This window comes from Cytobacillus sp. FSL K6-0129, from assembly GCF_038007625.1.
GTDB lineage: Bacteria > Bacillota > Bacilli > Bacillales > Cytobacillaceae > Cytobacillus > Cytobacillus kochii.
Window position 1 is genome coordinate 749,730 of sequence record NZ_JBBOXM010000001.1, and the last position, 57,671, is coordinate 807,400.

General features: G+C 36.2%; 51 protein-coding genes (2 of these 51 cut by a window edge). 10 read left to right on the forward strand and 41 right to left on the reverse strand.

The features are described from left to right. The 5 genes from MHI57_RS03660 to MHI57_RS03680 all read right to left on the reverse strand — a co-directional run. Positions 1 to 399: the beginning of a branched-chain amino acid aminotransferase gene (locus tag MHI57_RS03660; protein WP_095373191.1), read on the reverse strand. Its footprint begins 702 nt before the window's first position; only the first 399 of its 1,101 coding nucleotides appear in the window; the start codon lies at positions 397 to 399; its stop codon lies off the left edge, out of view. A gap of 421 nt (positions 400 to 820) precedes the next feature. Then, the gene (locus tag MHI57_RS03665; RefSeq protein WP_095373190.1) at positions 821 to 1,420 is read right to left on the reverse strand and encodes a response regulator transcription factor; all 600 of its coding nucleotides are present in this window, start codon (positions 1,418 to 1,420) and stop codon (positions 821 to 823) included. After that, on the reverse strand, positions 1,417 to 2,553 hold the full coding sequence (locus tag MHI57_RS03670) for a sensor histidine kinase (protein WP_340975103.1): 1,137 nt from the start codon (positions 2,551 to 2,553) through the stop codon (positions 1,417 to 1,419). Before MHI57_RS03670 ends, MHI57_RS03665 begins: the two co-directional genes overlap by 4 nt. A gap of 89 nt (positions 2,554 to 2,642) precedes the next feature. Next, positions 2,643 to 3,653, reverse strand: a complete 1,011-nt coding sequence (locus MHI57_RS03675) for a fatty acid desaturase (RefSeq protein ID WP_340975105.1) — start codon at positions 3,651 to 3,653, stop codon at positions 2,643 to 2,645. Positions 3,654 to 3,776: 123 nt separating this feature from the next. Then, entirely contained in the window at positions 3,777 to 4,385 is a 609-nt protein-coding gene (locus MHI57_RS03680; RefSeq protein WP_340975106.1) for a branched-chain amino acid aminotransferase, read from the reverse strand. A gap of 247 nt (positions 4,386 to 4,632) precedes the next feature. Between MHI57_RS03680 and MHI57_RS03685 the strand changes: the two genes are divergently transcribed. Next, positions 4,633 to 5,160 carry a ribonuclease H-like YkuK family protein gene (locus MHI57_RS03685; protein ID WP_289433836.1) on the forward strand — a complete coding sequence of 176 codons (528 nt, stop codon included), beginning with the start codon at positions 4,633 to 4,635 and terminating at the stop codon, positions 5,158 to 5,160. A gap of 1 nt (position 5,161) precedes the next feature. Here MHI57_RS03685 and MHI57_RS03690 read toward each other — a convergent pair whose 3' ends face one another. From MHI57_RS03690 to MHI57_RS03700, 3 genes are all read right to left on the reverse strand, one after another. Then, positions 5,162 to 5,617 carry a CoxG family protein gene (locus tag MHI57_RS03690; protein WP_307318471.1) on the reverse strand — a complete coding sequence of 152 codons (456 nt, stop codon included), beginning with the start codon at positions 5,615 to 5,617 and terminating at the stop codon, positions 5,162 to 5,164. Between the two features lie 369 nt (positions 5,618 to 5,986). Further along, positions 5,987 to 6,979, reverse strand: coding sequence for an LLM class flavin-dependent oxidoreductase (locus MHI57_RS03695; RefSeq protein WP_095373187.1), 993 nt, complete (start codon positions 6,977 to 6,979; stop codon positions 5,987 to 5,989). A gap of 14 nt (positions 6,980 to 6,993) precedes the next feature. Next, positions 6,994 to 9,564: a DEAD/DEAH box helicase gene (locus tag MHI57_RS03700; protein ID WP_340975112.1), complete on the reverse strand. Its 2,571-nt coding sequence runs from the start codon at positions 9,562 to 9,564 to the stop codon at positions 6,994 to 6,996. A gap of 211 nt (positions 9,565 to 9,775) precedes the next feature. Between MHI57_RS03700 and MHI57_RS03705 the strand changes: the two genes are divergently transcribed. After that, complete coding sequence (locus MHI57_RS03705; protein WP_340975114.1) at positions 9,776 to 10,309, forward strand: YceI family protein; 534 nt, start codon at positions 9,776 to 9,778, stop codon at positions 10,307 to 10,309. A 90-nt stretch (positions 10,310 to 10,399) separates the two neighbouring features. Here the strand turns inward: MHI57_RS03705 and dacB are convergent, their stop codons facing one another. From dacB to MHI57_RS03770, 13 genes are all read right to left on the reverse strand, one after another. After that, positions 10,400 to 11,884, reverse strand: coding sequence for a D-alanyl-D-alanine carboxypeptidase/D-alanyl-D-alanine endopeptidase (dacB, locus tag MHI57_RS03710; protein ID WP_340975116.1), 1,485 nt, complete (start codon positions 11,882 to 11,884; stop codon positions 10,400 to 10,402). 248 nt (positions 11,885 to 12,132) lie between these two features. Then, positions 12,133 to 12,444, reverse strand: a complete 312-nt coding sequence (locus MHI57_RS03715; RefSeq protein ID WP_095373183.1) for an MGMT family protein — start codon at positions 12,442 to 12,444, stop codon at positions 12,133 to 12,135. 200 nt (positions 12,445 to 12,644) lie between these two features. Then, on the reverse strand, positions 12,645 to 13,607 hold the full coding sequence (locus MHI57_RS03720; protein WP_307318464.1) for a S8 family peptidase: 963 nt from the start codon (positions 13,605 to 13,607) through the stop codon (positions 12,645 to 12,647). Positions 13,608 to 13,768: 161 nt separating this feature from the next. After that, positions 13,769 to 14,275 (reverse strand): G/U mismatch-specific DNA glycosylase, encoded by a 507-nt coding sequence (gene mug / locus MHI57_RS03725; RefSeq protein ID WP_328198079.1) that lies wholly within the window; start codon positions 14,273 to 14,275, stop codon positions 13,769 to 13,771. A gap of 281 nt (positions 14,276 to 14,556) precedes the next feature. After that, on the reverse strand, positions 14,557 to 15,915 hold the full coding sequence (gene pbfA / locus MHI57_RS03730; RefSeq protein ID WP_340975122.1) for a (R)-1-hydroxy-2-aminoethylphosphonate ammonia-lyase: 1,359 nt from the start codon (positions 15,913 to 15,915) through the stop codon (positions 14,557 to 14,559). After that, complete coding sequence (gene phnX / locus MHI57_RS03735; protein WP_095373179.1) at positions 15,905 to 16,723, reverse strand: phosphonoacetaldehyde hydrolase; 819 nt, start codon at positions 16,721 to 16,723, stop codon at positions 15,905 to 15,907. The genes pbfA and phnX overlap by 11 nt, the downstream gene beginning before the upstream one ends. Continuing rightward, entirely contained in the window at positions 16,723 to 17,814 is a 1,092-nt protein-coding gene (locus tag MHI57_RS03740) for a 2-aminoethylphosphonate--pyruvate transaminase (RefSeq protein ID WP_328198076.1), read from the reverse strand. The genes phnX and MHI57_RS03740 overlap by 1 nt, the downstream gene beginning before the upstream one ends. A 14-nt stretch (positions 17,815 to 17,828) precedes the next feature. Then, complete coding sequence (locus MHI57_RS03745; RefSeq protein ID WP_340975126.1) at positions 17,829 to 18,818, reverse strand: extracellular solute-binding protein; 990 nt, start codon at positions 18,816 to 18,818, stop codon at positions 17,829 to 17,831. Positions 18,819 to 18,834: 16 nt separating this feature from the next. Further along, entirely contained in the window at positions 18,835 to 20,457 is a 1,623-nt protein-coding gene (locus MHI57_RS03750; protein ID WP_322909408.1) for an ABC transporter permease subunit, read from the reverse strand. After that, complete coding sequence (locus tag MHI57_RS03755; RefSeq protein ID WP_340975127.1) at positions 20,450 to 21,202, reverse strand: ABC transporter ATP-binding protein; 753 nt, start codon at positions 21,200 to 21,202, stop codon at positions 20,450 to 20,452. The genes MHI57_RS03750 and MHI57_RS03755 overlap by 8 nt, the downstream gene beginning before the upstream one ends. Before the next feature lie 331 nt (positions 21,203 to 21,533). Then, positions 21,534 to 22,304: a DeoR/GlpR family DNA-binding transcription regulator gene (locus MHI57_RS03760; protein ID WP_095373175.1), complete on the reverse strand. Its 771-nt coding sequence runs from the start codon at positions 22,302 to 22,304 to the stop codon at positions 21,534 to 21,536. Between the two features lie 255 nt (positions 22,305 to 22,559). Continuing rightward, positions 22,560 to 23,828 (reverse strand): TRAP transporter large permease, encoded by a 1,269-nt coding sequence (locus MHI57_RS03765; protein WP_095373174.1) that lies wholly within the window; start codon positions 23,826 to 23,828, stop codon positions 22,560 to 22,562. Further along, positions 23,825 to 24,373 (reverse strand): TRAP transporter small permease, encoded by a 549-nt coding sequence (locus MHI57_RS03770; RefSeq protein ID WP_095373173.1) that lies wholly within the window; start codon positions 24,371 to 24,373, stop codon positions 23,825 to 23,827. Before MHI57_RS03770 ends, MHI57_RS03765 begins: the two co-directional genes overlap by 4 nt. A 192-nt stretch (positions 24,374 to 24,565) precedes the next feature. On the opposite strand from MHI57_RS03770, the gene MHI57_RS03775 reads away from it, so the two are divergent. From MHI57_RS03775 to MHI57_RS03780, 3 genes are all read left to right on the forward strand, one after another. Then, positions 24,566 to 25,594, forward strand: a complete 1,029-nt coding sequence (locus tag MHI57_RS03775; protein WP_322909409.1) for a DctP family TRAP transporter solute-binding subunit — start codon at positions 24,566 to 24,568, stop codon at positions 25,592 to 25,594. Between the two features lie 81 nt (positions 25,595 to 25,675). After that, entirely contained in the window at positions 25,676 to 25,846 is a 171-nt protein-coding gene (locus MHI57_RS25025) for a DUF4083 family protein (protein ID WP_416337090.1), read from the forward strand. Between the two features lie 775 nt (positions 25,847 to 26,621). After that, positions 26,622 to 27,464: a DUF2935 domain-containing protein gene (locus tag MHI57_RS03780; RefSeq protein ID WP_095373170.1), complete on the forward strand. Its 843-nt coding sequence runs from the start codon at positions 26,622 to 26,624 to the stop codon at positions 27,462 to 27,464. A 322-nt stretch (positions 27,465 to 27,786) separates the two neighbouring features. Here the strand turns inward: MHI57_RS03780 and MHI57_RS03785 are convergent, their stop codons facing one another. The 7 genes from MHI57_RS03785 to MHI57_RS03815 all read right to left on the reverse strand — a co-directional run bounded on the left by MHI57_RS03785 (position 27,787) and on the right by MHI57_RS03815 (position 36,275). Continuing rightward, a complete protein-coding gene (locus tag MHI57_RS03785; protein ID WP_224936572.1) occupies positions 27,787 to 28,221 on the reverse strand; it encodes a peptidylprolyl isomerase in 435 nt (144 codons plus the stop codon). A gap of 340 nt (positions 28,222 to 28,561) precedes the next feature. Further along, on the reverse strand, positions 28,562 to 29,104 hold the full coding sequence (locus MHI57_RS03790) for an HD domain-containing protein (protein WP_095373168.1): 543 nt from the start codon (positions 29,102 to 29,104) through the stop codon (positions 28,562 to 28,564). Positions 29,105 to 29,570: 466 nt separating this feature from the next. After that, positions 29,571 to 31,646, reverse strand: a complete 2,076-nt coding sequence (locus MHI57_RS03795; protein WP_340975137.1) for a transglycosylase domain-containing protein — start codon at positions 31,644 to 31,646, stop codon at positions 29,571 to 29,573. Positions 31,647 to 31,752: 106 nt separating this feature from the next. Further along, the gene (locus tag MHI57_RS03800; protein ID WP_307313710.1) at positions 31,753 to 33,990 is read right to left on the reverse strand and encodes an AAA domain-containing protein; all 2,238 of its coding nucleotides are present in this window, start codon (positions 33,988 to 33,990) and stop codon (positions 31,753 to 31,755) included. A 111-nt stretch (positions 33,991 to 34,101) separates the two neighbouring features. After that, complete coding sequence (locus tag MHI57_RS03805) at positions 34,102 to 34,887, reverse strand: alpha/beta fold hydrolase (protein ID WP_340978533.1); 786 nt, start codon at positions 34,885 to 34,887, stop codon at positions 34,102 to 34,104. A 199-nt stretch (positions 34,888 to 35,086) separates the two neighbouring features. After that, on the reverse strand, positions 35,087 to 35,665 hold the full coding sequence (locus MHI57_RS03810; protein WP_095373166.1) for a TerD family protein: 579 nt from the start codon (positions 35,663 to 35,665) through the stop codon (positions 35,087 to 35,089). Between the two features lie 28 nt (positions 35,666 to 35,693). Further along, positions 35,694 to 36,275, reverse strand: a complete 582-nt coding sequence (locus MHI57_RS03815) for a TerD family protein (protein ID WP_095373165.1) — start codon at positions 36,273 to 36,275, stop codon at positions 35,694 to 35,696. A gap of 366 nt (positions 36,276 to 36,641) precedes the next feature. Between MHI57_RS03815 and MHI57_RS03820 the strand changes: the two genes are divergently transcribed. Next, positions 36,642 to 37,337: a hypothetical protein gene (locus MHI57_RS03820; protein WP_340975145.1), complete on the forward strand. Its 696-nt coding sequence runs from the start codon at positions 36,642 to 36,644 to the stop codon at positions 37,335 to 37,337. 625 nt (positions 37,338 to 37,962) lie between these two features. Here the strand turns inward: MHI57_RS03820 and MHI57_RS03825 are convergent. Further along, positions 37,963 to 38,799 carry a LysM peptidoglycan-binding and 3D domain-containing protein gene (locus MHI57_RS03825; protein WP_340975147.1) on the reverse strand — a complete coding sequence of 279 codons (837 nt, stop codon included), beginning with the start codon at positions 38,797 to 38,799 and terminating at the stop codon, positions 37,963 to 37,965. A 300-nt stretch (positions 38,800 to 39,099) separates the two neighbouring features. Between MHI57_RS03825 and yhfH the strand changes: the two genes are divergently transcribed. Continuing rightward, positions 39,100 to 39,231: a protein YhfH gene (yhfH, locus tag MHI57_RS03830; protein WP_224936580.1), complete on the forward strand. Its 132-nt coding sequence runs from the start codon at positions 39,100 to 39,102 to the stop codon at positions 39,229 to 39,231. Positions 39,232 to 39,349: 118 nt separating this feature from the next. On the opposite strand, the gene MHI57_RS03835 is transcribed toward yhfH, so the two are convergent. Continuing rightward, positions 39,350 to 39,541: a cold-inducible protein YdjO-related protein gene (locus MHI57_RS03835; RefSeq protein WP_095373161.1), complete on the reverse strand. Its 192-nt coding sequence runs from the start codon at positions 39,539 to 39,541 to the stop codon at positions 39,350 to 39,352. 120 nt (positions 39,542 to 39,661) lie between these two features. On the opposite strand from MHI57_RS03835, the gene MHI57_RS03840 reads away from it, so the two are divergent. Then, positions 39,662 to 39,799: a hypothetical protein gene (locus tag MHI57_RS03840; protein ID WP_340975148.1), complete on the forward strand. Its 138-nt coding sequence runs from the start codon at positions 39,662 to 39,664 to the stop codon at positions 39,797 to 39,799. 39 nt (positions 39,800 to 39,838) lie between these two features. Here the strand turns inward: MHI57_RS03840 and MHI57_RS03845 are convergent, their stop codons facing one another. Next, positions 39,839 to 39,991, reverse strand: coding sequence for a hypothetical protein (locus MHI57_RS03845; RefSeq protein ID WP_224936583.1), 153 nt, complete (start codon positions 39,989 to 39,991; stop codon positions 39,839 to 39,841). A 739-nt stretch (positions 39,992 to 40,730) separates the two neighbouring features. Then, the gene (locus MHI57_RS03850; protein WP_340975149.1) at positions 40,731 to 44,999 is read right to left on the reverse strand and encodes a collagen-like protein; all 4,269 of its coding nucleotides are present in this window, start codon (positions 44,997 to 44,999) and stop codon (positions 40,731 to 40,733) included. A 552-nt stretch (positions 45,000 to 45,551) separates the two neighbouring features. Between MHI57_RS03850 and MHI57_RS03855 the strand changes: the two genes are divergently transcribed. After that, complete coding sequence (locus MHI57_RS03855; protein WP_224936585.1) at positions 45,552 to 47,036, forward strand: aldehyde dehydrogenase family protein; 1,485 nt, start codon at positions 45,552 to 45,554, stop codon at positions 47,034 to 47,036. A gap of 41 nt (positions 47,037 to 47,077) precedes the next feature. On the opposite strand, the gene MHI57_RS03860 is transcribed toward MHI57_RS03855, so the two are convergent. The 3 genes from MHI57_RS03860 to MHI57_RS03870 form a co-directional block, all read right to left on the reverse strand. Further along, positions 47,078 to 47,836, reverse strand: coding sequence for a MerR family transcriptional regulator (locus tag MHI57_RS03860; RefSeq protein WP_095373157.1), 759 nt, complete (start codon positions 47,834 to 47,836; stop codon positions 47,078 to 47,080). Between the two features lie 72 nt (positions 47,837 to 47,908). Continuing rightward, positions 47,909 to 48,145, reverse strand: coding sequence for a hypothetical protein (locus tag MHI57_RS03865; protein ID WP_095373156.1), 237 nt, complete (start codon positions 48,143 to 48,145; stop codon positions 47,909 to 47,911). A 210-nt stretch (positions 48,146 to 48,355) separates the two neighbouring features. Next, entirely contained in the window at positions 48,356 to 48,484 is a 129-nt protein-coding gene (locus tag MHI57_RS03870) for a hypothetical protein (RefSeq protein ID WP_263624167.1), read from the reverse strand. Between the two features lie 390 nt (positions 48,485 to 48,874). Between MHI57_RS03870 and MHI57_RS03875 the strand changes: the two genes are divergently transcribed. Continuing rightward, positions 48,875 to 50,497, forward strand: coding sequence for an ABC-F family ATP-binding cassette domain-containing protein (locus MHI57_RS03875; RefSeq protein ID WP_095373155.1), 1,623 nt, complete (start codon positions 48,875 to 48,877; stop codon positions 50,495 to 50,497). 129 nt (positions 50,498 to 50,626) lie between these two features. Here the strand turns inward: MHI57_RS03875 and MHI57_RS03880 are convergent, their stop codons facing one another. The 6 genes from MHI57_RS03880 to hutI all read right to left on the reverse strand — a co-directional run. Beyond that, positions 50,627 to 51,097: a DUF523 domain-containing protein gene (locus MHI57_RS03880; RefSeq protein ID WP_340975152.1), complete on the reverse strand. Its 471-nt coding sequence runs from the start codon at positions 51,095 to 51,097 to the stop codon at positions 50,627 to 50,629. 143 nt (positions 51,098 to 51,240) lie between these two features. Beyond that, entirely contained in the window at positions 51,241 to 52,428 is a 1,188-nt protein-coding gene (locus MHI57_RS03885; RefSeq protein ID WP_340975154.1) for a D-alanyl-D-alanine carboxypeptidase family protein, read from the reverse strand. 227 nt (positions 52,429 to 52,655) lie between these two features. Beyond that, a complete protein-coding gene (locus tag MHI57_RS03890) occupies positions 52,656 to 53,600 on the reverse strand; it encodes a glycine-rich domain-containing protein (protein WP_322909425.1) in 945 nt (314 codons plus the stop codon). A gap of 201 nt (positions 53,601 to 53,801) precedes the next feature. Next, positions 53,802 to 55,001, reverse strand: a complete 1,200-nt coding sequence (locus MHI57_RS03895; protein ID WP_307313672.1) for a DHH family phosphoesterase — start codon at positions 54,999 to 55,001, stop codon at positions 53,802 to 53,804. 74 nt (positions 55,002 to 55,075) lie between these two features. Next, a complete protein-coding gene (locus tag MHI57_RS03900; RefSeq protein ID WP_322909426.1) occupies positions 55,076 to 56,407 on the reverse strand; it encodes a YjiH family protein in 1,332 nt (443 codons plus the stop codon). A 78-nt stretch (positions 56,408 to 56,485) separates the two neighbouring features. Next, on the reverse strand, positions 56,486 to 57,671 hold the 3' portion of the coding sequence (gene hutI, locus MHI57_RS03905; RefSeq protein WP_340975155.1) for an imidazolonepropionase. 113 nt of this gene lie beyond the right edge of the window; 1,186 of the gene's 1,299 nt are visible here — the last part of the coding sequence; its start codon lies off the right edge, out of view — the gene reads right to left on this strand; the stop codon is at positions 56,486 to 56,488.

Genomic DNA, 57,671 nt, shown 5'->3' on the forward strand with positions numbered 1-57,671 from the left:
TCCTTCTACATTTGGAACCCAATCACGATCAACTGCAATTAATTGTCTTAATGCTTGAACAGCAAGTTCTTCGTCAATTGGCGGAATACAGAGTCTGTTGTTCGATTTGTTCAGTCTCTCCATATTTTTATATGGTCTGAACATGAGCACTTCCTGATCTTCAGATAAATATGCCTTTAATCCTTCGAAAACACTTTGGCCATAATGAAATACCATTGCAGACGGGTCAATTTGTAATGGCTCATAAGGGACAATACGTCCATCATGCCACCCCTTGTCTGCATGATAGTCCATTACAAACATATGATCTGTAAAGTTCCTACCGAAAATCAACTGATCAAATGCCGGTTTTTCTTTTTTGGTTGCACGTCTTTGGATTTCAAACTGATAATCATTCATTTCTACTCTACTCCCTGTCTAAGATCAATTTAAAGTGCCGTTAAACATCTTTACTCTTTTTCTTGTGGTATTATGCACCATTGTAAACGAAATACTTTGATGATTAAACTACTCCTTCGCAATTTATACGATATTAAGAATTTATTACTTTAATACATAAAATCAATATAACATTTCCTTAATAAAGTACATTGATTGTTTAAAATATTATGAACCCTATTTTTGGTATTGTCAACACAGTTTCTGAAACTTTTCTATTATTCTTACAAATTTATAATTTCCCTATAAATACAGGATTTTACTAGCTTTTTATTGAAATGATTTGCATGAAATATTATGCAAAAAAAAGGTTTGGTTTTTTAGATAATTAGTCAAGAAATACAAAAAATACTCGTGACTTCCTGCTCGTCACGAGTATTCATTAATGAAACCAGCCTTTGTTTTTTGACTCTGTGATGGCTTCGATTCTGTTTGTTACTTCTAACTTCTCCAATATAGCTGATATATAATTACGAACTGTACCAACTTTAATCGTTAATATAGAGGCAATTTCTTTAGTGCTTTTTCCCTCTGCCATTAATTCAAGTACCGCTTTCTCACGTTCTGTTAAGGGATTTTCTTCTCGGTAGACATCATCCATCAGTTCCGGGGCAAAAATTCTTTTGCCTGCCATGACATTACGAATCGAATCAGCTAACTCTTCACTCGGGCTATCTTTTAATAAATAGCCCCGTACCCCTGCTTTTATCGCTCGTTGAAAATATCCAGATCTTGCAAAAGTGGTTAAAATAATAACCTTTATGCCCCTGTTTTTAATTGCTTCAGCTGCTTCTAACCCTGTTTTTAAAGGCATTTCAATGTCCATAATACAAATATCGGGACTTAGTTCTTGCACTAATGTAACGGCCTCTTCTCCATTGGAGGCTTGACCAACGACTTGCATATCATCCTCAAGGTTCAGTAACGAACCGAGTGCTCCTAACATCATTCTTTGGTCTTCTGCAATGACAATTCGAATCATGCCAAATCTCCTCCTTCAACTTGTTTAACGACAAGTGGAACAATAATTGAAATTGTCGTACCCTCGTCACAACTGATGTCCAAATGGCCATTTACAAATTCTAATCTTTCTTTCATGCCATTAATCCCATTACCATAGCTTTTTTTCTCACTATTCGTAATGCCTATTCCATTATCCTTTACTGTAACGACTAATTCTTTATTTCGTTCTTCTATTGCTACCGAACATTTTGTCGCTCGACTATGTTTGACTACATTTGTAACCGCTTCTTTTAAGCACATACTAATAATATTTTCTATAAAAATGGAAGTGTAAGCTTCTTTTAATGGTTCATTGATTTCCATATCCATTTGCGCTGCTTGTAAAATTTCCTTTATACGAACGACTTCTTCCTGCAATCGTATTCCTCTCATTTGCGATACCATTTTCCGTACTTCATTCAATGCTGTACGGGCTGTTTGCTGAACATCTTTTAATTCAACTTTTGCTTGTTCTGGATCTTTTTGAATTAACTTTCTCGCCAGGTCACTCTTTAATCCTATTAGTGAGAGTTTTTGACCAAGTGTATCATGTAAGTCACGCGCAATTCTTTGACGTTCTTCTTGTTTAACAAGGTCGGCAATTCTTTGGTTCGCGTATTCTAATTGTTTCTCTAGCCTCTCTTGTTTTCTTTTATTATAGATATTAAAAGGCAACAATATCATACTCACTAAAATAATAATCACAAATGGAATTTGACTTAAAAACATGTCACTTTTAACAACGATATTGTAATTAATGGCTACAGTCGTTGAAACAATGTGAATGATATAAACAATAAAAAACGCCACTCTATTTCTTATATATCCATTATAATAAGCGATGAAAAAAGCAAAATACACATACTGATAAATAATTAACATTGTCATTGAAACTGCAATCAATAAAAGAGACCATATATAAACTGGCCATTTATTAGATATGAAGGCAAAACGAAAAGTGATAAAAAAGACGACCGTTAATATGATACCAACAATAGTCTCCCAAGTCGTTGAAGATTGAAAGATAAAATAAAAAGGGAGAATCGTCAGGATAATCCATATGTATGGTGTCATCCCAGAGCTTTTTAATTTATATAAAAGTGGATATGACATTATAAACCTCCGCTTCAATGTAGAAATAGAAAACTCCTTTGTTTCTTTCATACAAAGGAGTTTCTTAACAGTATTATAGCAGATTATTATTAAGATACCGGTACTTTTCGGTATTGTTTTACTGCACGGTAGCCGACAAATATTTTCTTCTCTTCATCCCAAAGCTTAAAGCGAAGAGATTCTAGGCTTGTTGCTAGTGAAATGGTCGGTACATTTTGTAATTGCTCACTGTTAGTATGTGCTTTCTCTAATTCGTAATTTGGGACTCTTGGAGCTAGATGGTGTACATGATGGTAACCAATATTTCCTGTCATCCATTGCAGTGGTTTTGGCAATTTGTAAAATGAACTGCCTTCAATTGCTGCACTCACATATTCCCACTCTTTATCTGGCTCAAAATAAGAATCTTCAAATGTATGCTGGACATAGAATAACCAAATACCAGCTGCACCAGAAATCAGGAAAATCGGGGTTTGCACAAGTAGGAATGCTTCCCAGCCGATGAGATAACACATGAAAGCATATAAAGCAACAATTCCTACATTGGTTAAATACGTATTTAATCTCTCTGGTAAACGAGCACCCTTTCGATTAAAACGATTTTTAATTAAAAATGTGTAAATCGGACCTAATCCAAACATAATGATTGGATTACGGTAAAGTCGATAACCAACCTTCGTTAAAAAAGAGGCATCCATATATTCTTTAACAGTCAATAACCATATATCTCCTGTCCCACGCTTGTCCAAGTTACTGCTTGTTGCATGATGAACGGAATGATCATGTGCCCAAGCGCTATATGGAAAAATCGTAATAATCCCAGCAATCGTTCCCACAATTTTATTCGCTTTGCGGCTTTTAAAGAATGAATTGTGACAGCAATCATGAAAGATGATAAATATACGTATTAAAAAGCCCGCCGCTAAAACAGATAAAGCTAATGTCAATAAATAATGAATGGAAAGTGAAAAATAAGCAAGTGTCCATAAACCAAAAAATGGTACAAGCGTATTGATTAATTGATATATACTTTTGTTACGATTCGCCTTTTCAAATGGCAGCATTTGTTTTCTCAATGTTTTCAAACGTTCTTTTGTCATATTGTAAGTTCCTTTCCTTCAATATAATTTAATAATAAAGACGTCTGAAAATACTGTGAAGACATAGGTGTCATCACGCAACCATGATAAATGTCATGTATCCATTAAGACCAACTACTAATATCAGCCTTCAAGCTCAATTATTAGGTCAAATAAAACTTTATATATAAGTGAAAAAGCTTCGCCTATCTTCATATCTTCAGAAAATCCTTCAATATAATCTAACGTAAAGTTAATTTCCCATAAGCCATCTTTTTGATTAAACATGGGGCTGAGTCGCGCTTCTTCACTTGTGAAGATTGACATAAAATAGGCTTTAATTTCTTTTTCCTTTTTCTTAGGCTGCTTTAAACCAATCAAGCAATCATAAGTACGGAATAAATCATCTACTTCAAAAGAAAGTGATTCAACATTTAGTTGATCGAACCATACGGATTCAACATAGACGAATTCATTGATATGTTGCTTAAAATAAGTGATCGGCTGCTCAAAAAATTCACTGGCCGATTCTGTCCCAAGAAAGTTTTCTGTTTCTTTATCGCCTCTTTCAATATAACTATCAAAAAAGCGCTTTTTAGGGTCGAGGACATTTACCTCTTTTTCATCTATTATCTCCTGCTTTTTAGCGTAGTTTAATTCTTCAATAAATAGTAATTCCCCATTATCTTTTGCTTGTTTGATTCTTTCGACTAACTGTTCTTTAAACATTATTCGCACCTCTTTGTCTTTCATTGCAAGTTTTTCTCCTTTACATTCTACACAACTCTCTATCATGCTTTCAACAATGGAAAATCAATATAGACGAACATCCACTATCAATGGGCCCAATAAAGGCCATCTTAGCCTTTCAATCCGTTTAGCTTGCAGCATGGTCATAAAATTTATCTTAAAATCTTTACTTCTTTCATATGTATAAAATAGGCTGCAATTGATTCATGAAGGTTCGTGAATGCATAAACTATAAATTAAAAATGTGGTGATGACTTTGCAAATACTTCCTTTTCAAAATTTAAAAGAGAAAAACTTAACATTTGAAGATGTCTTTGAGCGCATTCTTCACTTCATGTACATCCAACCGAGAGGAAATTATAAACTGATTGTTGGAACAGACTCTCAAGTACATCCTGCCCATACTTTATTTATCACTGGTATAGTGATTCAAAATGCAGGAAAAGGAGCGTGGGCTTGTATTAGAAAATGTTCCGTCCCACGAAAGATGCTTCATCTACATGAAAGAATTTCTTTTGAAACTTCTTTAACTGAAGAGATTGTTGCATTATTTGATGAAGAGAAGAAAAACAAGATGATTGATATTGTCTTACCATTTATTTACCAAGGTGCAAGTTTTACGATGGAAGGCCATTTAGATATTGGTGCCGGCTCTCGTAATAAAACGAAGGAATATGTAGCTGAAATGGTCGCAAGAATGGAATCCATTGGTGTGGAAGCCAAAATAAAACCAGAGGCATATGTCGCCTCTAGTTATGCAAATAAATTCACAAAATAAATTACTGATGCAGTGAATACTGCTGTTCTGCTTTCTCTGCGACTGCATTCGTTAACTCAGTTGTAATTTCGGGAAGAGAGGTTTCTAAAATAGCATTCGCCATTTTTGCCATCATTCCCTCAGCTACAATCTCTAAAAAGCCCGTCATCACTACTTCTTTTTTAGAAGAATTTACACTCGAGAAAAAACCATTGCCCTTAAATTTCTCATTGATACCTGTTAAGTTAAATGTCACTTTATTAGGCGCCTGCCATCTAGTGATATCGACCTGTAGCTCTATCTTTTTTTTCATTAAGCCGACATCTACTTTAAACACCCAGATGGAGCTTTTTTCATTTAATATTTCATGCCTTATATATCCAGGAACAAGTGGTGCCCAATGATTCATATCACTAACAAACTGCCATAGGTGGTCAATCGATACATTTACCTTTTTCTCATGATGAAAGCTTGCCATTATACCTCTCTCCTTCATTCTCGTCTTAGATGCTACTGCCTTATTTCTATTCAAGCAGTAAGGGAAACATGCTATCGAATTTATGATTAACGCATCGTAAACGAAAACAAATTAGAAACTTTAGAGGTAAAAGCTGCTTGCTTAAAATTGACATTGCTTCAATTTAATACAACCGATATACCTCTCATGTTTGCCCTTTTAAAGAGCGGAAATAAAGAGAATAAATTCTTCTAGACATGAGCAATAAATATTTATTTATAGAGGAATAGCAACCAGCTTTCGTTTGACCATGACAAAAAAAGATAAGAGCTTCCCCCTACAAATATTGAAGAAACAATGTGTAGGTTGCTTCACATTCCCTTTATATCTCTAAAAAACTGGTTTGTTAATCATATCAGCCAATAATTTATATGACTTTAGACGATCGTCATAATCATGTGTTATTGTCACGATCATGACTTCATCTATGCCGTATTGGTTTGTAAGACTTAACAAGTCTCTCTTGACCTTTTCCGGATTACCAATAATCATTCTTTCTTTCATCTTAGCGACTTTTTCTTGTTTTGCAATGAAATAGGGATGCTTAATTGCTTCCTCTACTGAAGGTACTTCTTGCTTCTCTCCATCATCTGATTGGAGATGCCATAATAATACTGAGGTAGCGATTTCTTCAGCCTTTTCATCTGTTTCAGCACAAATAACAGAGACGGTTAACATCATATTTTGTTGTTCGCTCTTGCGCTTCTCTTTAAAAAGATCAATCGCTTCTTTTCCATTAGCATCACTCATAAATTGTCCAAAACAGTAATGTAACCCCTTTTCAGCTGCTAAACTAGCACTTTTATGGCTTGTTCCTAACATCCACACTTCAGGCTTTATTGGGGGGATGGGACTTGCCTTTACTTTACGAAAAAGATGGTCTTCTGGATGATGGTCATTTAAAAAAGCAAGTAGTGTATCAATAGACTGGGGCCACTCTTTGACAGCTTGCAAATAATTCCCTGCTAGTGCAATACTTGCTTCAGCAGATGCACCTGGTGCTCTTCCTATGCCGAGGTCTATACGTCCTGGAAAAAGTGTGCTTAACAAATGAAAGTTCTCTGCCACTTTAAAAGGTTTATAATTCGGTAGTAACAACGCACCCGAGCCAATCCTTATAGTTGACGTTTGTGATGCAATATATGTCATCATAATTTCAGGAGAGGAACTAGCGAGCCCAGGCAAGTCATGATGCTCTGCAATCCAATAGCGGTAATAGCCTAATTCATCCGCTGTTTTTGCTAACTGCAGTGATGCCTCAAGTGCTTCTTTTGCTGTCTTGCCTTTTGCAATTGGTGATTGATCTAAAATACTCAGCTTCACATTACCCCTCCTGTTTACCTCTTATAGTAACGTCTTCTTCTACTCGGTTGATTCTTATGGCAATCATCGCAAATGTTAAAGGCATGATCCCAAGCTAAAGATTTTCCACAACGCTTACATGTTTTTTTCATATTTGCAATATCATCATCTAATCGTTCAAACACATGATTAGATATATCGTCCCTCACTCTTTCCCAATAGATGGCTTCAGTATGTTGACCTAATTTATAGAGAAATAGTAAATGAAGACCTATTGCTTTATATGAATACTCAAGGTCTTCAAGATTACGGTTTCTTAACCTTGGTTCAGGCAGCTCTTCATGATCAATGATACTGTACATCGCCTGCTCCCATTGCCGAATCAAGTCCGCTTCTTTTTTTGAAAAAGGTAGATGTAAGAAACTGTACAAATCTTTTAAAGGCATTCTCGCCTCAATCTCTGTCCCTCTAACCAGTTCATAAAGCTCCCTTTCTTCACTTAATGTTGCTTTCTTAGTTCCCTTTGGACTCTCAAATAAATCCCAGAGTTCAAAAAACTTCCCTAAATCACGATAATACGAAAGAAAGCGATCAAAAATGGCTGAAGTAGGTGCAATAGCAAAACTTTCAATCGGAGCATCTACTTGTGATAATAAACTGCTCATTAACTTAATCCGGTCAAAAAAGGCCACTCTACCTACAGGGTAAATACCTTTTCTCCCCGCTCTCCCAGCAATCTGTTTCACTTCTTGAGATGACAGTGTGCGACGTTTCGTACCATCAAATTTCTCCGTTTCCAAAAAAACAATCCGTCGTATCGGTAAATTTAATCCCATTCCGATTGCGTCTGTTGAGACAATGACATCAGATTGACCAGCTGTAAAGCGATTAACCTGTTTCTTCCTCGTTTCAGGTGGCATACTGCCATATATCATACTCACTTGATGACCTTTTCTTTGTAACATAGACGCTGTTTCAAGTACCCTTTTACGTGAGAAACAAATCAGCGCGTCACCCTCTTTTACGTTTTTTAGAGTGAACTCTTCACTGTCTACTTCCAAAGGGGCTTCTCGTTTATATCTATGTATTTCAACATTGCTATCTCCAATTAATTGCAACAGCATAGCTTCGGCATTTTTACTCGCAATAATATGCACTTCTCTCGCATTTGCCTTTGTGATTGCCTTAAACCAAGCATAGCCACGGTCCTTATCACTAATCATTTGTGATTCATCTATAACAATGACATCATAATCATCTTTCTCATAAAACATTTCAACCGTACAAGCTAAATGTGTCGCACCTGAGGTTTCTCGTTCTTCTTCTCCAGTTTTTAAAGAACAGGGTGTTCCTTCATTGTTTAGCTTTTCATAGACTTCAAGCGCCAACAAACGTAATGGGGCTAAATATAACCCGGTTGGGGCTGCTTTCATTTTCTCTAGTGCTTGGAACGTTTTCCCTGTATTTGTTTCACCAATATGAAGAACAAATTTCTGATAAATATTCTTTCGGCTCTCATAAGCAGAGCCAAAAATATCATTCAACATTTTTTGTTGTTGTTCTTCTTTTTGTCTCCGTTCCCGTTCTTCTTGTTTGCGCTTCATTTTTCTTTCTTTCACTTGTATTTCATATAAGCTTCGCTGCTCTTCTAAATCAAAATTCTCATTTGCTATCTTCAATAAATCTTTCACATAATCTTCCATGATTCGGCCTAGTGCATTTGGAATTAAATCTTCCCAATCAATTAGATCTAACAACTTCTCTCCAGTCAAACTATGCTGGAACAAAGATTGATACTTATCAATATGCCCTTGACCAAGATGTAATAGAAGCGCTTGTTGTATAAGCGTATGTAAAGTTTCTCCTACCATTTGTTCGTATTCAAAATAGTATGTTTCATACTCAAAATACCATTTATTTTTTATCATCACTTTGTGGAGATTACCTGTAAACTCTTCAAAGAAATCTTCTACACGGGGGTAATCATCAACGTTAAATGGCCCCACTTCCACTAAAGGTTCTTCTAAGTAACGTGATTCCGTCTCATGATACTTCACTCTATTTGCTAAATCCGTTTCAAGCTTTAAAGCCAATTTATGTCTTAAAGCTAAAAAGAGATTTTCACTGTTTTTTGACAACCATTGTTCTGCTTCTTCACATAGAAATTCTTGATAGGCGTATCTTTCTTGTTTGATCTGGCGTTCTTTTTCTTCTTGAAGATATCTTTCTCTTGCATAAACATAACGCTTGGCCCACTTTTCAGGTTGATCTGCAAAAATCGAATGTAGCAAACTATTTACATTTAATGGACGGAACTCAATGACTTCTTTCCTAAATGCTTGATTTAACGTTTTCTTATTCATATCTTCAATAACATAGTTTTTTTTCTTTAAATATTCCTTCTTATGAAAACGAGAGAGTTTGTTTGTCGCTTTATTACTCCACACATTTTGCCAAACTTGTGCTAAAAACGGAGCTCGATCTTTGATATATTGTGAAAAACTTAACATTTGTTCATTTGCACCTAAATAATAATCTATATCTTCATAAATTTTCATTTTTGTATATTCAATCGCTTGACGATGGATATCCTCTAATTGCTTCATTCCTTTAACTCCTCTAACAAATACATATTATTCCTATTGTATACGAACTCTTGTCACTTCACTACCATAACATATCGCACTTCCGCGAAAAAATTATTAGAAAATTTAAAAATAAAATTGACAAACACGGATGGCGAGATTATAATTATTTCGAAATCAATTATTTTTAATTTGAGATTTATTAATCAAAGATATATAGGAGGAAAATAAAATGGCTAAAACAAAGTGGACGTTAGACCCAGCACATAGTAGTGTTGATTTTTCTGTTAAACATATGATGATTGCTAATGTAAAGGGATCATTTACAGCGTTTGATGCTGTTATTGAAGCTGATCCTAAAGATTTAACAACAGCGGATATTTCATTAACAATCGACTCAGCTAGTATTGATACCAAAAACGAAGATCGTGATAATCATTTAAAATCACAAGATTTCTTCGATGTTGAAACCTATCCAAAAATTAATTTTAAAGCAACGAATATTGTAAAAAATGGGGAAAATGAATATAGCGTGACAGGTGATCTGACGATTAAAGATACAACAAAACAAGAAACGCTTGCAGTCGAATTTGAAGGAACGGGAATTGATCCATGGGGAAATACAAAAGCTGGATTTAACGTAACTGGATCAATCAGCAGAAATGATTATGGATTAACATGGAACTCTACATTAGAAACGGGTGGCGTTCTTGTCGGAGACAAAATCAAAATTAGTTTAGATGTTCAGGCTAGCAAGGGTGATTAATTTTTATCTGAATCTTATTTAGAAATAAAGACGATTACAAAAACGCTTGGTGTCCAGCATCCAAGCGTTTTTGTAATGATAGAGCGTAGTTTATTGTTCAGCTAAAATGGTAGCAATTTTATCTTCAATGATTTTCCCCTTTGACCCATCTACCATATTATTCAATATAATAGAAAATACATATCTTTCTCCTGACTTGTTATCCACATAGCCTGAAAGCGAGCTAACAGTTGAAATCGATCCTGTTTTTGCATAAACATGACCCTCAGCTGGAGAGTTTTTCAGTCGATTTCTTAATGTACCCCCTACCATTCTGTCCGCATGACCAGCTACTGGTAATGAATGAAAATACACATCAAACCAAGATTCCTTCTGTACTTCGTATAAGAGTTTGGAAAGCTCCTTAGCTGGTAATAAAGTGACATGAGAGATGCCTGATCCGTCTCTTAAAAGCATGGTATCTTGATTGATTCCCCAAGCATTCAATTCATCTGCTAAAACTTCTAATCCTGCATCCCAACTGCCTTCATTTTTAACTACTTTCCCCATTTCTTTGATTAAAATTTCGGCATGTGTATTATTACTCAACTTCATAAAGGGAATGAGCAATTCCTTTAACGGCATGGATTGTTGTTCATACAACACTTCTGTTTGATTAGGTGCGACTCCTACCTTAACGCCACCATGGATTTTAATACCCTCATCTGCTAAAGAATCCTTTAATAACTCTAAAGCATACTGTGTTGGCTCCCATACGGCAATCCACTCTCTACTAGATGTAGCTTCTATAGGAATCGTCCCAGTGATGGTTATCTCATTTGTACCATGTTCTCTTACAATATCAATTTCTTTCTTATCTGATGCACCAACGGTTTTAGCGTTATTGTTGATTTTGACATATCTATTGTTCGGCTGCAGAGTTATTTCTGGCTTTTTCCCCTCTTGTTTACCTGGTTTTACCTCGACAATTACACTTCCAGCATCATAATCTTCATTCGGACTTACAGTCAATGCTGATATTTGCGCACCATAATAATAACTCTCATCTTTCCAGATGATATCTTCTGACAAACGTTCATCATCATACCAACTATCATCTGCAATAAGTTGACCCTTAATCATTTTAATACCTTGTTTTTTTAATGCTTTAGCCATGTTAGTAAAATCTTCTTTCAATAAAGTTGGGTCGCCATACCCCTTTAAATAAATATCCCCATGGTGGACAGAGCCCCGTTGCTGGCCTATCGATAATAATTCTGTTTTAAAGCGATAATCTTCACCTAATACTGACAGTGCTACTGCTGCTGTTAATAGTTTCATATTAGAAGCTGGTCGTAATCTAGTATCAGCTATATGTTCATAAACAATCTTCCCTTCTTCTGCGCTCCTCACGCTAACACCAGCAAGAGCTCCCGCTAACAGTGGATCATTGTTAATAAGTTGATTAAGCTTCTGAACTAACTCATCACCTTCTTCATTAGCCGAAACTTTAGGTTCCACTGCTGATTGAAACGGTGTATAGGCAATTGAAAATAGTAGTACAACCGTCAACAAACTCACTAAAGCTTTTTTCATTTTCCCTCATCCCCTCCTATATTCTTCCTGTCTACATTTCTCCTACATAGATTGACAAAAAACTACATCTATATGTATTGAACTTCGCTTTTTCTTCATTTTTCTCCTTTAAGTGAATGGATGTGTTTTTCCTTCTGTCCTAAATAGGTAGCAATGACTAGTCAATCATTTCTTTCAGCAAAACTAGGCATACTTAGGGGAAAAAAAGAGGAAAGATAGAGAACAAACCTTGACTGTGTGTTAGTGCTTCACTTGGCGCGGTCATACTGTGAGCGACTCATATCCACTTGATGAGCCTGTATAAAGAAAACACCTTCTTGTTCAAGTAACTCTTTTTGCATATCGGCTTGGTGGCTATCATTTAGTCTAATTTCACCTACTTTATTGACCACTCTATGCCAGGGCAAACCATATTTATGACTCATTGAATGGAGAATGCGAACAACTTGCCTTGCACCACGGGGGCTACCAGCATATGTTGCGATTTGTCCATAGCTCATTACTCTTCCTTTAGGGATTTCTTTAATTATTTTAATCACTGTTGCTGTAAATGGCTGCATATCCTTTCCTCCAAACGCGCTCGTTTTGTTACTAGTATAATAAACTAAAGGATCATAACATAGTCTCAATTCATTCATCATAAAATACATGTAATCAATAAAATAAAAAAACCATGCCTAGAGAAACTTATTAGACAAAAAATAACAAGAACAAATTCAATGAAACAGAATTTGTTCTTGTTTTTAATACAATCAATATATTAACTTTTTACTAATCTATTTTTTACTACTTCAGTTAATACACGGTTTAAATGCTCTGGTACAGTTAAATAAAGTAGACCGTTTCCTTCTAATTTTGGCGAATAGCCCAGCGGAACAGTTCTTCTAATCAATTGCGCATATGACTCAGGCTCTGAGAAATCTCTTTCAAATGTAACTTGAGAAAAATCTTTTATTAACGCCAAAGCCCCTGCGACGTGTGGTGCGGCCATTGATGTACCGCTTAGTTTTGCATATTTACCATTTAAAAAAGTAGATAATATCTCTTCACCAGGAGCGACCAAATCAATTTCGGTATGAGAATTGCTGAAAGGTGATGATTCGCGGTTTAAATTAACAGCACCAACACTAATGACTTCATTATATGAACCTGGATAAGCAAGCTCATCGGTATTATCATCCCCGTCACCTTCATTTCCAGCTGCACAAACAACGAGAATATTTTCTCCGACGGCTTTTTGTATCGCTTCATGTAGTTCTGGAACATCTTCAGGGCCACCTAGTGACATCGATATAATATCTACTTTCTGTTCAACCGCATACAATATTCCATTTATAATCCAATCATATTGACCAGATCCATCTTTGTTCAATACTTTTACAATTAACAAATCTGCTTCCGGGGCTACACCAATTACTCCTGATTCATTAGCAGTAGCAGCAATTGTACCAGCAACATGTGTGCCGTGACCATTATGGTCATCTAAGATATCTGGTGAACTCCCATCATCGTCTGTAAAGTTTCTACCACCTATAATTCTCGCTTTTAAATCTGGGTGGTCTATGTCACAACCTGTATCTAATATTGCCACCTTCATGCCTTTTCCTTTCGTCTCTTTCCAAATCTCAGGTGCCTGAATCAATTGTATTCCTTGCGGCGTTTCATTGACATCTGTCACTTGATCATTGACTGTGTAAGGCATTACTCTAACTAATTGCTTCATCCTTTATCCCTCCCTAACATAATCGTGAAAACCATTTGGTCCCTTCAACGCATAGACAAGAGAATTTTGAAGCGATACAAGTTGTATCATTATTATAACAAAAGATTAAATATTCTGAAAGAAATTAGACCTTTTTTTCTCTCGGTCTTTTTTCCTGTTTTTTACTTCCGTAACTTTTCCCTCAATTGTTTATAGATATCGACAATTTCATCTATTTTCATTCTTACAAGCCCGCTTGATGAAGGTGCAACAAAATCAATTACACCTGGTACAACCGATTCGCTCTGAAATCCCCAAGATACCTTCTTTTTCTTACTAAATTCTTGATATACACCTTTCCCTACATAACAGGCCACTTCAGGTTGATATTTTTTTAGTTTTTCTAATAGTTCTAATCTACCTGCTTGATATTCTTCCTTCGTAATATCGCTAGCCGCTTTAGTTGGTCTTGAGACAATATTTGTTAAACCATATCCTAATTGAAGTAATTGATGATTTTCTTCTGGTAAGTAAACCCGTTCAGTCAGCCCAGATTGATAGAGTATTTTCCAAAACCGGTTATGACGGTTGGCATAATGAAATCCAGTTTCTGCAGACTTTACACTCGGGTTAAACCCAATAAATATGACTTTTAAATCCTTTTTGAGATGATCATCTATCGGTTTCATTTATCTTTACTCCTTTTATTTTTTCATACAATAACCATAGCATGTGAATGATCATTTTTGCATTGATACAATCTACAATTTTTTTGAGTGGAAGGAAAAAATGATCAATTGCTTGTATGAATGTTCTAGAAAAAAATACGTTTACAATCTTAAAAATGGACAGTGATTATCCCGACAATCATTTTCATCATTTTAAGTGCTGTTTAGACGATTCCTAATTTTTATGATGTTGCACTATGCATGCAGAAAACAAAAAAACCTCTCTAAAAAATGAGAGGTTTTTATGCATGATATGCTCTCAAGCCATTCTCCAATAACTCAATAGCTAAGCTTGCTTCTTTCTCTTTGATAATAAGGGGTGGATGCCATGTGATGCAATTGCCAGCTGCTACTTTAAACGATAGACCATGCTGCAAACAGTAGTAGAGAAGAAACTCGGTCAACTGCTCATCTTTTTCTTTTGTGTCTCGGCTTTTAACAAGCTCGATCGTTATTAACAATCCGCAGATTCGTAAATCCCCAATGCAAGTATACTGCTCCGCTAGTTTCTTTAACTTAGCCGCCATGAATTGAGATTGGCTCAAACTATTTTCTTTTAACCTGTAATCGTCAATATAGTTAAGCATGGCAACGATAGCCGCACTGCCTATTGCTGGCTTTTCATGTGTATAATGACCGAGTGAAACTTCTGCCGCCGTATCAAGCACTTTTTTCACTAAAACAGCAGCTTGTGGCACGATGCCTCCGCCTAATCCTTTTCCCAATACAAGGATATCTGGCTCAATATCATATAATTGATGCACATAACATTCACCGCTTCGGTAAAAGGCGGTTGGAATCTCATCAAAAATGAGTAGGATTCCATGTTCGTCACATATTTTTCTTAACCTTTTAAAATAAGATTGTGGAGGAATATGCGTGTCTGTTGCTCTAATTGGCTCTAGTAAGATGCAACTAATATTCCCTTCATTTATAATCACATACTCCAGATAATTTAACGACTTTTCAGCGATATCTTCTGGTGAGCTTGCACCAAAGACATTCCGGTAGGACTGGTAGGACATTACTTTAATCATCCCAGGTAACATCGGACCAATACCGTTTTTAAATACAGACTCTCCTCCCGCAGAGATTGCATCTAAGCCAGCCCCATGAAATGACTCCCACATGGAAATCACTTTATGATTGCCAGTCACTTTTCTAGCAATTTTCATAGCAAGTCCCACTGCTGCACTGCCTGATGGAACGAATAATACTTTGAAATCTTTTGAGATCGTCTTCTCTACTAACCTTTCTCCTGCCTCCATCGCAATGTCAGCAGTAAATCTCCGCGGAATAAAAGGCAAAGTACTCATTTGTTTCGTGATAGCTTCAATCACATACGGATTTTTATAGCCGACTTGATGCAAGCTATTGCCATGGAAGTCTAAATAACGTTTTCCCTCTCGATCGATTAAGTAGCAACCGTCTGCGTCAACAATGGTTTGTAGACAAGGAGTCGACATCGATTGCCTTATAAAGACCGCTTCGTCGCGCCAAAGTGTTTCTCGACTTACCTGATCAAGTGAATGATTCCACCTCATCCGTGAAGGGCTATTATTCACGTCTCCTTCACGGTGAAGTGCTTCTTTATTTTTCAATAGCTTCCCTTTCCTTCCCGGATCCTTGAAGATTAATTGTTTCTATCAGTGAAGGTAATTCTGTCATTGTCTCAATTGTAAAATCAGCCCCTGCGCTTATAAAGGCTTCTTTTGTTCGTGCCATTTCTCTCTGTTGTTCCTCTCCAGATAATTTGTTAAATTCATTTGCTGATAAGCCCATTTCAGAACTACCAACTATCACCCCAACCGTCCATACGCCGGCTTGCGCACCTTCTTTCATATCTGAAATCGTGTCTCCAACCTTCACGACGTTTTTCACACTCGATACTTTTAATGCCTGCAAGTTTTTAAAGATCATAAACGGATACGGTCGACCGTACGAATCGGTATCATCAGCCGTAAAGTAACAATCAGGTGTATAGCCTTTTTCCTTTGCTAAGGGTACAACAATATCCATCATTGTGCTCGTATAGCCTGTCGTTGACCCTATTTTCAAACCATTTGCTCTTAACTCTTTAACCGTTTCGACCACCCCAGCTATCGGATCAGTAAAATGAGCTAATGACTGCAATAAAGCCGGTTCGAATTTGCTATACAACCTTTCTACATCTGTTTCAGTGAATGGCTTGCCATTTTCTTCTTCCCAAAGACATGCAATCCGGGGCATCGACAGCATGGCGCGAATATGATCGATCTTTAGCATGCCCATTGGTTCTCTCGCCTCTGCCATCGTCACCTCAATACCCGCATCTTTAAAAATATCAATAAAGACATTTACAGGTGCAAAACAACCAAAATCTACTGTCGTACCCGCCCAATCAAATATTACTGCTTCTATTTTTTTCATTATGCTTTCACTCCCAAATAGTTTTCGATAATGTCACATAAACGGTTAATATCTTCTTCGTAAATTTCGCCAATATTGCCCATTCTAAAAGTATCTTCATCAGTTAGTTTTCCTGGATAAATAACAAACCCATGTTCTTTCATATAATCATAGAAAGCTTGAAAACTAAATTGATCGTTCGGATAAATAAAGGAAGTAATAATTGGTGATTGTTTGTCCTCACTAATATATGTATCAAATCCAATGGCTTTCATTCTCTTCCTTAATAACTGATTATTATTTCGGTATCGTTGTTCACGAGCAGGAATCCCTCCTTCTGTATCCAGTTCATCCAAGCTCTTCCCGAAAGCAGCAACGACATGAGTTGGTGAAGTATAGCGCCATTTACCATCTTTGTCCATCACTACCCATTGATCATATAAATCGAGTGAAAGGCTTCGTGCATTACCTTTACAAGAGATGATTTTCTCTCTTTTAGCAATCACAAATCCGAACCCTGGCACTCCTTGAATACATTTGTTCGCACTGCTTATTAAGAAGTCAATTCCAAGTGCAGGTATATCAATTTCCATTCCGCCAAAGCTTGACATTGCATCAATAATTAATGTTTTATTTGTTTCTTTAGCAACGTTGGCGATCATCTCAAGTGGATTAAGAATACCTGTCGTTGTTTCACAATGGACCATGACGATATGTGTAATTTCGTTATCTAAAGACAATAAATTTTTAATCTCTGCTTCTTTCGGATATTCATTATAGGCAACAGCGTAATGCGTATGCTTGATACCAATATAGTTAACGATTTTGACCATCCTCTCACCATAGGCACCGTTCGTAATAATCAATGCTTTATCTTCTTTACTAAAAGCAGAAGTCATAACTGATTCCACTGTAAAAGTGCCGCTTCCTTGCATCAAGACAACGGTATAGTCATCATTTTCTGCATGAGCAAGTTTTAATAAATCTGAGCGAATTTTTTGCGTAATTTGCTTATAATCATCATCCCAAGTACAACGATCAAACAACATTTCTCTTTTAACCGCCTCTGTCGTTGTTAATGGACCTGGTGTTAATAATTTATATTGTTTCATTCGTAAACTCTCCTTTATTTAGCTGAATTAAAGAATGCTTGATGTTTCTCTAATAACTCTACTGTCATTGGTTCTGAGAATATTTTTTGATTGCTAGCAATGTTTTCATCTGCAACCGTCTCGCCATCGTATAAAGCAACTGGATAATAGTCGATTAAACCTTCTCTCGCTTCTTTTACCAGAACTTCAGCCATTTCTTCCGCTAATTTTTTTTGCCCTTCACCTTTATCAATGACGGCAATCGATTCTGTAGTTGAGAAGTTCCCTTCTGTTGGATCGATAAAATCAATTGGTGCGCCTCCCGTTTTTGCAGCAACCGCTTGATGACGCAATCCAAATCCAACCGCGACTTCCCCTGCTTGCACCTTTTTAATAGAACCAGAACCTGAACTTTCTAAATGGGGCCCTGCATTTTTTATAATCCCAGCCATTACCTTCTTACCAGTTTCTTCTCCATACTCACTAATAATTGCCTGAATAAGCATCCATCCTGTGGAAGAATCCATAATATTAGGAATTGACACTAAGCCTTCGTATTGTGGTTCTGCCAACTCTTTTATTGAGGTCGGGACTTCTAGCCCTTTTTGCTCTAAAAGAGAAGTGTTATAAAATAACGAACCAGTATTAGCTAATAAAGGAGTATAAAAGTTAGGATATTCTTCTAAACTACTTGTATCGAAACTTAAATCTTTAAACATGTCATGTTGCTTTTCAGCACTTTCTAAAAAGTAAGAGCTCATTGTGACGATATCTGCTTCAATACTTTTCCCTTCTGCTAATAATTTTCCTCCTAATTCTGATGTTCCTAATGATTGAATTAAATAGTCTCCTTCAAAGCCAGCATCGTTTAATGTTTCTTCCATCACGTTTACTGCTTCTTCATCACCATTTGATAAGATCACGACTTGATTACTGTCACCACTTGCTGCCTCCCCTCCACATCCAGCTAGAATCATGACGATAGCAACTGACAAGAGTGTGAACCATTTTTTATTTTTTCTCATGTTACATCCCTCACTTTTATATATTTTTTAATGATCTTCTTTTTTGTAAATAATCACAGAGTAGTTTGATAATGAGATTAGTGAAGAAGATCAGTAAAGATAGTACAAAAATGTCATTAAATTTAGCAAAGTGCTGTAGTTCTTTGATCTTACTTGAAACAAGCGATGTTTGAGCAGATACGAGAAAAATAATTCCGCTAATCGTGACCATCGCATTGATAAAATAATAACTAAACATTTCTATCACTGTGCCCCAAGAGTTTGGCAGAATCACTCGGTAAATCGTTTTAAACCAACTATCTCCGAGTAATCCTCCCGTTGTTTCCCATGTCGGGTTCATCTTAGATAGAGAATTTTTCGCCATTAAGTAAGGCGTTGTGTAGTAGTGGACAATATTGCATACAATAATAATGATAAACGTGCCTTTTAGACTACTATTATTGAAAAGTAATAGATACGATAGACCAAGTACCATACCAGGCAAGGTATTTGTAATCATTGAAACAATATCAAATGCGCCTTTTCCTTTTATCTTTGTTCTCGCATTAATAATCGCTGAACTGTAGGCTATCAATATCCCAAATAATGTCGTAAAAAGAGCAACGATTAGAGAATTCTTATACACACCAATGAGGTCATTTGATTGAAATACATTGATGAGATGATTCCATGTAAAAGTTGAATCGTAAGGAAAACTTGTTAAAAACGGTGCAATGAACATCACCAGAAAGACAGATAACATACCAATGATGACAATGGAAGATAATAACGCAAAACTCATATCTCTGCCTTTATGTTCAACCATTTCAATCTCAGTGAATTTGTCATAATGGAAATTGAATCGTTCTAAATATTGCAGTAAAAAAACACCGAATAAGGCTGGTAAGAGCATTAATATAGCGATGACTGCCCCATGGCTGAAATTCGGGATTGAACCAAGCATCACTTGATAAAGCTGAGTAGAAACAACCGAGTATGTTCCGCCAATTGAAGCTGGTATCCCATAATCAGTAAAACTTAGAATAAATGAGAGTACAAAGGCTCCACCTATAGCTCCAGTTAATGGACGTAAGATCGTATGAAAAAAACTTCTCCAAGTACCGTCTAACATCAACTTTGAAACAACCATGAATCTCTTATCTATATACATAAATGAGTTATTGATAATAAGAAAGGCAGCCGGTAAAGTGTAAATTGTATAGCCTAACAACAAGCCATTAAATCCATAGATATTAAATAAGGGTTGTCCCATGAGCTGCGTGATTAATCCTTGATTACCAAAAGAATACATAATCGCAAAACCGTATGTAATCGTAGGTAACAACATAGGAATAAGTATCCCAACTTTAATGATACTTTTATAACGTTTTTCAATATTCGTACAATGTAATGCGTAAGCAATCATAAACGCTAACACAGTTGAAATTACGGCTGTTAATCCTGAAACTTTTATACTGTTCATGAACGCTGTTATTAGTTCGCCATTCGCTAGTACATTTATATAATTAGTTAATTCAAGGCCATTGGTTGTTTGGAAGGAGCGGTAGAATAATGCCAGCATTGGCGATACTAGAAATACCGAGAATAATAGGATGATAGCCATATAGATGACTTTCATTTCCAACTTGATATTAGGCATATTGCTCACCAAACAAATGAAAAATATTTTGCCTTTTAATGTGGAGTTGTTTGAGTATAAAATCTTTCACAAATTCATTATTCGGTTCATGAATGATTTCATGTGGGGTACCAAATTGTGACACATGACCTTGATTAATAATTAAAATTTTATCTGACAAAGTTAACGCCTCTTCCGGATCATGCGTAACAATAATGGTTGTCAATTGAAATTGCTTAGCAATCGACTTGATTCTTTCTTTAATGGACTCTTTTATCACCCCATCTAATGCACTTAACGGTTCATCTAATAGAAGAATTCTTGGTTTCATCACTAACGTTCTCGCAAGCGCGACTCTTTGTTTTTGCCCGCCAGATAGTTGACTGATTTTCTTGTCCAAATGTGGACCGAGCTCAAGGAAATCAATATATTCGTGTAATTCATTCTTTGAGTCCATAGATTTCTTATTCTTCAAGCCATATACAATATTTTCATAGGCGTTTAGATGGGGAAATAATGCATAATCTTGAAAAACAATATTAAAGCCCCTATCCTTCATCTTTACATTCGTTAAATCTTCATTCTCATAATAAATTTTTCCACTATCCATTTTTGTCAATCCTAAAATGATGTTTAATAACGTTGTTTTTCCACTTCCACTTTGACCAAGAAGTGACACGATTTCTCCTGGTTGTATTTCTAAATCAATATTTTCTAATACTGATTTGTTATGATATTTTTTAGATACATTCTGAAGTTTGAGCATATTTAAATCCTCCAATAGTTAGAAAATTCAGTATTTAAAACTGAGCATTCCCCTCTTTTAATCTCCAAATATTTACCAAGAGGAATGATAAAAAGTGTCACAATGATAAAAATTAACCATGTTATAGACCCTTTTACCGCCTACAAAAAATATTATCGCTGCTGAAGTAAGTCTCTTTACTTTAAAAACCGTTTTTCATAATTAAATCAGCATCTAGAAATCCTAACCACGATACAATAGTGCGGCAACCGGCATTGGAATAATCATTTTTCCATTCCCCTCTGAACTAAGGAGGGCAGCAATCAGCTACCTAAACTGCATCCCTCTCCTTTTAGCTCTGTATCCATTGTTCTTTAGTAAGGTCAACTGTGTCCGAATAATCGATATTCGTAATAAAGTAATTCACTTCTTCTAATGAGGCGATTTTATAATTGGCTACCTTATCCACCTTAGAATCATCACTTAGCACATAAGATTTTTTTGATTGCGAGATAAAAACTTGTGACAGAAGACATTTATCTAAGTCATAACTTGTAAATCCAGCTTGATTAGCCACACCGTCGATGGCAATAAATGCTTTATCGACATAAAATTCTTTTGCCATTTTTTCTGCCAAAGATCCGGTTGTACGGAAGTGATCATTACGAACATGTCCACCTAAGAAGATAAGTTCACCTGTGAAACTTCTTAACTCCTCTCTTTCCATTAATTTAATCGCGATGGGAAAGGAATTCGTTATCACTGTAATGCCTTCTTTCATTAATAAACCATCAGCCATCTGCATCGTTGTACTTCCTTCATCAATGAAAAGTACATCACCATCTTCAACAAGTGAAGCTGCTTTCTTACCAATCAATTTCTTTTCGTCGATATGAAGAATTTCTCTTTCAAACATCGACAATTCATTATTTACAGGCTCAACTTTGACTGCACCACCATGAACTTTTTTTATTTTATATTCATTTGATAATTCTTCTAAGTATCTACGAATGGTTTCCGTTGATACATGAAATTCTTTCGCCAATTGATTAACCTTCACTTGTCCAAACTCTTGGATTAAACTCATAATCTTCTTCTTTCTTTCTTCGGCTAGTAGAGACATCCATGTTTGCTCCCTTAATCAAAATTCTTTTGTTGTTTTACTTTGTTTTATTTTGTTTTATGTTGTTTTTTATTATATAAGCAAGAATATCACATGTATATCATCCTGTCAGAGAATCTCACAAACATTTACAAAACCTTAAATATCATTTACAACCGCTTAAAGGGTTTTACATATTTCTTATATTTGTTGATTTATAACAACACAAAAAGACCGCCAAAGACATTGCTTTGGACGGCTCTATTATTCAATGATTTACTCTGCTAACAGCAAAGAGATTTCAGGGAATATGATAACAAGAATCAGTGCAACCACCATAAGCAAATAAAAGGGAACCACACCTCTAATCACTTCACCAATTTTTTCTTTTGTAATTCCACTAACTACGAATAGATTTAGCCCTACCGGTGGAGTAATCATCGCTAACTCCATATTAATCGTCATAATAATGGCAAAATGTATGATATTGATATCAAACAATACTAATACAGGTAGTAAGATTGGCAAAGTGATTAAAATAATCGCTGTTGCCTCCAGAAACATCCCCAATAAGAAAAACATCAAGTTGACACCAATTATAAATATCCACTTATTTGCTGCACTAGCTTCAATCCATTGAGCAAAAATCTGTGGTACTTGTTCCGTTGTTAAGAACATCCCAAAAACCATGGCTGAAGCAATTACTAAGAAAATCATCGCAGTTATATTAATAGACTCTTTTAATACTTCTCGAAATTTATTAAAAGTCATCTCTTTGTAAATAAATATCGACACAATTAAACCGTATAAACAAGAAACAAAAGCTGCTTCAGTTGGCGTGACAGCCCCACTATAAATGCCACCTAAAATAAAAACGGGTAGTAAAAAGCCCCAGATTGCCTTATATGTCTTTTTCCATCTCAATTGAAAGGGAACTTTTTCTAATCTACCATAATTATGTCTCCTTGCATGAAATATAGCTGAACACAAAAGTAAACTTGTTAGTAGCAAACCAGGGATTATTCCTGCAGCAAATAATTTACCTACTGAGGCTTCTGCAACTGTTGCATAAATAATTAACGGAATGGACGGTGGGATTAATATACCTAGCGTACCAGCAGCTGCCACTAAACCCATCGAATATCTTTTACTGTAACCTGCCTTTACCATCGCAGGAATCATAATCCCACCAATTGCTGCAGCTGTGGCTGGGCTTGAGCCTGAGATGGCAGCAAAAATCATGCAGGCAAGGATAGTGACAACAGCTAATCCACCGCGAAAATGACCGACCCATGATTTTAGTGCTTCAATTAAGTGAAAGGATATGCCACCTTTGGACATAATCACCCCTGCAAAAACGAATCCGGGAATTGCCATTAAAGTTGCTGAGTTTAAAGCATTAAACATCTTCAAACCAACCGTATAAAGCGTAAAATCTACCATAAATAAAGCAACGATACTAGATAGGCCAAGGCTGACTGCGATTGGAACTCTTAATAAACAAAGAATCGTAAATACAACAAAGAGGACAATAATCGCACTCATAAACTAACCCCCTTGTTATGATTTTCTCTATTTTGTTGTTCAATTTCTTCATATAATTCTTCTACTTCACCTGTTAACTCTTTCTTGTCTCCTTTAGCAGATCTATAAGCTTTTCTAATGAAGTAAAGCCCTAGTAGTCCCATACTGATAGGTAATACAAGTAAAGTAATCCAAATCGGAATACCTACATCAACAGTTTCAGTACCTTGCACTCTTGTAAGCGTTACCAATTTAATGCTTGTAAACATTAAAAAAAAGGCAAAACCCGCACCGATACAATTGCTAATACAGTTAATAATCATTTTTGCTTTGTAAGATAAACGATCAAATAGGATTTCTACACTGATATGACGATTTTCTTTTAAAGCGATACCAAAACCCAAAAAGATGGACCAAACAATCAAAAATTCAAAAATCTCTGTCACCCAAGCTTGCGGCATATTGAGGATATACCGTGTAAATACCCCATACAGACTTACAAACACACCAGCAATAAATAACAAACCAGCCATTCCCTCTTCTAAGCTTGATAGTTTCTTAAGCATGACGATTATCAACTCCCTTTTGTAGATTGTATCCAATATTTATACTTTACTATAAAACAAATGAATAATAAACAGAATATTTATTTATTTTTATTTATTCACAATTTTCATTTATTTTGTTATAATTCTAGATATTGTATCCAATATACTATTTTGTAAGCGATTTCTTTTGTAACTTAGGGGGGTTTTTCCATGTTAAGAGTAAAATCGATTTTTGTCCTTTGCCTTTTGATTATCGTTGGAACACTTCTGTCTGGTTGTCAAAGTCACCCTACACATGCAGATGCTACCCAAGTAAACGGCGTTCAAGCAATGACTATTAAGATATCCCACGTAGTTGCAGAAAATACCCCCAAGCATAAAGGGGCATTAAAAATGAAAGAAGTGATTGAAGAACAATCCAATGGGAAGATCCGAGTTGAGATTTTTCCTAATAGCTCCTTGTTCGGTGATAAAGATGAGTATCAAAACTTAATTGCCAATAATGTTCAATTCATCATGCCGGAAATGACAAAATTAGTTGGTTCTGAAGTCGGTTTTAATATTCCAGGTATGCCTTTTCTATTTGAAAATGATGAAGCTGCTGAAAATTTTTGGGATGGACCAAAGGGGAAAGAAGTATTAGCGCGTTTACAGAAAGATAAAGTATTAGGGTTAACCATGTGGCCAAACGGAGCCAAGCATGTGACAAATAATAACCGTACTATATCCTCTCCAAGTGATTTTGCTGGATTGAAAGTGCGGACAACTGGAGGGCAACTATTAGAAGAACTATATAAATCATTAGGGGCCGGCTCAAGTTCGATCCCTTTCGGAGAGCTATATACTGCCTTGCAACAAGGAACGGTCGATGGTCAAGATAACCCGTATAGCAACATCGAATCGAAAAAGTTTGCTGAAGTACAAGAGTACTTAACCATTATCGGTATGAACCGTGTTGACTATGCATTACTAACAAACACAACTTTTTGGGATGGATTAAATGATGAGAGCAAGCGTATTGTGCAAGCTGGAATCGACGCAGGTACAGAGATTGCTAGAGATTCTGCTGAAAAGCTCAATGATGAAGCTTATGTAAAAATACAAAATGAGAGCGATATAGAAATAAATGAACTGACTGATGAAGAGATAGAAGCTTTTAAAGAGCATTTACAGCCAGTGTATGATAAATGGAAGGAAATTATTGGCGAAGATATTATTGAGGATGCTGAAAAAAGATAATCCACATTTCCAATAATTACTATAACATGTATAATGGTTAGAAAGCGATTAAATGAGGTGATATAGGTAATGACTGGGGATATGGTCTTTCAACTAATATTGTTCCTCCTCCTTTTAGCTATTCTATTCATATTCACTGCCGCTGTAAAATTTCTTTTTCGGAAAAATAGTATGAAACCAAACCTTGAGGTAGAGCAAAAATTGGACCAAATTATAGAATTATTGCAAAGTGAAGCAAATAAGAAAAGATAGAAGGCGTTCTTTAATGGGCGCTTTTCTTTATTATCATGTTCTTATTCGTTTCTAAGAGATTTCCGCATTATAAAAGCTTTATCACCTTCTTCTATCATAAAAAATATTCATGTTTTTAAAAGTATCATTGTCATAATATAAGTGGTTACGATAAAAAACAATAAAAGAGTAATAGAAGGATAAAACATTGCGCTATATTCCTGCCTTCTGGTTATATAAGTTTGTCTAAACTGCTCTAAGCTTTCCAAGGACTTATTCTTAACTACCCCTTTTATAAGAGTATTTTCTACTTTTTCAGTTCCTTGTTACCGTACTTCTGGCAATTCTACTTCGCTTTTTTCGATAAATTCCAAATCCCAAAATATTAGTAACAATATCCTGTATGATTATTTTGGTTATTGGCATACTCAGGTACTTATTTTTTTATTGATCGAGTGAAAGACCAATATTCGTTTTTAATGTTAGGTGTATTTATCGTTTTTTATTCAACAAGTGGTGATGTGGTTTATTAGAAAAAGAGTGAAAACAATATGTTGGGAAGGTGACTTATTTGAAAAAATAACTCACTCCCTTTAATGATTTAACAATCCGGCGTTATCCTTGAACAAGGATAGCGCTCTTTTTTCATTAAAGGACCTTTTAAAGGAGGAGGCATTATTTCGTCCTCGTTATTTCATGATTTCAAAATAAAACGGAATTGCTTTAAGGCATATTCAAATGACTATGTAAATATGAATAGAATAGAACAGAAGAAGTATTTCAGGGAGGTTATTGAATGAACGGGGATGATACATCTTTGCATGCTGATACCGGTGTTACATCCGGATTGTTTGTTGAGAGATCTTTAAATGAAATTCGTTTTTGGGCTAGGATTATGAAAGAACATTCTCTATTTCTTCGATTAGGTTTTAGAGCAGAAGATACTCAACTAATTCAAGAGGCTAATCAATTTTATCGCTTATTTGAACAAATCGAACAAACTGCACATTCCTTTAATAATCAAACAGATCCCGAACAAATAAGAAGATTTAATTCAGAGGTACAACAAGCTGCAACTAATATTTTCGCATTTAAAAGGAAGGTGCTAGGACTAATTCTTACATGCAAATTGCCGGGGGCAAATAATTTCCCACTATTAGTGGACCATACAAGTAGGGAAGCTAATTATTTTAGAAAACGATTAATTGAATTAAATGAAGGGAAATTACAAGCGCTTCCAGATGCTATTATTAAAGAGAATGTCTTCTTCTTAAGGATTATGGCAGACCATGCAAAATTTATTGGTCATCTCCTTGATCCGTCAGAAAGGAAACTGGTTGATGTAGCACGGGATTTCAGCAATGATTTTGATCAATTGCTGTATCAAGCAAAGGACTTAGAATCTATGAGGCCACAATCTCAAACCGGTCCACTTTTAGATCAATTCCTGGATCAAAATCGGGTGTCAGTTTCATCTCTAAGGGACTTCAAGAAAACAGCCCGTGATTTAATTGAACAATGTAAAATTAAGAGTATTATTCATCCTCTGTTAGCCGACCATGTTTTCCGGGAAGCTGATAGGTTCCTAGAAATCATTGATATGTTTGACGCACATCTTACAGGTGGTTCCAAATCCTGATCAAAGACAGAAAATTTTGGCTAACCTTATATAACGAACGGGTGGCTTTCGTAAAAAGTAGAAAGGGTTCTACATATTAGTCATATCTAATATGTAGAACCTTTTCATTTTTCTATCTTTTTTAAATTTAGGTCTTGAAAAAAAAATCCCTTACTCTCTTTTTTAAACTTCATATTTTTTATCACAGTGCGAACATTTTATTTTTCTACTGAATGCGTTCATACTTTAAGCATATTCTTTCTTTTTTTTAAAAAAATAACCTAAACCATTCCTTTTTTAAAATAAAAAGCCCCTCATAAAAGAGGAGCCTTACTTAGCTTTATTAGTCTTCTACAACTACTTTTTCCATTACGTCACCATTTTTCATTGCTTTCACAGCTGGCATGCCAGATGTTACTTTTCCGAAAACAGTGTGTACACCATTTAGGTGAGGTTGTGGCTCGTGTACGATGAAGAACTGACTTCCACCAGTGTCTTTACCAGCATGCGCCATAGAAAGTGATCCTTCTTCGTGTTTGTGAGGATTGCCTTCTGTTTCACACTTAATTGTATAACCGGGGCCGCCTGTACCTGTTCCTGAAGGGCACCCACCTTGAGAAACGAATCCAGGAATCACACGGTGGAAAGTTAACCCGTTATAAAAGCCCTCGTTAATCAACTTTTTGAAGTTTTCTACTGTACCTGGTGCTTCATTTGGGTATAATTCAAATTCAAGTTTTTCTCCATTTTGTAGCTGTATGTATCCTTTTTCAGACATGTATAACACTCCTTTATATTTCAAAATCTTTTCTATCATAACATTTTTTTATGTAAGAATAAAATCTGAAGGTTAATTAATTTAAATGAAGCATTTATTATGTACCAAATAAGCTTAAGAATAGTAATAAAAGAAATATGATCGATGCATAAAATGAGACATGGAGAAAAAAAGTAGTGAGGTTGAATTTTATTTCTTCAGTGTTAAAAGTTTGTCTTTTCGTCCGTTTTTGCATATCATCACCATCCTTATGTAGATGTTAATAATATTCGTTATTCATATGACAAAATCCTCCAACTTTAAGCAAAATAAATAGCCCTTCGTTTGTATGAAGTGCCATTTATTCAGCTTGTCTTTGCTGAAGTTGTTGAGTTAAATGACGATCAATGATACTGTCTAACTTTTGTAGACTTTGCCTTGCTTTGTCAGCAGTAATGGTCCGATAATGATGGGCTCCTCCTGGTTCTTCATCCTTTTCATCTGCTCTTTTAACAATGGATTGTAAGGCCGTACGATCCACTTCTCCACCTGGTAAGAAAGAATCAGTATGAAATAATATTGCAAGTGAGACTTGTTTGGCTCTAATCGGATTTTCACCTAAGCGAATCAGTAATTTATGGGCTCTTTCCGCTCCTTTGATCGCATGAATATCGTTTTTACGATATAACTCATAGTCCCATTTACCATTTTGATTATACCAAGTGTAATGACCGATATCATGTAAAAACCCTGCTTTTGCAGCTAAGTCGACATCCACATTTTCTATCTTTGCTAATTTCACTGCGTGATAAGCAACCGCTACAGCATGGGCAAGACCTGATCTTGTCACATATTTTTTGGCAATATGATGATCAAAAATATTAGTTAATGTAACATCTCTCATAAAAAATAACCTCCTCTTTTTATCCTTTACCATATTTATACCCCGCTAAACAAACGTTGGCTTATAAAGTTATCATATACATTATTATTGTCGAAAGTGTTAGGGCATATTATGTGGAAATTGATATTTTAACTATACATTTTACTTATTTTCTCTTAAAATTGCTAGTGTTTTGTTTGATTATCTAACAAAAATGTTTGTGAGCAATGTCTCTACCACCTCATAAAAAAACATCATTGACTCATCGTAAGAAAAAGACTGGGACAAAACTAAAATGATCTAACCTTAAAAACGAACAATCACCAATGATGTTCTATAAAAATCAGTTGTAAGAAAGCCCATTCCATTGCACTATTTTTTTATATAAGAATAAAAACACAAAAAAAACCGAATGATTAGATATGTATACTACTAATCATTCGGATAAATCCTCAACTAGAATACTTAAGTCCCATCTACTTCCTTCTTAATTTACATATTCATTCCATTTATCGCGCAAGTATCTCGCGAAATCTTTTCCGTCTTCAATGCTTTCTTTCATAAATTCTTTCCAAACGGGTAGTTCTTCTTTTATTTTTTCCCCTAGTTTGTCAGATTGTTCTTTAATGGTTGTTTCCATTTTCTCTTTTGCTTTGTTAAAAGTTTCGCCCGTGCTGTTGTTGACTTCTTTAGGTTCAATAGCGCCTTCCATTACCGCTTTGAAAACCGGTACAACATTTGTCGAGGTGCTTCCTGATAAGTAATGTTCTCGGTCCGTTTTATCATACCCCAACCACACTGCGCCAACGATTTCATCTGTATAACCAACAAACCATTGATCTTTTGTTCCATTTAAATCAGCATATGGCAATTGAGTCGAACCTGTTTTCCCAGCAAGTGACACACCCTCTATTTTGGCACCTGCGCCGGTTCCATTTTCAATGACATCTTCAAGCATTGTATCCATTTTTTTTGCGACTGATTTTGATGTGACCTTTGTAGCTTTATCATCATGGGCAACAATCTCATTACCAGTTGGACCAACGATTTTCGTAATAAAATGAGCATCATACCGCTTCCCTTCATTTGGGAAAGCAGAATAAGCTTGTGCTAGTGTTAAAGGAGAAATCCCTTTATGCATACCACCTAAAGCAATACCCAAATACTCATCTTCCTTTTCATAAGGTATGCCAAATCGCTGCAAGGAATCTAACCCTTTCGTTAATCCGATTTGATCAAGTAACCAGACAGCAGGTGCATTAATAGATTCAGCAACAGCTTTTGTCATCTCTACTTCACCAAGGTATTGATCGTTCACATTTGTTGGTGTGTAGTCCCCATAAGTGACTTTTTCATCTTGTAACATTGAATCTGGCTCATAACCTTCTTCAAGCGCAGGGGTATAGGCAGCAAGCGGCTTTAAGGTTGACCCTGGTTGTGCCTTTATATGTGTGGCACGGTTAAATCCTCTAAAAACATGTTCACCTCGCCCACCAACCACTGCACGGACGCCACCAGTTTGTGGATCGAGTAGAACAGCTCCACTCTGAACAAGAGTACTTCCATTACCATTCGGGAATAGAGAGTCATTATGATAAGTCACTTCTAAATTTGCTTGGATATTTTGGTCCATTTGTGTATATATTTTATATCCTCTTGTGAAAATTTCCTCTTGAGTTAAACCATAACGGTTGATCGCTTCATCTAATACCGCATCTATATAGTAAGGGTATTGTCTCTCGAATGTATTTTTTTCCCCTTCTTTTAAGACAATCTCTTCGGCAACTGCTGTTTCGTACTCAGCAGTAGTAATCATGTTCAGTTCCTGCATTTTAGCTAATACGATATTTCTTCTTTTCATTGCGCCTTCATAGTTTTTATAAGGGTCCAGATAAGAAGGTGATTGCAATAAACCTGCAAGCATGGCTGATTCACTTATTGTTAACTCACCGACATTTTTACTGAAGTATTGGTTGGCGGCACTGTCAATTCCCCAGGCACCACTACCAAAGTAAACTTGATTTAAGTACATCTGTAGTATATCTTCTTTTTCATATTCTTTTTCAATTTCAACTGCAAGGAATAGTTCTTCTATTTTTCGGCGGTATGTCTGTTCGGATGTTAGTAGTGCATTCTTAGCTAATTGCTGTGTGACTGTACTACCTCCACCTGTGATTCTACCAGCAAATAGATTGCTTACAAATGCCCTTGTCATTCCTTTTAAATCAAAGCCATTATGTTGATAAAAGCGTTCATCCTCTATGGCAACAACCGCATTTGGTAAATGTTCTGGTAAATCTTCAAATGTTACTCCTTCACTACGATTTGTGGCAAAGCTTGACGCTTCATCCCCATCCTTATCATATATGATCGTAGACTGCTTTAATCCTTCTTGTAATGTAGAAACATTGGCATTTACGGCAAGAAAGGCAAAAAATAGAATCGCAAGTAAAATAAAAGTCAAACCTAATAATAATCCGATTTGCGTTAAATGATATCTTTTCCAAAACTTCTTTATCCATTGCCATAATGTTTTTAATCTCTCTTTTAGTTGAGCTTTCATTGTTTTACTCCTTCATATAAATGCAATAGTGAAAAGTTTTTATTTCCTCTCCTCTATTAAATAGAACGTAATAAATAAAAATAAGTTTCACTTTTATATTATTCTTCTACCAACCATTAGATTTAACCCAGTTGACTAATGTATTTGATATGATTCTTGCACTGACATAAGGGGGTAATAGATTAGTCATTGCTTCAAAAGGAGCTCCAAGCCATAAAATATCATCATCAATCAAGATAAAAGCAAAGCAAGGATGACCTTTTATATGATTAGCCGAAGGAAGCTCAGATAAATGAGACTCGCTACAAATCGTAAGTAAATTCCTTTTCATTAATGATCGAAATACCTCTATATAAGAGGACCCAACACTAAATATTTTCGGCAATCCAATGATTACTTGCTTCTTAGCATGATGTAAATCATATAGTAGGCGTTCACGCTTTTTAGCATAATGCCAAGACAATTTCGGATGAGAATGATTCATCCATTGCCCTATTTCAGCGGGGCCAATCACATGTCCTTCGCTCGTTTGATGTTGCCATAATTTTTTCCATATTTTCTTACTTGATACATGCTGCCTTATAAACGTACCATTTGCTATATGGATAAACTTTCCTTTTGTACGTGTGAGAGCAACATTTAATAATCGTTCACTATTTTGACCGGTTAATAACACACCTGGTCTCGTTTCAGGATCCCCATCGACTGTATCAAATATCATCATATCCTGTTCACTCCCTTGAAAGCGATGGACAGTCGCTGACACAATTTGCGCAGTCATTTTCTCTTTCTCATAGACTTCATCTAAGAACTGTGTCATTAATATCGCTTGTGCCCTATAAGGTGTAACATAGCCTATTGAGCGATTACCCGCCTTATAAGCTTCATGAATGAGTTGAAAAGAGAGCAATAGTTGCCATAGGTTCACACGTGAATGCGTTGATTTTTCCTTTATGCAATAGGCACCTGTACTTGATGTATCTAACAATATAGAGGCACGTTGAGGAAATGGATGACTTTCTACAATGTTCTCTCTCGTTTGATAGACAGATGGATGATCGACAACAAGGGATTGATAAATATATTCATTCGTGAATTTCGATATATCTGGGTGCATTCTTCTTTGTTCATTTAATAAGAACAACTGCGGATGCAGTTTCCCTTTATTCTCTTGACTTACAACACCGGCATGATGGAAAATATCTTCTTGCAACCATTTTTTTACTAAAGGATGCTTTGCTGAAGCTATTGGCGGTAGTTGTTTAAAATCTCCACAGATAATTGTCCGTTTTCCTAGTGAAGTCGCAAGGGCAATTTGAGGGATATATGCCATACTTGCTTCATCTAAAATGATATAGTCGAATTCATCTTCATAGATTAAGGTATCAGTTGCCATTTTCGCCAAGGTTGTGCCAATGATTCTTGATTGCTTTACTAGAGTATTTTCTTTTTTCTTTAGTTTTTCATGTAATGTATGAAGCTTTTTTTCTATTTCAACTAATTGCCTACTATCACGTTGGCTAAAGGAAGAGGATAGATCTAATTTTAATCCTGCTCTTTCCTCCATTAATTGATTTTTCTCTTCTATTAAATCACCATCGCTCATGTTCAATAAGCCAGTCGCTGTAATTGAAACAAACTGCTTCATGAATTCATCTGATTGTCTGCCATACCTTAATAGATCACCAAGATTGTATTTATCCTTTTTCAAGAGAAACTGATAAACTTCTGCCATGAGTACATCCACTGCTTGATTACTATGTGCGACAATTAATATCCGCTTCTTTTTTAAATATTGATTTGCAGCTACTCTTGCTAACGTATAGGTTTTACCGGTTCCAGGAGGTCCCCAAATATAAGTAATTGGATTATACTTCGATCGTAGTACTAACTCATGTAATGATGATTTAATTTTATCTTGCGGATGCTTTACCTCAGTTGAGGGATTCATTAGATGCTTTATTCTTACTCTTTTTTTCTTTTGATCCTTTATTTCCGCTATCCTCTGATAGAGTTGATCTAATAACTCCCAAGGGTCATGCTGCAAATGGGCTTCATGAATCTCTTCACCGAAATAATCTTCTATCGTTACAATAATATTTTTTCCTTCTACAGATACCATTCGGCCCTTTGACTTTCTTTCTCCCCAAAGAACGGTAATGGTTGAACCAATTGGAATTGATAATGGAAAATGGACTTCAAAGTAATAGCTATAGCCCTCTTTTGCATCTAATTTTCTTCCAGCAAAAATATGAAAACTCTTACTACCATATTGTTTTAAGTGACTGATTTCTGCTGCAATCGCTTTTTGCCACTCTTTTATATAAACTTTTGTTGATACCATTTGCTCATACTTCCTTTGTTTTCATTCATAAATATTTACTATACCATATTTACAAACAAGTAGACTCTGCTTGCAATAAAAAGGTAATTAGTCTTCAGCACCATACTCAGTTCAAAATGATCTAATCTCGCTACATTCGTTTGGTAAATCACCTTTTAGTAACCACGTTTCAACGATATAAGTAAATAAGTCAGGTTTTGCCAAAGGAAATCCATGGCCAATTTTCAGTAAAGTCACGCCTTGGCAATTTAAATGTGAAGCTACAATGTCTGTTGCAGATTTTTTCATGACTGCTTTTTCTTTCTCACCGACAGTAACCAATATTTTAGTTTTTGCCATTTTAAATTCTTTAGGTATTCGAAACGACATGTTCTCTTGTAATACTCTCATGAGAGTTTCAATCTTCATTCGAGCACTTTCTTCATAATATTTGTCAAAGTAGGCTTCGTTCACATACAATATTTTAGCTTGGATCTTGGAGAAGTATTTATGTTTGATTAAAGGAAATGACCATTTAACTGTGGTTTTTATCAATTTTTCTGTGTATGGATATGGCCTGACCAACGCACTATTGATGATGGCGAAATCTATTAAATATGGTTTCATGCTTAATATTTGTATAATCACTTGAGCACCTAATGAAAAGCCGATTAATATTATTTTCTTACCGTTTGCTTTTTGTTCGAGTAAGTTTATAACTAATTCTGCACTACCTTTTATAGTAAATTTAATATCATCACTGTGCAAACCATGCTCAGGTAAATCTGGAACAATACAATAATAGTTCGAAAAATGTTGAATTTGTTTATCCCACATCCAACCACTTACGCCACCACCATGTAAAAATACGATTAAAGAAGCACTTTTATCACCGTATTCTGTATACTTCAAAGCCACTAATTTCACCTATCTTCCTTTAAAATATGACTGATTCATGTATACTTTTCTAATATGCTTTCAATATTAGGATTTTGCATATTTAGTTACTTATTATAGAACGTCCTTGTCGTAAAGAATGACTCTCTTCAATCAAAAATGAACCAGAGATATATGAAAGAGGCTCAATCATTTTTAAAAATGATTGAGCCTCTCTTCCTTATACTTCTAAGCCATAGTTTTTACATAATGCTGCTAGTCCACCTGAGAAGCCACTACCAATGGCATTAAATTTCCATTCGTTATTGTGGCGATAAAGCTCACATACAACAACAGCTGTTTCAATGGAAAAATCTTCTCCTAAATCATAACGTAGAAGTTCTTCATTTGTTTCTTCATTTACTAAACGGACAAACGCATTAGAAACTTGTCCGAAATTTTGCTTTCTTAATTCTGCATCATGAATGGTAACAGCAATTCCGATACGATCAACAGTTGAAGGGATTTTTGAAAATTCGACAATTAATTGTTCATCATCCCCGTCTCCTTCACCGGTACGATTGTCTCCTGTATGAATGACCGAACCTGATGGATGTTCCAACTGATTGTAGAAAACAAAATCTTGATCTTGCTGGCAACGGTTTTGATGATCTGCTAAAAATGCAGAAGCATCTAGGTCAAAGGATTCCCCGCCATTATACTTATTTGTATCCCAACCGAGACCGATCACTGCCCTAGTTAATCCCGGGTTTGTTTTCGTTAAATCGATTCTTTGTCCTTTTGATAATTGAATAGCCAAAGAGACTCCCCCTTTTATCGCGTTAAGATTATCCTACTTGTAAGCCGTAATCAGTTGCAATTCTTGCCAAACCACCTTGATAGCCTGAACCAATTGCAGAGAATTTCCATTCGCCATTATGACGGTATAATTCCCCAACAATTACAGCTGTTTCAATAGAGAAGTCTTCTCCCAAATCATAACGAATCAATTCTTCATTGTTTTCTTCATTTAAGATACGAACATAAGAATTAGATACTTGTCCGAAATTTTGCCCTCTTCCCTCTGCATCATGAATCGTAATTACAAACGAGATTTTTGCAATAGAAGCAGGTACATTGGATAAGTCAACTTTTACACTTTCGTCATCGCCATCACCCACACCCGTGCGATTATCTCCTGCATGTACAACTGATCCATTTCCACCTTCTAATTGATTGTAGAAAATAAAGTCTTTATCCGAAGAACATTTTCCAGATTCATCTAATAAAAACACACTAGTATCTAAGTCAAAATCTTGGCCGCCATCATACTTATTTGTATCCCAACCAAGACCGATAACGACTTGAGATAGCCCTGGATTTGTTTTGGTTAAATCAATTTTTTGTCCTTTTGATAATGAAATTGCCACTTTTCATCTCTCCCTTTTCATTGAAAATTGTAAATATGTATACATTCAGTTTAAACGTTTATTAGAAAAACGTAAACTGATATACCCTCGCTTTTCTTCTTAAAAAAGCAAGTGAAAAAAACCTATTCAATTAACATGGTTTCTTATGCTTATGGAAAATGGAGTTCTTTCATTTCTGACTCTCATTTTCTTTCGCATCCTGTCTATAATACATACGTAAACTCCTGATAAATGGTTTCAAAAATTTTTCATTTAATAGGTGAGTGCCTATTATTGCCACAGTTTAACAACGACACTCATATGCTATAAAAACAGATCTGAAGGGAGGTTTATATTCTGTCTAAACATGAGCAAGTAACACCATCATTGTTTCTTAAGGAAAAAATCACTAGTAATCAAGATGTATATAGAAAAAATTATCTATCTGACCTTTTAGAAGAACAATCACAGCTTAATCATAAAGTATCAAAACAGCATTGCGATTTACAACATCAGTTAGAGGAGACGTATGAAGATTTAATGAGCTTTGCTAAAGATGAGAGTATACGCCACGAAAAAAATATACAGCAATACAATGAGGACTGGACTGCTCTTCAATCAGCCTACCAAGCTCAAGAGCAAAACCAACTCGAAATGAATGGTTATCTTCAACAAATTGAAAATAAAAACGAAGAATTACTAATTCAACTAAGAACTAGTCAGTCTTCATATGAAACTCTATTAGCACAATCATCTATTCAGGAAACAGCTATCTTAGAACTTTCACGAAAATTAGATAACCTTGAGAAACCGACTGAAAAAATCCTAGAGGAATTAACAGTCATTACCGATGATCAAGCTACTATTAAAGACAAAATAGAAACACAAGATATCTATCATCAATCTGTTATGGAAAAACTCGAATCTCAAGATGCACTTAATGAGAAATTATCAAGACAAATCGATCATTTAAAATCGATTATTTTTGAAAGAACAGCTTACCTTACAGAAAACTTTAAGTCACTTATTTCTCCAGTAAAAAGTTTTTTTGTTCATCATGAGGAGAAAAGCAAAAATAAATAAGTCCGGTTTATATTATTCCTTGCGCGATGATTTTGGTTTATTTTAATTGCCTCATCGCGCATTTATTTCCCCGTTGCACTCATCATCCGTAATTTCAGAAATTACATAATATAGATTTCTTCGTTTTATTAGTAATTTAACGAATCTAATGAAATGAGTATTGTTTTTTCCTCCACTGATATGTTAAATCACTATAATGATCATCACCTTTCTTTTTCTCATTTTCCTTTTTAATAATGACAAGTGCATTCAACTTGCATATTGTTTATGTTGGACCTTAAGGCAGGTTTGGCACAGTCCAATAAACAGAACCTGAGTCTATAATAATTTTTTAGTAGAGAATAAGGATATATACTCCTAAAATCATAGCAAAAAATAACAAGGCAAAATAAGTTTAGTTCGTACATTGCGCAAGATGGTTGAGTAAAAAGGGGTTGTGCAACGTTCAAAGAAAAAAATATAATGAAACTTGAATACGAAATAGCAGTGATCACAACTCTTTCTTTCAGTCTAAGAAAGACCCATAGAGCAAAAAAATCCGAACACATAAACCTTTATAGGTTTAAAATGTGTTCGGACTTGTCAGCTAACTATCATACTAGTTTAACCATTTTCTATTTAACAATTAATCTAAGATTGTTACTTTTACTGATTGTCTACCATAATTAATGGCATCCTCTTTATTTGGAATAAAGATATCAATTTTATTTCCTTTAATTGCACCGCCAGTATCTCCTGCGATTGCTTCACCATAACCTTCTACATATACTTTTGTGCCAAGTGGAATAACATTTGGATCAACTGAAATGACCTTCGCATCTGGATTCTCTTTTAAGTTAATACCAGTTGCAGTTACACCAGAACAACCCTCACAAGATGCTGTATATGCAGTTGCTTCCATTGTAATTTCTTTTGCTCCTTCTTCTGAAGGGGTATTGTTTGTATTTTTCTCTTCCTTAGGTGCATCTACTGTCTCTGCAGGTTCTTCTTTTGCCTGTTCTTTGTTCGTATCTTCATTCACCGCTGGTTTTTCTTCTTTAGTTGGTGTAGATTCGGTATTTTCTACCGGAGTATGTACCGTGCTTTCTTTTACGATACTACTCGGTGCACCGGGATATACAACAAGCTCTTGGTCAGGGTGTATCACTTCTGAACTTAAATTGTTCCAGTTTTTTAATGAATCAACCTTCACATCAAGTTCTTTTGCAATGCCCCAAAGCGTGTCGCCTTTATTTACTTTATATTTTTCTTCCTCATATACGTTTAACACATCTTCAATATAAATTGTATTTGAAGATAAGTTATTCCACTCTTTAACCTGTTCAACTGTCGTATTATATTTTTGTGAGATGCTCCATATTGTATCTCCTTTTTTGACAGTTACTTCCTCGGCTTGCACGCTTGCTGCAGCTCCTCCTGCAATAGTTGCTACAGCTAAAAATGATAATACTGATTTTTTCATTTCGCATAACCTCCTGTATAGCTTGTATTAGCTAACGGTGATAATCATAACAAAAGTTCGTTACAGGAAAAGAACAGGACAATAATAATCTAATGACTTATATAACAGAAGTTTAACAAAATGAGGGTTGTTGCTTAATAAATGTATTAATAGTAATTCTTCTTCCTTAAAATGAAAATTTTTCTTCCTTTTTATTAAAAAATTCAAAAAATAGGTACACATTTTTATTTTACTCGTGTATACTGTATCATAACAGAAGTAATAATAAAATAATTGTTATATAAAAGGAGATGGAAGAAAATGATGAGTCCAGTAGAATTTTTTCAAACTTTACCTAAGAAGGTATGCCCAGAGTGCGGTCAAATAATGGAGGAACAAGCGGAATCCTACTTAATGGAATGTGATCGTTGTCTTTCAAAAAAAGGTGAATAGAACGACAAAAACCGTGTAGTCGCTGTAGACTACACGGTTTTTGTATTAATCTTGCTAAAAATAAAGCGATTATCACAAAAATACTATGCTAATTGCTTTATTTTTAACTGGAGTCAAATTACATTAAGATTTCTGGGAGATCTCTTACTTCTAAAGTTGTGTCACTACCACATAAAGGGCATTTCAAATCTACAGATACAAAATCCTTTCTCATCCAGCCATTACATGTATTATCTAGACAAGCATATACATCCGTACTTAAAATTACTACTTCAGGTTTTTCTTCTTGTGCTTTTTTATTAAAAAACATCGTGATCCCCCTCTAAATTTTATCTTCTACTATTAGTATGGACAACTTTGCTTGGATTAATGAATTTAATTCTGTGTATTTTTTCGTAAGTAACGTAAACTATAAAAGAGGTGAATATAAATGTCATCAAAAGAAAAACGGTATACAGTAGCAGGAACTGATATTAATGAAGTGAAACGACTAAATCAACAGTCTGGTTTATCTTATAATGAAGTAAAAACATTATTAGCTGCAAAATATTTTAAATTCAAAAAATGAGCGTAACTAAAGAAGCTGCCAGTAAGCAGCTTCTTTAACTTAATTCTGTGATTTTTTTCTTGGAATCGCGATGTCAATACCTTCAATAGCATCCCAATTTTCATCAAAATTTTCTAAATCACCATTTAGCAAGGATAGATTCTCATAAAGATTTTTGGATTCACTTAAAGGCATATCCTCATACTCTTTCAAATCTGTTATCCTCCCTTCATGTAATACTATTGTGTTCAAATTTCACTTTTTCATACAGTTCTCAAGCATTTATGTACTATTGTCCAACATGATTGCATAGATAGAACCCATCACACTTGGAATCAATGGTCATCGATTTAAATAGCAGTGAATAACTGTTCACATGATTAATATGAATACCTTCTTAGCTAAAAAAAGATAAGCCTATGACAAAAAACTTCTATTTCATTTTCATTAGACTTTTGCAGAATTTGACTGGTTGATGAATATTAACATGAACACAGGTAGGTTGAAGGCTGGAAGAAATAAAAAGATAAACTCGGAGGAAAATTCCAAAAATATAATACAGAAGATTATTCTTTATTGAATACTTTTTTGCAAGTTGAAAGTAAATGGTTCCAACCTGAAGTTGCGGAAATTTGACAATGTAGCATAACAAAATTCAAAAAAATTAAAAACAGAAGTATTAAAAAATAATAAAGCAGCCATTACGGCTGCTTCGCGTTTTATTTATCGATCAATTTTAAGACAGTTTCGTATCCTGAACCCATATAATTAAACACAGTATCGTAAAAAATATGGATAACCTTATTTCTTCCTATTCTTTTTACCATAGGATTTAAATTAAGAAGTTGTAACGTCATTATAACAAACCTCTATTATCTTATATTTATCCGTAAGTCCCATGTTGACATCCTCATTTGAAGGATAGCTTTTAACTTTTATTGATCTACTTTTGTTACGGAAAGCGTATTGCGTTAATATCGACATTTAAAGCACTTGAAGAGGTTACATTTGAAGCTACCGTATAAGCTATTCTAATTTCATATGTTGCAGTTCCAGTGACAGTAGCAGTATTTACATTGGTTGATGCAACAGGAAATCTTGATGTACCTGCCGAACTAACACTTCTTTGAACGGAACGCGTATCAAGTAAAGTCCCATTAAGATATAGCCTTATTTGGAAGGTGAAATTAGCATTGGCCGTAGTAATTACATCCACTGATATCGCATAGTCAATTTTAATGTTTTGAGCAACTGTAGTTGGTACATTTAATGTAGCCACTGTCGTTTCAGTTCCAGTAGTTATTAGCGCAATTGGCCCAGCTACTTCTGTAAAAAATAATTGAGATCCAGTTCCTGTGGCTCCCGTTACTCCGGTCGCTCCTGTTGGACCGGTTGCACTTGTGACTCCTGTCACTCCTGTGGCTCCTGTTATTCCTGTTGGACCGGTTAATCCAGCCGTTCCTGTGGCTCCTGTTGTTCCTGTTATGCCAGTTATTCCGGTGGACCCTGTTATTCCCGTTGCTCCTGTTGGACCGGTTACTCCGGTCGTCCCGGTTGCGCCCGTTATTCCTGTTGCTCCTGTTATTCCGGTGGCTCCTGTGATTCCTGTTGTTCCTGTTGCTCCCGTTGTTCCAGTTAATCCGGTCGATCCTGTTACTCCGGTTGCTCCGGTTATTCCTGTTATTCCGGTGGCTCCCGTTACTCCGGTGGCTCCTGTGATTCCTGTTGTTCCTGTTATTCCTGTTGTTCCTGTGACTCCTGTGATTCCTGTTGCTCCGGTTATTCCCGTGGCTCCTGCGATTCCTGTTGTTCCAGTTAATCCGGTCGATCCGGTTGCTCCTGTGATTCCTGTTGTTCCTGTTATTCCTGTTGTTCCTGTTATTCCTGTTGCTCCTGTTATTCCGGTGGCTCCTGCGATTCCTGTTGCTCCTGTTATTCCGGTGGCTCCTGTGATTCCTATTATTCCGGTGGCTCCCGTTACTCCGGTGGCTCCTGTGATTCCTGTTGTTCCAGTTAATCCGGTCGATCCTGTTACTCCTGTTACTCCTGTTGTTCCTGTGATTCCTGTTGCTCCGGTTATTCCTGTTATTCCGGTGGCTCCTGTTGTTCCTGGTGTTCCTGTTATTCCGGTGGCTCCTGTGATTCCTGTTGTTCCTGTTAATCCAGTCGTTCCTGTTACTCCTGTTACTCCTGTTATTCCGGTTGCTCCGGTTGTTCCTGTTGTTCCTGTTAATCCAGTCGTTCCTGTTACTCCTGTTACTCCTGTTATTCCGGTGGCTCCCGTTACTCCGGTGGCTCCTGTGATTCCTGTTGTTCCTGTTGCTCCCGTTGTTCCAGTTAATCCAGTCGTTCCTGTTACTCCTGTTACTCCGGTTGCTCCTGTGATTCCTGTTACTCCTGTTACTCCGGTTGCTCCGGTTGTTCCTGTTGTTCCTGTGATTCCTGTTGTTCCTGTTAATCCAGTCGTTCCTGTTACTCCTGTTACTCCTGTTATTCCGGTTGCTCCGGTTGTTCCTGTTGTTCCTGTTAATCCAGTCGTTCCTGTTACTCCTGTTACTCCTGTTATTCCGGTTGCTCCGGTTGTTCCTGTTAATCCAGTCGTTCCTGTTACTCCTGTTACTCCCGTTACTCCGGTGGCTCCTGTGATTCCTGTTGTTCCTGTTGCTCCCGTTGTTCCAGTTAATCCAGTCGTTCCTGTTACTCCTGTTACTCCGGTTGCTCCTGTGATTCCTGTTACTCCTGTTACTCCTGTTATTCCGGTTGCTCCGGTTGTTCCTGTTAATCCAGTCGTTCCTGTTACTCCTGTTACTCCCGTTACTCCGGTGGCTCCTGTGATTCCTGTTGTTCCTGTTGCTCCCGTTGTTCCAGTTAATCCAGTCGTTCCTGTTACTCCTGTTACTCCTGTTATTCCGGTGGCTCCTGTGATTCCTGTTGCTCCGGTTATTCCTGTTATTCCTGTTGCTCCGGTTATTCCTGTTATTCCGGTGGCTCCTGATACTCCAGCCGTTCCTGTGGCTCCCGTTGTTCCAGTTAATCCGGTTGCTCCGGTTGTTCCTGTTGTTCCTGTGATTCCTGTTGTTCCTGTGATTCCTGTTGTTCCTGTGATTCCTGTTGTTCCTGTGATTCCTGTTGTTCCTGTTAATCCAGTCGTTCCTGTTACTCCTGTTACTCCTGTTATTCCGGTGGCTCCTGTTATTCCGGTGGCTCCCGTTACTCCGGTGGCTCCTGTGATTCCTGTTGTTCCTGTGATTCCTGGTGCTCCGGTTATTCCTGTTATTCCGGTGGCTCCTGTTACTCCAGCCGTTCCTGTTGCTCCCGTTGTTCCAGTTAATCCGGTCGATCCTGTTACTCCTGTTACTCCGGTTGCTCCTGTGACCCCGGTTATTCCAGTCGTTCCCGTTGCTCCTGTTGGACCGATTACTCCGGTCGTCCCGGTAGCTCCTGTTATTCCGGTTGCTCCTGTGATTCCTGTTGCTCCTGTTATTCCCGTTACTCCGGTGGCTCCTGTGATTCCTGTTGTTCCTGTTGCTCCCGTTGTTCCAGTTAATCCAGTCGTTCCTGTTACTCCTGTTACTCCGGTTGCTCCTGTGATTCCTGTTGCTCCGGTTATTCCTGTTATTCCTGTTGCTCCGGTTATTCCTGTTATTCCGGTGGCTCCTGTTACTCCAGCCGTTCCTGTGGCTCCCGTTGTTCCAGTTAATCCGGTCGATCCTGTTACTCCGGTTGCTCCGGTTGTTCCTGTTGTTCCTGTGATTCCTGTTGTTCCTGTGATTCCTGTTGTTCCTGTTAATCCAGTCGTTCCTGTTACTCCTGTTACTCCTGTTATTCCGGTGGCTCCTGTGATTCCTGTTGTTCCTGTTGCTCCCGTTGTTCCAGTTAATCCGGTCGATCCTGTTACTCCTGTTACTCCGGTTGCTCCTGTTGTTCCTGTGATTCCTGTTGCTCCGGTTATTCCTGTTATTCCGGTGGCTCCTGTTACTCCAGCCGTTCCTGTGGCTCCCGTTGTTCCAGTTAATCCGGTTGCTCCGGTTGTTCCTGTTGTTCCTGTGATTCCTGTTGTTCCTGTGATTCCTGTTGTTCCTGTGATTCCTGTTGTTCCTGTGATTCCTGTTGTTCCTGTTAATCCAGTCGTTCCTGTTACTCCTGTTACTCCTGTTATTCCGGTGGCTCCTGTTATTCCGGTGGCTCCCGTTACTCCGGTGGCTCCTGTGATTCCTGTTGTTCCTGTGATTCCTGGTGCTCCGGTTATTCCTGTTATTCCGGTGGCTCCTGTTACTCCAGCCGTTCCTGTTGCTCCCGTTGTTCCAGTTAATCCGGTCGATCCTGTTACTCCTGTTACTCCGGTTGCTCCTGTGACCCCGGTTATTCCAGTCGTTCCCGTTGCTCCTGTTGGACCGATTACTCCGGTCGTCCCGGTAGCTCCTGTTATTCCGGTTTCTCCTGTGATTCCTGTTGCTCCTGTTATTCCCGTAGCTCCTGCGATTCCTGTAGCTCCAGTTACTCCTGCTGTTCCAGTTAATCCTGTTGGACCTGTATTACCTGTGACCCCGGTCAATCCGGTGGCTCCAGTTATTCCTGTTGTTCCTGTTAACCCTGTGGCACCTGTTATTCCGGTGACTCCCGTAGCACCGGTTAATCCTGTCACTCCAGTCGATCCTGTTGGACCAGTTAATCCGGTTATTCCTGTGTTACCTGCGATTCCTGTGGATCCCGTGGCACCGGTTACTCCGGTCGCCCCCGTGGCTCCTGTAACTCCACTCAAACCTGTAATTCCACTAGCTGTCGCATTAAAACTCTCTGGGCCAACACGTGTTACATCTGAATTAACTGCACCAGTAATATTACGAACATAGGCAGTATATATTAAAAACCCAGAACCTTTGGGGACATTGTAATCTGAAGCGGAAAATGCGTACTCTTGAGGACCGTCCTCAGAACCATTAAGAACAATAGTCTTGATACCTGTAAAAATAGTATTAGCATTAGGATTAGTCCCTCGAACAATTTTTAATTCTACAAAATTTGTATAAGTACTGGCTGTGGGACTTAATTTTAAAGTAATAATACCGTCAAATTGAACACGAATGTTTGAAGTGGGGATTGCTTCACTAACATTAAGGCCAACTTGTCCCCAAATTTGGTAAGCAGATGAAGTTGGAATGTTTATAGAATTGGCATAGGAAGCATTTTGAGATATTATTCCATCAAAGAATTCTGGCATAGGTTGTCACCTTCCTTTTTATAGAGAATACAAGTGAATTTAATTTAAATTAACTTTCTAATTAATTTATGAAATTTGGAACAAAAGTGGAACGGCACATTTATTGATCTTTGAAAAAACTGAGATTAAATAAATGATAAAATTTTGTCGCATTTTAATTAAAAGTACAAGAAATAAATAAAAAAATTCGACATAAAATCTAAAAATAGAATTAAAGACCTTTTCCTATATGCTCATGAGTATGTTGAAAAAGTCATTTCTTGTTGGAATACAAATGTATTTTCACACGGCTCTAGGATGAATATAATACCTGTTAATCCACGCATACATATAGATATCAATTCCGATGTTAAACCTTTACATTAGTGCTGTCCGATAAATAGCTTCTTTCTTATATTCATTAAATGTTATGTCGAATATAGACGGAAAATTATAAATCTTCTTAGTTGATTTATAATTTTAAAAAATGGTACTATATTCATGTAAACGGTTTCTATGCTTAACAATTCCAGCCATGAGAGTACATAGACACTATTTTTAAGGAGGAATTCGATGAGTCAGTTAACTGTAAGTGTGAAAGAAAAGGTGGAGAAATTTTTAAGTGGAAAGAAAAAGCTGTATATTAATGGGGAGTTTGTCGAAAGCAAATCAGGCAAAACATTCGAATCATATAACCCAGCGACAGGTGAAGTACTCGCCCATGTTTATGAAGCTGACAAGGAAGACATTGATTTAGCGGTCAAAGCAGCTCGCGAGGCATTTGATAATGGTAAATGGTCAAAGATCTCTGCTGCACAACGCAGTCGACTTCTCTATAAACTTGCCGACTTAATGGAAGAGAATAGTGAAGAATTAGCACAATTAGAAACCTTAGATAACGGAAAGCCTATTAGAGAAACAACAAATGCCGATATCCCACTAGCTGTAGAGCATATGCGTTATTATGCTGGCTGGTCAACAAAAATCGTAGGACAGACGATACCGGTAAGTGGTCCATTCTTTAATTATACAAGACATGAACCTGTGGGAGTAGTAGGACAAATCATCCCATGGAACTTCCCATTGTTAATGGCTATGTGGAAAATCGGTGCAGCACTAGCTAGCGGTTGTACGGTTGTATTAAAGCCAGCTGAACAAACTCCTCTATCTGCTCTCTATTTAGCAGAACTAGTCGAGGAAGCTGGATTCCCTAAAGGTGTTATTAATATTGTTCCTGGATTTGGTGAAACGGCAGGTAGTCCATTAGTGGATCATCCATTGGTCGACAAAATTGCTTTTACTGGCTCTACTGAAGTCGGTAAATCGATTATGTCAAGTGCTTCTAAAACATTAAAAAGAGTAACGCTAGAGCTTGGCGGTAAATCACCTAATATTATCTTACCTGATGCTGACCTTTCAAAAGCGATTCCAGGGGCACTAAATGGTGTCATGTTTAACCAAGGTCAAGTGTGTTGTGCCGGTTCTCGTGTGTTCATTCAAAAGAAACAATTTGATAATGTAGTGGCTGATATGGCAAGCCATGCTAAGAATATCAAACAAGGAGCAGGTATACATGCTGACACAGAAATTGGACCACTGGTGTCAACTGAACAACAAAAACGAGTCCTTGGTTATATTGAAAAAGGTGTAAGTGAAGGTGCAGAGCTTGTCGTAGGAGGAACGAAACCACAGGATGATGGCTATTTTGTTTCACCAACAATCTTTGCAAATGTGCAAGATGACATGACGATTGCTAAGGAAGAGATATTCGGTCCAGTTATTTCCGCAATGCCATATGAAGATTTGGATGAACTTATTGATCGGGCTAATCGCTCAGAATATGGTTTGGCTGCGGGAGTATGGACACGTGATGTAGCAAATGCTCATTATATTGCAAATAAACTTCGAGCAGGCACTGTTTGGGTTAACTGTTATAATGCTTTTGATGCTGCTTCACCATTTGGTGGCTACAAACAGTCTGGAATCGGTCGTGAAATGGGTTCCTATGCTCTTGATAATTATACTGAAGTGAAAAGTGTCTGGATTTCAATGAAATAATATAGAATAAAAAGAGTAGCCAAAAAATGGCTACTCTTTTTTTAAGCATATGCTAAAATACTGTCTCTTAAAAGTCGAGCAGCCCCAACACCTGCTTTTTCATCGTAATATTGTGTAAATCTCTCATCAGCGATATACATGTCTGCCAAACCTTTATGTGCCTCAGAAGAATAAGTCGACCATGTATATTGTAACCATTTTTTGTGTAACATCACGATTTGCTTCGCATCTTCTTTTTGTTGATTTTTTTGTTGATTGAATTGTTTTAGTCTTTCAATCAATTCACTCTCAATCTCTTGCATCTCTTTATAGCTTTCCTCTGACATTCCCATCCATGATTGATTTGCCTCTTCTACTGCTTCCTCTCCATATTTTTCTCGAATTTCCTCTCCGAACTTGTTTTCGTTTTCCTCTATTCTCTTCTTTTTGAATGCGGCAAATTTTTCTTCGTTACTCATTTCTATCTCTCCTTTATGATAAGCAATTGTATCTTCAACTGCTTTTATTAGGCTGTCAATATGATGTCTTTTTTCTACTAATGCCTCATAATGCGTGTGTAATATACTTTGAATAGAAGAATCCTCAGATGATGACAAAATCTTTTGAATATCTGATAGCTTAAAATTTAATTCTCGATAGAATAAAATTTGTTGCAGCCTATCGATTTCTCTTGTTGAATAGAAGCGATAACCTGCCTCGTTGACATTTGCTGGTTTTAATAAATTTATTTCATCGTAATATCTTAATGTTCGCGTACTTACACCCGACATTTGAGCCATCTGTTTGATTGAATATAACATCACTTCACCTCCTAATCACTACACTAAATGTTGACGTTGCGTTAAGGTCAATAGAAAAATAAAATAACTTTTTTATTTTTTAGCTAGCCACATGGTCCAACGATCACTCTCCACAATCTTCTTATCACCTAACTGTTTATCTATATACTCAACTAATCTTTCTAATTGTACATCATCTAATTCATGAAGAATACTTCTGCCGCTCCTTGCTTTGATATCCTCAAGCAATGTTTCTTTTAGGGTATATGTGTTTCTTGTTTCCCAAAGCTTGAAAGTCTGTATATCAGTAAATCCTGTTTTCTGTAGCATGTTCTATACAATCGCATAATCATGTCTTCTTTGAACTTCTCTTGTTAATAAGTCAGGATACAAATCAAAAATAAAACCCCTTATATGTGTAGATGTTCCTTTCAAACAACAATCCTCTATTAAAAGATATTGAATATACTTATTGAATGTTAAAAAAATAGAGAGGTGAAAAATTCACCTCTCTAAAATAATCCTATGTAGTTACCATGCTTAGTTAGAAGCAGATGGCATTGCTTTACATGGCTGAATGGTTAATAATGATCTTGGTTTTGTAAGGCTCACTTTAATACCAGCTTTTTTTAAACGGTTCACTAAATCTACGATCTGTGTTTTCTCCATTTATAAAACTCCTTTTTTCCTGCCTTTATACTTTATATATTAAAGGATAATTATGAAAAAACTATGAACAATCCTTTATTTTTTTCCTTCTTTTATAACTTTTTTGTGAAAAAAGTATAAAAGGATTATGATTTTGTTGGATAAAGTGAAAACTTGCTTGTATGTATTGTCCAACGCATCGCATTGTCTATTTTATCATTACTTACCCTTTTAGAATTATGACAAAACCTCAACAATTTCATTTCAAACCATAAATATTTATATTCGCTTTAAAGGGGTAAAATCCCTCTATTTTTTCATGTTTTTCAAATAAATATGATCTAGATTAACACTGTGACTTGAGTTAATGTTATAATTTTATCGATTATGATGCATGGAGGAATATAATTAATGCTAACTGTTACAAACGTAGGTCTCCGCTATGGCGATCGCAAATTATTCGAAGATGTTAATATTAAGTTTACACCTGGCAATTGCTATGGTTTAATCGGCGCAAATGGTGCGGGTAAATCCACCTTTTTAAAAATTTTATCTGGCGAAATTGAATCACAGTCCGGGAATGTTAGCTTAGGACCAGGGGAACGGCTTGCAGTCTTAAAGCAAGACCATTTTGAATATGAAGAATATGAAGTATTAAAAGTGGTTATTATGGGTCATGCACGCCTTTATGAAGTGATGCAAGAGAAGGATGCTATTTACATGAAAGCAGATTTCTCAGATGAAGATGGTATGAGAGCTGCTGAATTAGAAGGTGAGTTTGCTGAGTTAAATGGTTGGGAAGCAGAATCCGAAGCGGCTATTTTACTTAAAGGTCTCGGCATTCCAGAAGAATTGCATATGAAGAAAATGGCTGATTTATCAGGTGGAGACAAAGTAAAAGTATTGCTTGCTCAAGCATTGTTTGGAAAGCCTGATGTTTTATTACTAGATGAACCGACGAACCACTTGGATATTAAAGCAATTGCATGGCTAGAGGAGTTTTTAATTAACTTCGAAAACACAGTCATCGTTGTATCTCATGATCGTCATTTCCTAAATAAAGTCTGTACTCATATTGCTGACTTAGATTTCGGTAAAATTCAAATTTATGTCGGTAACTATGATTTCTGGTATGAATCAAGTCAATTAGCACAAAGAATGGCACAGGATGCAAATAAGAAAAAAGAAGAAAAAATTAAAGAACTACAAAACTTTATTGCTCGTTTTAGTGCGAACGCGTCAAAATCTAAGCAAGCAACATCTAGAAAAAAATTACTTGATAAAATTTCTTTAGATGACATTAGACCGTCCTCAAGACGTTATCCGTATGTAGGGTTTTCACCTGACCGTGAAATTGGTAACGACTTATTAAGAGTAGATGGACTATCAAAAACAATTGACGGTGTGAAAGTGCTTGATAATATAAGCTTTATTATGAATAAAGACGATAAAATTGCCCTTGTGGGTACAAATGAACTTGCTAAAACAACTTTATTCAAAATTCTGATGGGTGAAATGGATCCAGATGAAGGTTCATTTAAATGGGGGGTAACAACTTCTCAAGCTTACTTTCCAAAGGATAACTCAAATTTCTTTGAAAATAGTGAGCTGAATTTAGTCGAATGGCTCCGTCAATATTCTCCTGAAGATGAAAGTGAAAGCTTCCTTCGTGGCTTTTTAGGTCGTATGCTCTTCTCAGGTGAAGAAGTATTGAAGAAAGCAAGCGTGCTGTCAGGTGGAGAAAAAGTTCGCTGTATGCTATCAAAAATGATGCTAAGTGGTTCAAACGTACTTTTACTTGACGAACCTACTAACCATTTAGACTTAGAATCCATTACCGCTTTAAATAATGGTTTAATTGCCTTTAAAGGTTCGATGATTTTTGCATCACATGACCATCAATTTATCCAAACGATTGCTAACCGAATTATTGAAATCACACCAAACGGTATCGTAGACAAACAAGTAACTTATGATGAATACCTTGAAAACGATGAGCTACAAAAGCAAATCGCCAAAATGTATCAGGCATAATTGTAAGAAAGCTGGTAGCCATATACGGCTACCAGCTTCTTTAAATGGATATGTAAAGTCGCGAATACCTGAGGACACTCAAAGTTGTATCTATAACAAACACCTACGTAAAAATACATAAATATATCCTTAGTTAATTTCAAGTATTGAATATTCATTAAAGTTATTTTCCGAAATGACTTTAAAACCATTTTTTCTTAATAAGGCTGTTGTGACACCATTACCAACTATTTGTTCCCCTTTGAATTCTCCATTGTAAATAACTGAACTACCACATGATGGACTATTTTCCTTAAGGATAATTGTATCTGCTCCCAACTCTTGAGCTTTTTTTAATGTAGCATATGCACCGTTGATATATTGTTTTGTAACATCCTTACCTGACTTTTCGATCACTTTTGCTTTTCCGTCTAATACATCTTCACCATCTCCGCCCACGATTTCAGCTGGCTCTCTTGGCGTCGTAAAACCTCCGAGTAATTCCGGACAAACAGTCATCGCTTGATTCTCTAATAAAAGTTTCTGGATTCTTTCGTCTAAACTATTAGATCCATTATATCTTACATTCATTCCTGCTAGACATACACTTACTACTATCATGTTTTCACCGCCATTTGTTAGTCCCAAACAATCTTTTCTATTGATAATAGTAACATAATTCTTTCTTTTTAAAGTTATATTCTCACATTTACTCACATCTATATAAAAGCAAAAAAGCACAGTAAAGTTACTGCGCTTCCTTCCTACCATCTTCTATTATGGATATCATATCGGTTACGTTTCCTCATTTTTCGTATAAATAAGAAAACCACTATCAAAATGATGGCAACCGAGCCTATAGCAATATAAATAATAAGAGTCGTATTTTCCTTCTCAGTATCATCACTAGCTTCATTCATCGTATGATGGTTCGCTACCTCTTGTTTAGGCTGTTCTCTTTCCAAAGTTATTTCTTGTATCACTTTGTCATTATTATCCACGATTTCTAATACACCTTGATTATTTAAGTGTTCTGTAAATCCTTCAATCGGTAAAGATACCTTGTAGCTATTTTCTGTCGGTTGAAACACTTTTTCACCAACAAAATATTCTTGTTCAGGGACAAGTTCTTTATTTTCATAATGAGAGAAACTGTAATCAAAGATGGTTTTGGTGTCTTTATAAATATCACGTTTAAAATCTGCTTTCATAACAATCGCTGTTAATGCCAATTTCCCATTATCTGCAGTAGATGCGAGTGTTTGTTTAGATTCACTGACAAATCCAGTCTTCCCACCAGTAATCCATTCGTACGGTCTTTGTCCAATTAGGAGTTGATGATGGCTAATGAGTGTCGTATCCCAAGATTCACCATCCCATTTTAATTCTACAGTACCGAAAACTTCAGCGAAGGTCTCGTTTTTCATAGCATAATTTGTGATGATTGCCATATCCTTTGCCGTTGTATAATGGTTTTCGGAAAATAATCCGTGGGGGTTCGTAAAATGAGTCTCGGTCACTTTTATTTTATTTCGCATGTAAGCATTCAATTTTTTCGAAAAATTCTCTTCATTACCTTCCAAATGAATGGCAATTGCCTTTGCCGCATCATTACCTGAGTTAATGAGCATTCCTTGAACGAGCTTTTTTAAAGTTACCTGCTCGCCCTCTTCTAAGTATACTTTTGTCCCATCAACATCTACTGCTTCTTTAGAAATGGTAACCACATCATTTAAGTTTCCGTTTTCAATTGCGTAAATAGCGGTTGCAATTTTAGTTAAACTTGCTGGATACATTTTTGTGTTTGCATTTTTTTCATACAATATAGCGCCCGTTTCTGTTTCCATAACGATTGCCGTTTCACTGACAATTTCTGGTTCATCATCCTTTGCATATGCTTGTGTACCTAATAACATGAGGAATAGGAAGATGATCATCCATTTTTTCTTCATTCATCCACTTCCATTTCTAGTGCTTTTTACCCTATTGAATTGTACCAAAAAAATTAGACTTAATTAAAGATGATAACAAATTGTTACATAATTGAAAGAACATTGTCGTATTTTGTAATAACTTAACTAATACTGGTGATCAGAACTAAACTTATTACGCACCTAATTTTTTGTCATAAAAAAGAGCATCCTTTATTTAGATGCCCTAATTTACTAATTATATGATTTTAACTACTGCCGCAGCCTCCACCGCAACTCCCACCTGAATCACCACTAGAACAAGAACTATCATTGGAAGGTGACGATGCATCACTAGCACAGGCAAAACCACTACATGAAGAAGAAGTAAAGCTATTCTTAGCTATCTCTTCAGGTAAATAACTACTTACCGCTTCCTCAAAATTGTCATAATCATACATTGAAAAATAAATGCTTATAAAAAGAATACTTTGGTGGGGAAATACGGACTTTGATTGCAAACTCTTTTCTTGATTTTCATGAAAATCAGTTGCTAATTTAATATTTTCTTTTATCGATTGAATTAATTCCAATTGGATATTCTTCCATTTAGAATGAGTCCGAAAATAAGTCATTAACAATTCTTTTTCACTTAAAGCTTTAAAATCAGCTATAATTTGCGGGTGCAAAGGTTTTCTCATAAAAGATCCCCATATTTTCACACTATTCTCAGATGGTTGGAAATAACTTAAATACAAAAAGTCAAAAAATGCTCTTTCATTATGTGCAGATTGATTGCCTCCAATGTTAGGGGTATGGTGTAAATATTGACCAAATAATTGCTGGCAAAAATCAGCATATTTTTGTGTAAACAAAATCATTTCATGCCATAATGCATCTACTTTGCTACTATACATGGGTACTGTTTTAAACAAGCTACATAAAAAGAAATATCTTTTCAATTCCATGAAAAGCCAATCAAATTCATGATCTTTCCATTTTGGATGTTCTTTTAGCACACGATTTCTTAACTGCCTTTTATCACTTTCAGTAAATGAATTCTCTACTTGATGAACTAAAGAATGTGCTATCGGCTGAACTAAACCAAGATTATTCGGGATTGGCAATTCCTTTAAAGGTTTTACAGTCGGTTTTAAGAATTTGGCAAATACGAGAATCATGATGATAAATAAAATTATAAATAAGTACAACATTCTCTCTTCCCCCCTCTCGCTCATTATACACAAGATATTGGCACCCCACCATAAATTTGGAAGATTATAACCAAGCATTCAAAAGCGATGCTTTACCCCAAATTTTTCAAAAAAATTTTATCGTTAGGTTTTTTTCATTCAATGATTAATCATAATAAAAAACTCCTCGAAAGGTTTGCTATCTTTTCGAGGAGCTATGACTTACTTATTCTTTTTCATATAATTATCGTATACATCATCTTTCGCTAACCAAGCAAAATCAGCTATCTTAATTGCATTCACTGCCGATTGGAAATCTTTAAATACTGTCGCATTTTCTTGATGATTCTTTTCTATTTTCCACTGCTCTTGTTTTTGGTAGATACGATAAATGTCACCAGAGCGTCCTTCATAAATCGTACCATGGCTATTTTCTTTTTGGTTGAATTTATTTTTAGGTGCATCAATTTTTAATGATTCTTCTGTGAATAATTCTACAACAAATTTTCTAAACGCCTCTTCATTCATCGTACAGCCTGATGCTTTCGCATGACCACCCCCACCGTACGTGCCTGCAACAGCCGAAACATCAATGTGATTGTGAATCGTTCTGAAGCTGACTTTGCGACCACCCGTATTAAGAATTGCAATATAATCTAAATGAGGGTATTCTTTTCCCAGCTCATTGCCGAGTTCGGAATGATAAGATTCCGCATGAACAACACCAACAATATGCTTATCAATCGACGCTTGGATAAGTTCTCTTTTTTTACGCTTAATATAGCGTTCAATTTTAGCTTCTTCCATTGATAATAATTTCGCTTCAAGCTCATCAAATTCAAAATCATCTGCGGTTTTTAATCTTTGCAGTATCATTTCTTCAAATTCTTCTATAGAAAACATATAAAATAAATCATTCAACTGCTTCGCTTTTACATTATTATTTTCGTCCCATTCCCAAGTATCATATTGTCGAACCAATTCAATGAATTGTTCAATGGACCTTTTTGGAGATAGTTTTTTTTGCTCAACAAAATACTCATATAATAATGACGTAGCACAAGTTTGTCTACCATCATCATATTGTACTGTTACTGTAGCCCATTCATATTCATTAAAGTGTAGGGCCGTTTTATGATGATCAATTAGTTGTGCATGACCACCCTGATTGACAAAATCATCTACTCTTTTCGTGTTATCTTCATTGATCGATAAGTCTGTTATGTAAAGCTTGGTATCTTTATGGTCCTTTTCAGAAAAAAACTTCTCGACTTTATAGTCTAAGCCTCCGACAGAATTATAATAAACTTGCCCTTCTTCTCCTAATGCTAGCTTGATTATAATACCACAACCAACACCATCTAAGTCGTTATGAGAATATAATTTATACATTACTTCACCCGCTGTTCTAGAATATTTCAATATGTATGCTCTCCCAAAAGAGTTAGTACTATTATATATGAAAAGAACCCTGCATGAAACCGCAGGGCATTAAATTAAAACAGAAGGTATGCAATAGGTGTGACAAGAATAAGAGCAAGCACTGTTCGTTCAAACCAAATAATCACCATTTGCCTAATGGTAATAGGAATATCAGTTGATAAAATGCAAGGAACTAAAGCCGAAAAGAAAATAATGCCGCTAACAGATACAACACCAATAATAAATTTTGTCATCAAAGCGGCTTCTGTCACTACCATAGAAGGTAAGAACATTTCAACAATCCCAACCGATGTCGCTTTTGCTGTTAGCATTGCTTCTGGTAATCCTAATATAGCTGTAAATGGATAAAATAAATATGCAAGCCAATCAAAAACTGGCGTGTATTCGACTAATACCAAGCCAATAAGCCCAATAGACATAATTGAAGGCAGAATGGACATCGTCATTAATACACCATCTTTTAAATTTTGTTTCACATTTTCAAATATTGATGGTGCTGAAGCAGCAGCTTTCATGGCTTCTTTCCACGCAGTTTTTAGCAGAGGTTTATCATATGCATCTTTCTCTCTCCTCACACCTTGATAATACTCATTTGACATGTTTCTAATTGGCCAAATTCTTACCGTAATTGCTGTTACTACAAATGTAATTATGAAGGATGTCCAAAAATAAATCGCCCACATAGACATTAAGTCTAACGCTTTAGCCACGACAATCATAAAAGTAACAGAAACAGTGGAAAACCCAGTCACTATAATTGCTGCTTCTTTCATTGAGTACTTACCTTCTTTAAAGATACGATTAGTAATTAAAATACCGACAGAATAACTACCGACAAAAGAGGCAACGGCATCAATCGCAGACCGTCCAGGTGTTTGGAAAATCGGTCTCATAACCGGTTTCATTATCACTCCGATAAATTCAAGCAGACCATAGCCTACTAATAAAGCTAAGAAGACAGAACCAATTGGAACTAATAAACCGACAGGCGTAACAAGACTATTAAATAAAAAAGGACCCATATTTGGGTCAAATATGAATGCGGGACCCAAGTTAAAATAAACCATAAATGCAATAACTACACCCAAAAGTTTTAAGAAGGAAAATACTGTTGTCACAATCGTTTCTTTCCAATTACCTTTTATAAAAGGATATAGGCCTCCTATCATGATAATCAATAGCAAATAATAAGGAACAACATTACCTAGAAGGTGGCGCAACCCACTCACAATATGATCGATCATGATGGAAGATTGCCCGTTCAATGTTATCGGAATAAAAAACATAAATATACCAATCATACTGTATATGAAAAACTTCCATACATGACTATTGGCGTTTTTCATTTGAGATTTGGTTTTTGGATTACTCAGTTCAGTTTCCATATTTCCTCACATCCTATCTTCCTTTAAATGTTATTTTTTATAAAAAGAGACTGGCACATACCAATCTCTCCCTTACTATTAGTGACTTTTAAGCTTGTTTGTTACTAGGGCACCATTGTCAATAACTATTCTTCCAGCTTTAATTACCGAATGCGTATGGTTCATTCCATATAAATATTGCGTTTGCATATAATTAGGTACATCAAGTATAAGAACATCTGCCTTTTTCCCTTCTTCCAGACTGCCAATCTCATGGCCCTTCCCAATCGCATGGGCAGCATTGATTGTTGCCGCGTAAATCGCTTCAGCAGGCGTTAAGCCCATATGCATACAAGCGAGATTCATCATAAAAGGTAATGAAGCTGTTGGTGAGGAACCAGGATTACAATCTGTAGACAAAGCAACTGCTACTCCTTCATCAATCATTTTACGACCATTTGCTGCTGCTTCCATTAAGAAAAAGGCTGTACCAGGAAGAAGAACAGCAATGACACCTGCTTCCGCCATTTTTTTAATCCCTTCATCTGATGCTTTCAATAAATGGTCAGCTGATATGGCACCTACTGCTGCTGCTAATTCTGCTCCACCATACGGTTCAATTTCATCTGCATGAATTTTTGGTATTAATCCAAGATTTTTACCAGCTAACAGTAACCTCTTCGATTGTTCAGGCGTAAACACTTCTCGTTCACAAAATACATCATTAAAAACAGCTAACTCTTCCTCTACCACAAGCGGGAGCATCTCATCGATGATTAGATCAATAAAAACATCTGGACGCTCCTTGTATTCTACAGGTATGGCATGTGCGCCCATAAAGGTGCTGACAATATCGATTGCATGAAGATGATTGAGTTCTTTAGCTACAAACAATTGCTTATACTCAGTTTCCCAGTCAAGGCCGTAGCCACTTTTTGCTTCAATCGTTGTTACACCGTGTATTAAAAAGCGATCTAACCGTTTTATACTCTCCTCCTTTAATTCATCTATTGTCGCTGCTCTCGTTTTAGTTGTGGTGGCATGAATGCCACCTCCGTTGTTCATGATTTCCATATAGGTGGCACCATTTAACCTCATATTAAATTCTTCTTCACGGCTCCCTGCATAAACTAAATGTGTATGTGGGTCCACTAATCCAGGCATGACCACTTTACCACTCGCATCAATTATCTCTGCTAAATTTATTTCCTGATGAAATTGGCTGAGCAATTCATCTGTTTCACCGATGGCGACTATTTGTTCATCTTTCATTAGTATCGCCCCA

Bases quoted from the DNA above. Each gene is read 5' to 3' on its own strand.
- MHI57_RS03665 (WP_095373190.1), bottom strand. From the start codon at position 1,420: ATGATTCGAATTGTCATTGCAGAAGACCAAAGAATGATGTTAGGAGCA.
- MHI57_RS03670 (WP_340975103.1), bottom strand. From the start codon at position 2,553: ATGTCATATCCACTTTTATATAAATTAAAAAGCTCTGGGATGACACCA.
- MHI57_RS03675 (WP_340975105.1), bottom strand. From the start codon at position 3,653: ATGACAAAAGAACGTTTGAAAACATTGAGAAAACAAATGCTGCCATTT.
- MHI57_RS03680 (WP_340975106.1), bottom strand. From the start codon at position 4,385: ATGAAAGACAAAGAGGTGCGAATAATGTTTAAAGAACAGTTAGTCGAA.
- MHI57_RS03685 (WP_289433836.1), top strand. From the start codon at position 4,633: ATGACTTTGCAAATACTTCCTTTTCAAAATTTAAAAGAGAAAAACTTA.
- MHI57_RS03690 (WP_307318471.1), bottom strand. From the start codon at position 5,617: ATGGCAAGCTTTCATCATGAGAAAAAGGTAAATGTATCGATTGACCAC.
- MHI57_RS03700 (WP_340975112.1), bottom strand. From the start codon at position 9,564: ATGAAGCAATTAGAGGATATCCATCGTCAAGCGATTGAATATACAAAA.
- MHI57_RS03705 (WP_340975114.1), top strand. From the start codon at position 9,776: ATGGCTAAAACAAAGTGGACGTTAGACCCAGCACATAGTAGTGTTGAT.
- dacB (WP_340975116.1), bottom strand. From the start codon at position 11,884: ATGAAAAAAGCTTTAGTGAGTTTGTTGACGGTTGTACTACTATTTTCA.
- MHI57_RS03715 (WP_095373183.1), bottom strand. From the start codon at position 12,444: ATGCAGCCATTTACAGCAACAGTGATTAAAATAATTAAAGAAATCCCT.
- MHI57_RS03720 (WP_307318464.1), bottom strand. From the start codon at position 13,607: ATGAAGCAATTAGTTAGAGTAATGCCTTACACAGTCAATGATCAAGTG.
- mug (WP_328198079.1), bottom strand. From the start codon at position 14,275: ATGAAACCGATAGATGATCATCTCAAAAAGGATTTAAAAGTCATATTT.
- phnX (WP_095373179.1), bottom strand. From the start codon at position 16,723: ATGAAAAAAATAGAAGCAGTAATATTTGATTGGGCGGGTACGACAGTA.
- MHI57_RS03740 (WP_328198076.1), bottom strand. From the start codon at position 17,814: ATGAAACAATATAAATTATTAACACCAGGTCCATTAACAACGACAGAG.
- MHI57_RS03745 (WP_340975126.1), bottom strand. From the start codon at position 18,818: ATGAGAAAAAATAAAAAATGGTTCACACTCTTGTCAGTTGCTATCGTC.
- MHI57_RS03750 (WP_322909408.1), bottom strand. From the start codon at position 20,457: ATGCCTAATATCAAGTTGGAAATGAAAGTCATCTATATGGCTATCATC.
- MHI57_RS03755 (WP_340975127.1), bottom strand. From the start codon at position 21,202: ATGCTCAAACTTCAGAATGTATCTAAAAAATATCATAACAAATCAGTA.
- MHI57_RS03760 (WP_095373175.1), bottom strand. From the start codon at position 22,304: ATGTCTCTACTAGCCGAAGAAAGAAAGAAGAAGATTATGAGTTTAATC.
- MHI57_RS03765 (WP_095373174.1), bottom strand. From the start codon at position 23,828: ATGAGTGCGATTATTGTCCTCTTTGTTGTATTTACGATTCTTTGTTTA.
- MHI57_RS03770 (WP_095373173.1), bottom strand. From the start codon at position 24,373: ATGCTTAAGAAACTATCAAGCTTAGAAGAGGGAATGGCTGGTTTGTTA.
- MHI57_RS03775 (WP_322909409.1), top strand. From the start codon at position 24,566: ATGTTAAGAGTAAAATCGATTTTTGTCCTTTGCCTTTTGATTATCGTT.
- MHI57_RS25025 (WP_416337090.1), top strand. From the start codon at position 25,676: ATGGTCTTTCAACTAATATTGTTCCTCCTCCTTTTAGCTATTCTATTC.
- MHI57_RS03780 (WP_095373170.1), top strand. From the start codon at position 26,622: ATGAACGGGGATGATACATCTTTGCATGCTGATACCGGTGTTACATCC.
- MHI57_RS03785 (WP_224936572.1), bottom strand. From the start codon at position 28,221: ATGTCTGAAAAAGGATACATACAGCTACAAAATGGAGAAAAACTTGAA.
- MHI57_RS03790 (WP_095373168.1), bottom strand. From the start codon at position 29,104: ATGAGAGATGTTACATTAACTAATATTTTTGATCATCATATTGCCAAA.
- MHI57_RS03795 (WP_340975137.1), bottom strand. From the start codon at position 31,646: ATGAAAGCTCAACTAAAAGAGAGATTAAAAACATTATGGCAATGGATA.
- MHI57_RS03800 (WP_307313710.1), bottom strand. From the start codon at position 33,990: ATGGTATCAACAAAAGTTTATATAAAAGAGTGGCAAAAAGCGATTGCA.
- MHI57_RS03825 (WP_340975147.1), bottom strand. From the start codon at position 38,799: ATGAAAAAATCAGTATTATCATTTTTAGCTGTAGCAACTATTGCAGGA.
- yhfH (WP_224936580.1), top strand. From the start codon at position 39,100: ATGATGAGTCCAGTAGAATTTTTTCAAACTTTACCTAAGAAGGTATGC.
- MHI57_RS03835 (WP_095373161.1), bottom strand. From the start codon at position 39,541: ATGTTTTTTAATAAAAAAGCACAAGAAGAAAAACCTGAAGTAGTAATT.
- MHI57_RS03840 (WP_340975148.1), top strand. From the start codon at position 39,662: ATGTCATCAAAAGAAAAACGGTATACAGTAGCAGGAACTGATATTAAT.
- MHI57_RS03850 (WP_340975149.1), bottom strand. From the start codon at position 44,999: ATGCCAGAATTCTTTGATGGAATAATATCTCAAAATGCTTCCTATGCC.
- MHI57_RS03855 (WP_224936585.1), top strand. From the start codon at position 45,552: ATGAGTCAGTTAACTGTAAGTGTGAAAGAAAAGGTGGAGAAATTTTTA.
- MHI57_RS03860 (WP_095373157.1), bottom strand. From the start codon at position 47,836: ATGTTATATTCAATCAAACAGATGGCTCAAATGTCGGGTGTAAGTACG.
- MHI57_RS03865 (WP_095373156.1), bottom strand. From the start codon at position 48,145: ATGCTACAGAAAACAGGATTTACTGATATACAGACTTTCAAGCTTTGG.
- MHI57_RS03870 (WP_263624167.1), bottom strand. From the start codon at position 48,484: ATGGAGAAAACACAGATCGTAGATTTAGTGAACCGTTTAAAAAAAGCT.
- MHI57_RS03875 (WP_095373155.1), top strand. From the start codon at position 48,875: ATGCTAACTGTTACAAACGTAGGTCTCCGCTATGGCGATCGCAAATTA.
- MHI57_RS03880 (WP_340975152.1), bottom strand. From the start codon at position 51,097: ATGATAGTAGTAAGTGTATGTCTAGCAGGAATGAATGTAAGATATAAT.
- MHI57_RS03885 (WP_340975154.1), bottom strand. From the start codon at position 52,428: ATGAAGAAAAAATGGATGATCATCTTCCTATTCCTCATGTTATTAGGT.
- MHI57_RS03890 (WP_322909425.1), bottom strand. From the start codon at position 53,600: ATGTTGTACTTATTTATAATTTTATTTATCATCATGATTCTCGTATTT.
- MHI57_RS03900 (WP_322909426.1), bottom strand. From the start codon at position 56,407: ATGGAAACTGAACTGAGTAATCCAAAAACCAAATCTCAAATGAAAAAC.